The sequence below is a fragment of the Microcoleus sp. B3-A4 genome, from assembly GCF_036705385.1.
Taxonomy (GTDB): domain Bacteria; phylum Cyanobacteriota; class Cyanobacteriia; order Cyanobacteriales; family Microcoleaceae; genus Microcoleus.
In genome coordinates this window covers 1-57,671 of the sequence record NZ_JAUBUI010000027.1, presented here as the reverse complement: position 1 = coordinate 57,671, position 57,671 = coordinate 1, and the positions used below count along the sequence as shown (strand labels likewise).

The following is a 57,671-nucleotide window of genomic DNA, read 5'->3' as shown; positions in this document are numbered from 1 at the left end:
ATATCGAGTAGCTTTTAAAGTTAAATCCACCTCTAGCAGTAAACATTGTTATCTTCCACGTATAACTACAGATTGATATCAAATTTTTAGCAGGCGCACAAAATTAAAGATTGCTCGCAGAGGCACTGCCGCACTAGAAATCGCGGGTCTGACACCTCACTCGGTTGTGAGGCAGTGGGGCAGTCCCGACAATAGACAAGGTGTTGTTGACAAAAAAAGGTAAACTCAGATATTGCACAGACAAGTGTTGGAACTCGATCGACGGAGATAAAAACTTTTGGGTATAGAGCTACGCAGCTACGTATTTCTAGACAACTTGCAGCCGCAGCACGCAGCATACATCGGCACCATCGCCGCCGGATTCTTGCCGCTGCCAGGGGATGCGTCGCTGTGGATAGAAATCTCCCCCGGTATCGAAATTAACCGAATTACCGATGTCGCCCTCAAATCTGCCTCCGTGCGCCCGGGAGTCCAGATAGTCGAACGCTTGTACGGCCTTCTGGAAGTACACTCGGGTCAGCAGGGGGAAACGCGGGCCGCAGGCAAAGCAATTCTAGAATTCATGGGAGTCCGCAGAGAAGAAGGTATAAAACCGCGAGTGATTTCCAGTCAAATTATTCGCAACATTGACCCTCACCAAACACAATTAATAAACCGCACCCGCCGCGGACAGTTACTGCTGGCGGGACAAACGCTTTACGTCTTAGAAGTAGAACCGGCGGCTTATGCAGCGCTGGCGGCCAATGAAGCAGAAAAAGGCGCATCTATTAACATCTTAGAGGTTCAGGCTGTAGGCAGTTTTGGACGGCTTTACCTCGGCGGCGCAGAACGAGATATTATAGCAGGTTCCCAGGCAGCAATTGCGGCGGTGGAAAACGTGACGGGTCGAGAACATCCAGCAATTTTGGGTCGCAAGGAATAGCCGTTAAAGGAGATGCAATTATGGCAAACGCACAGCATTTAGCGCTGTTAAAAAAAGGTGCAGTTAGTTGGATTGAATGGAGAAGTCTCAACCCAAATATAGAACCAGATTTCAGCGAAGCTAACCTCGCCGAAGCAAATCTCAGAGGCGCGCATCTTTGGCGATCGAACCTTTTGAAAACAGATTTGTTTAAGGCTAAATTAATTGCGGCAAACCTCGCCGAATCTAATTTTAGTTTAGCAAATCTTGCCGGAGCGCAACTGCTCGAAACTAATTTAATTAAAGCTAATTTAACTGGAACCAACCTCAGCTCGGCAGACCTCAAGGGAGCTGATTTGAGCGGTGCTAATTTAATTGGGGCTGACCTCACCGCTGCCAATCTCCAACAAACCGATTTCGCAGATGCGAATTTAATCGGTGCGGTGATGTTTCGAGTTAATGCGATGGGCGCAAACCTCAACTTTGCTAATCTCAGTCAAGCCAATCTCACTCAAGCCGAATTGATTGAAGCACATTGCTATGCAGCTAATTTCTCTAAAGCTAACCTGGGGGAAGCTCACTTCACTGCAGCATATCTTTTCAGAGCCAATCTCAGTTTTGCAGAGTTGAGCGCGGCAGATTTCCGGTGGGCAAACCTTGGCAAAGCTGATTTGAGAGGGGCGAATTTGACCGGGGCAAATCTCAGGGGAGCGAACTTGGCGGGAGCTAATCTGGGCGAAGCTATTTTGAAAAGAACAATCATGCCTGATGGCAGCATTGTTTGATAAATATTGGATAATATTTATTCCTGTAAAATAACCGGGATAGTTACAAAAAAGTCAGTTGCGCGTTTACCGCAACGATTGCCAAAATATGAGCTTTTGCGGCGGGTTGAGGCTTTCTCTCTAATACAAATCCGAGATAGAGTAAACCCGCCTCGGCTCAAAACTCGCAACTGTCGATCGATTAATTTCTGCCAGGGGGCGATACTTGATAAAGTCCTCTAACGGGCCCTGCATCAGTCGGTGAACCTTCCTGCTGTGTTGGAAGTGTAAACTGATCTTGGAGTCCGGCGGGAGTAGGGAAACAGCCGCTGGGTTGAGATCCTAGCTGGCAAGCTGCAGGCAGTGCCATGACTGAGGCATCGAAGGGATTGACGGCATCTGGGACGCGCAGAATCGGATCGCTGGAAACTTGCCGCTGCATTACTCGGCGGTAGAAGCCGTTGACGCGGCTGGCATCCCGCTCAATTTCTTTTTCGGGAAAGGCAACGACGCCGCTGGGGGAACCGATGCCTAAATAGTCGCCCAAGTAACCTTGCAAGCTGACGTTGTGGAAAAAGTCTCCTGAAGCTTGAAAAAATTGTCGGTTGAAGTCGTCGGCAATTGGGTGAAATCGCTCTGTTTGTGCTTGAGCTGGTTTGACGGATGCGATTGCGGCAGAGGCGACAGCGAGAATCAACGCGCCGCTCAGGCTTTTTAACTTTTGACTCATATATTTGGGCCTCCTTAATTAATTCCGATTCCAATATAAACTGATTATCGACGGATTATTTGTGTTTTTTACACGGTGTGAGTTATGGATGCTGCGGATTTAAAGGTGTTGCGCGATCGACTTCTCGATTTGTTGTGCGAGTTTGCCTATCGCGAAGGTGATTTTGTGCTGTCTTCAGGGCAGAAAAGTTCTTATTACATTAACTGCAAACCGGTGACGCTGCACGCTGAAGGTGCTTTGGCAACGGGACGTTTGCTGTTGTCGATGCTGTCGTCGGATGTGCAAGCTGTGGGCGGTTTGACTTTGGGTGCTGACCCAATTGTAACTGCGGTGAGTGTGGTTTCGGCTCTGGAAGGTCGATCGATTCCGGCGCTAATTGTCAGAAAGGAGACGAAGGGACACGGGACAATGGCGTATATTGAGGGGCCGCTGTTGCCAGAGGGCGCGAATGTGGCGGTTTTGGAGGATGTGGTGACGACGGGTAAGTCGGCGATGCAGGCGGTGGAAAGGTTGCGGGGTGCGGGTTATAAAGTCGATCGCGTGTTGTCGCTGATTGACAGGGAGCAAGGTGGTGCGGAGTTTTATCGGTCTGTTGGATTGGACTTTGAAACAGTTTTTACGATTAAGGATCTTAAGGAATGGCGATCGCGCATCGGTGAATCATAAGAATAGCCCTAGCTTCTGCCTCCCAAAATAGGACAAAGGCACAACTTTAGTCGCTACTTCTCAATAGTAGTGATTAAAGTCCCTGCTACGAAGAGCTAACGGAATATTTACGGGTAATGGGTAAGTCCTAGTCCCATGTGCCGAGAGTTAAAAAGGCAGGGACTAACAAAAAAATACGCTCCTGGGCCGTCAAGCTGCGACGCCGTGCAGGTACAAAAATTAAGAGTAGAATACTGCGAAAAAGTGAATTATACAGAGCCATAAAACTTGGTAGTGCTAGACGAAAGCGGTGTTTTATGGGGTGGTATTAATTAGAAACTATGCCCGCTCTAATTTTATCAAAATCAGCTCTGGTACTTGGATAACAATGGAAAATAAAGTTTTCCGTGCTAAACAAGCGCAAGCTTTCAGGTTCACAATCTATACCAATTGGCTGATTTTAGCAGAGGTAAATTATAACCTGCGTGAGATATTAACTAGAGAAGACTGTTTTAAGGTGTTAGATGACCTGGCGCAAGGAGAAGCAGCAATGATTTTGCCTGCATCTGTTAAAGGGAAATGGAAACGACTGGCAACAGCCTTTATTTGTCCTCTGACACTAATGGGTGTTGGGATTGGGCAACAACCGATTCAAGCACAACAAAATCCATCTAAGACTAATGTTGCTGCTTTGCCAGATGGTATTTACCTGTACGGAGATTCGCCACAGCCCAACCAAGTTCTTCAAAACTATATCGTGTTTCAACGCCAGAACGATCGCGTCGTTGGTGCAATTTACGCGCCGCGATCGGACTTTGCGTGCTTCACTGGTAAAATTCAGGGAAATACACTGTCCGGGAAGGCAATCTCAGCCGGAAAAATTCAAACACTTGAAATCAATACTCAGCTAACCAATCTGCATTCTATTCGCACAATTAGCTCAAACGATCGCCGCATTCTTTCAACGTGCCAACAGACAGCGCGAGCTAACATATCCAGGTAAATCTTTTACCTAGTTCAAATGCTGCATTAGGCTGGCGGTGCGTTACACGGTGTTAACGCACCCTACAAATTGAAAATTTCTCGTTACCAGGCAGAGCATGGTAATAAATATTTAGGTAAGTATTAATGTAGTTGGAGCTGTTGGTGTAGAAGTAATCCAGAAGTGTTTATCCTCTGCAAAGCAAGTGCCTTTGAAAAATGCAGTTTAATCAGCATCAAGCAGCAAATTTATTGTTCTGCGGTTGAGGAAGTGCGATCGCCCGCACTCAATATCAAATCCACACTGACTGTAAAATCAGGAAAGGCGATCGGTGCCACCTCTTGACCAGGGTACAAGTTTAGTATTAAACTATAACCGTTTGGTGTTGGCTGGCGGTAAACTTCTAAGCAGTTTTCCACTAAATTAACCAGCCAAACCTCTTGAATGAGCGATCGGGCATAAATAGGAATTTTGATATTTCTGTCATTATCCACTGTACTGTCAGCGACTTCTACCAAAAGTAACACTTCTGAGGGAACTGGATGTGCTGTCTCGTAATCATCCTCGCGAAATTGGAGCAATACTACATCAGGTTGTGGTTCAGTACGTTCGCTTAACTGAACAGGGTTTTGGACATCAACAATAACTCTATCTTCTGGTAATCGGTGAAAAATTCGGTTAAGTCGTCTCACAGCAGTTGCGTGACGAGTTCCAATAGCAGCCATTTGAATAATTTCTCCTTCAATGAGTTCGACGCGCTCAGCTTCAGAAAGAATCCCTGTCTCACCCATTAAATGATATTCTTTCACCGTAAAAAGGCGTTTTTGAAGTTGAACCGACATCGCAATTCTCCTTTTCGGAAACTCCTTTTAATATAACCTTAAGTAAGGTACGCCATCAGCACCCTAGTTTGGGGCGGGCAGGATGCCCGCCCCACAAGAAACGAAACAGCTTTACGATTAAGTAAGGTGGGCAATGCCCACCCTACGAATTAATCCTATTAGGTTTGGGCTACAGGTTCCTTAGCCAAAAACTTCTCTAATTCTGTCAAAGCATCGGCATCAACTTTAGTCTGCATCGGACAGAACTTAGGTCCGCACATTGAACAGAATTCAGCAGTTTTGTAGATATCCGCCGGCAAAGTTTCGTCGTGATATTCCTTCGCCCGTTCTGGATCTAATGACAGCTCAAATTGACGGTTCCAATCGAAATTGTAACGCGCTTTCGAGAGTTCATCATCGCGATCGCGCGCACCCGGACGACCCCGTGCAATATCTGCAGCGTGAGCCGCGATTTTGTAAGCAATCAGCCCGTTTCGGACATCCTCAGCATTCGGCAATCCTAAGTGTTCCTTCGGCGTCACGTAACACAGCATTGCAGTACCGTACCAACCAGCCATCGCGGCCCCAATTGCTGAGGTAATGTGGTCGTATCCAGGCGCAATATCTGTCACCAACGGCCCCAAAACATAGAAGGGTGCTTCGGAACATTCCTCCATTTGTTTCTTGACATTAAACTCAATTTGATCCATCGGCACGTGCCCGGGGCCTTCCACCATTACCTGCACGTCATGTTCCCAAGCTTTGCGAGTTAATTGTCCCAAAGTTTTGAGTTCAGCTAATTGAGCTTCATCCGACGCATCGTGAGTGCAACCGGGGCGCAGAGAATCTCCCAAACTAAACGAAACATCGTATTTTTTGAAGATTTCAATGATGTCGTTAAAGTGAGTGTAGAGAGGATTTTGTTTGTGGTGATGCAGCATCCACCGTGCCAAAATTCCGCCGCCGCGAGAGACAATTCCAGTTAGCCGATTTTTCACCAACGGCAAATGCTCGATCAAAATTCCGGCGTGAATAGTTTGGTAATCAACACCTTGTTGAGCGTGTTTGTCAATGATGTGAAGAAAGTCATTCGGCGTCAGACTTTCCATATTACCGTGAACGCTTTCTAGTGCTTGGTAAATGGGTACAGTACCGATCGGCACCGGTGAAGCTTTGATAATCGTAGTGCGAATTTCATCCAAATTGCCGCCGCCGGTGGACAAGTCCATCACGGTATCAGCGCCGTATTTCACTGCTAGTTTAAGCTTGTCAACTTCTTCTTCCATATTGGAAGAGTTGGGAGATGCACCGATATTAGCATTGACTTTGCATTTAGAGGCAATGCCGATCGCCATCGGTTCCAAATTCGTGTGATTGATATTAGCGGGAATAATCATCCGTCCCCGCGCAACTTCAGCGCGGATAAGTTCTGGCGGAAGATTTTCTCGCTTAGCAACAAAGTGCATTTCCTCAGTAATTACACCTTGGCGGGCGTAGTGCATCTGAGATACATTGGTGTGCCCGCTACGCTTAGCGATCCATTCGGTACGCATATTTAATTTCCTTGATAAACAGCTTCCCTCCGCTGGTATTACCCAGACTCAGGTTCTAAGGGTGTTTTCTCAGCCCGGATATTCGGGCACCCCTAGCTAAGCTGTTGATTGTATCACCGATTTCTGTGCGCGACGGCAGCAACTAAGGAAATCTTAATATTGAGATATAGATGAGGGGAGCGATCGCCCTTTTGGGGCTTCTGATATTTCTACTGTTTAAAAAGTGAGATCGTACCCCCTTTAAGAATCTAAAAACCATCACACCTCATCAGGATTAATTCCCATTTGCCGCAATTTTGCTGCTAGGCGATCGGCGCGTTGTTTTTCTTTTGAAGCTTTTTCAAGACGATAAAGTTAAAGATAGGTCAGGAGATGAAGAAGCTGTTATGAATTTATGTGAGATTTTGGGTGAAGTTTATCAGGAGGCAGCTTTAGATTTGGCGATCGATTATTCAGTGCAGCCTATACAAGCGCTGAGTGAGGGTGCTTTTCAGTGGGTGCGATCGTTGATGGAATAGTAGAACAGCTTCTCTATTGTAAAAGCCTTATCTCCTCCAAATAGAACTTATGCAAGAGTCGGATGTCGAATCTTGCATTTCACTGCTACTAAGCTTCCTATCAACTTTCAATCATCGGTTTACACAGCTAAACCGATTAACTTCTTGTCGCTTTGTCAATTAACCGGTTAATTTCATCTGCTACTCGATTGGTCGTAGCATTCCAGTAGTGGGTATGTGCACCTGCTCCTAAACAAAACTCCCGGTATTTACCCTTCTCTGAAATATTATCTTTATCTTCAACAGAAGAGCTAGGTTTAAATAGTTTCTCTTCCCTAGCCAGTTTCTTTTCGTTAGCCTCGCTCTTGCTTTTTCGCCAGAGATAACGTCCCACATAGTCACCACTGTTATATGTATTGACCCACAGCTCTAACCCCAAATCTTCTGGTTTTGGCTTATCGCCAAGCCCATTCTGATCGTAGTTGTTAGGTCCATTTTCATCGGGGTCATTATAATTTATCACCCACTCGTAAAGATGAGGAAAACCAACACTGTACAGTTGACGCAGGGGATTACCCATCGAGAAAAAGTAGACAGGAAGTTTCTTTGGGGAGTCCGAAGAAAATAGCGGATCTAAACCTTTGGATTCTTCCTTTTTAATAAACCGAAGTAAATCTGCTGTTATCACCGCTCCTTGGCTATGTGCCACAAGGATAAGTGCATCGTATTTAGGTTGATTTTGCGAATCTGTCTGCTCGCACAGATAACGCAATAACGAGTAATAGCGAGAAAAGATGCGAGCACGTGGATTATCCTTCTTCGGGTGCAGCCGTAGGTAGTTGTCTACATCCAAAATGACATCTATAACGTTTCGTATCCCTAAAGAAAGCTGTTCTAGCCTGCTACCAATTACGAAAAGGCTAGTAGCAGAAGCGGTTATAAGTAAGGCAAGAAACTTTATTACGGTTTCTATAAGTTTATTTTGCTCAATAAATTTAACAATCCATAAGTTGGGGAAAAAAACGATTAGGATAAAGTAGGCGATGACCCCAATAATAAAAAGTGCAGATATCGTCGGTAGACAAAAATGCACTGTTCTATACCCGTTGTTTAGCCATATTCCAAACTTAAGCGACAACTTTTCATCGGAGGTAGGCTTGTCTGGTTGAGATGTTAAGTCAGGCAGTTGAACTTCTGCGTTAGACTTGTCTGTTTGAGGTGTAGACTCAGGGGGTTGAACTTCTGCCCAGACCGAGGGCAAAAACGACCATGCCATTAGCAGGAGTACAATTACAATCGAATATATAGCAATGCCAAGAACCGGATCGACAATGATTTCGTCAATAAAATCAGATAGGGTATCGTATTCGTACTTAAGTGAAAATATATTTCTGAACCAGTCAGTTGGACGATACGGATAGTCTTTTGACAGTAGTGACGCTGGACAATACAGACCATAGTCTTTTGGCAGTAATGATGCTGGACAATAGCCATAGTCTTTTGGCAGTAGTGATGCACCAACTTGGGCAAGGACAGCCCAGAGTGTTAGGGTGACCGAACTAAACGAAACGCTAGGAATCCACAGTGAAACACTGGCTGTCCAACTTGCACGTTTGGCGCGTTCTTTTGCTTTACCAGTCAGCCCCATTTGGGCAAACAATCCCCAAATTACTACAACGAAGTAGAGGCAAAAAAATAAGATCCACGACACGACCAAAAGGAAATAAATCTTTTCAATCAGCTTAAAGCTGACTTTTAGAATTCCCACAGGTAAATTTTCGACAAAAACTAAATCCCACAAGGCTAAAGCTGCCAAGGGTAATCCTAATACCATCGCAACCTTATCAGCACCAGGACGGCGCAGAGAATATTGGTGAATAAGTATACCAGCTAGGATAGCTAACACGACGAGCCATTCAAACGCCAAAACTTTATAGCTGCTAAATTCCTTGAACCAGCTAGACATTATAACTGCCAATGCCACTATCCCAGGCAAAAATAGCCCAGGTAAGGGTAGCTTCATAGCGTTATTCCAAAATACACATCCCAGGAGGAAAATTCCCAAAAGACTAAAGATGACGGATGCCACATAGGATGAGTAAGAATCTGGAATATTACCCACTAGATTGAGCAAGGCAGCTACCACTAGAAAGAGATTCAATAAAGGAATCGGAATGGAGAGTATTCTTCCTGCCCAACCATGTAAGCTGGCATAAAACCTCCACTTTAATTTCTCCGGATGTTCCAGTGCTGCCATGTCGAGCGTATGTCGTCCCAAAGCGCTCAAATGAAAGAGAATCTGATAAAACTCGCTGAAGACTTGGAAGAAACCTCTTCCTACACGAGACAAATCTGCCCAGTACATTTCATAGAGATGTACCTCATGCCGATCGTCTCGACAGGCTTTAATACAAATAGTTTCATAAAAGCGGGCTTTCAGGTCTTTTTTGGGACTGTAGGAATCGAAGAAATCACAAGTGAAAGCGTGCGATTTTTCCTCAAAACTTAGATTTGCGGTACTCGAAGGTTTTGAATCAAGGTAATCGCGAATACGGTATCCTCGTTCATCTAGCCAACCCCAAAGCCAACGTAAAAGCATAGTCCTCGGACTAATATCAGATTGCACAGGCTCTCCTCGTTCATCTAGCCAACCCCAAAGCCAACGTAAAAGCCAAGTGCTCGGAGGAATATCAGATGACACAAGCTCAGTTCGTTGACGTAGAGGGATTCGTCGAACGGGAATTCCGATAAGTTGTTCATGCCAAGCAGAATATCGAGGATCTTCCTCCTTGGCATGAAGTAGAGACTGCTTCTCATTGGTAGCGGGTGGAGGCTGCTCTTTATTGGTATGGAGTAAAAGATTAGCGATGCTACGGGCAGAATCATAAGGTTGCTGATCAGAGACACCGTGAACTACGATAATCGCGACTTTCTTCGAGGAATCACCACCTGACTCAGGCGGCGCCGTACTTGGCATCATTTAACTACCCCCTTAAAATCCTAATATTCTGTTGTAATCGTTCGATACACTTATATAGTGGTTCTCAAGTAAGTGAGCTACCTCCGGATCGATTCCCAATTCCCAGGCAGACCAGATTTTACTGAAAAGTGCTATCTAATAATCAGTTCTTACATCGAATCTGCTGACTTTAGGTTGCTCCACCTTGCTATCTGAGGCATTTGTAGTATCAGATTCCCCGGAGTCAATTTTGTCTGTATCCTACTTTAATTCCGATATAATAATTGCGCCGTGATCGCGCCAAGCTTCCGCATTCTCAGGCTTAATGGCGATTGCTCGATCGTAAGCTGCCATTACTTATTCATACTAACCCAATATAAAATCAACGCTCACTTCCAATTCGGGAAAAGCCAGCGGCGCGGCTTGTTCACCGCGCCAAAACTTGAGCATTAAACTATAACCGTTCGGGCCTGGCTGACGGTAGACTTCCAAACAATTTTCAACTAAATCTACCAGCCAAACTTCCTGAATGAGCGATCGAGCGTAAATCGATACTTTCACATCTCTGTCATAATCAACCGTACTATCTGAAACCTCAACTAACAGCAAAACTTCAGACGGTACTGGATGGGCTGTGGCGTAGTAATCAGCGCGAGGTTCCAGCAATACAACATCCGGTTGAGGTTCAGTCCGCTCCGTCAACTGGATAGGGTCTTGAGCACCTATAATCGCACGTCTTCTCTCCAAATCCGAGAACACAGCGATCAGACGCTTAACAGAACTTGCGTGACGAGTACCAATTGCAGCCATTTTAACAATCTCTCCTTCTATGAGTTCTACCCGATCGCCCTCGGAGAGAATACCAGCCTCAGTCATCAAATGATATTCTTTTACTGTAAATAACCGTTTTTGAAGCTGAACAGACATATAACTATTCTCCTCGTTTGCAGCTTACCTAAATTTACCATAAAAAAAACCGCCCCAAACGGAGCGGAAAAAAGAGGGAAAATTTAGATAACCAACCGTAGACAAAAAGCATTTAACGGCTCGCTATCAAGTCGGTTTAAATACTCCTCAATAACTGTAGGGATGGTTCACCGCCAACTATTAATACAGTTGAATTTGAGTGTTGTTGCAAAAGTTTAGCTCGATATACAGGCAACATATTCTCATCCCTTGCTAACTTAAAACTAGAGCTTGCCTCCCGATTCCCCGACACTTAGGAATTTTGAAGAACCGGATTTTGACTAAGTTTAAGTCTCTTTTTCGGCGGAGTCAATTTTGTCGGTATCGTGCTTTAATTCTGATACAATTGCGCCTCTATCGCGCCAAGCTTCGGCATTTTCTGGTTTGATGGCAATAGCTCGATCGTAAGCTGCCATTGCTTCCTCATAGCGCTTTAATTCAGACAAGACTATCCCCAGATGACGCCAAGCATCGTAGGAGTCTTGCTTAATAGCAATCGCTTTCTCATAAGCTGCGATCGATTCTTCATGGCGCTGCAATTTGGCCAAAGATTCGCCTTTACCAAACCAAGCTTCGTAACACTCGGAATTAAGGGTAATTGCTGATTCGTAAGAGGCAATTGCTGCTTCGTGCTGCGACAGTTTGTCGAAAGCTGCGCCTCGGTTGTGCCACACTTCAAAATCCTGCGGTTTAAGGGCTATTGCTTTGTCGTAGGATTCGATCGATTCTTGATATCGCTGCATTTTTCCGAACACAGCGGCTCTATTGTACCAAACTTCGTATTTATCGGGCCGGATGCCGATCGCCCGATCGTAAGAATCAATAGCATCACTGTAGCGGAGCAGTCTCCACAGCACATTGCCTCGATTGTACCAAGTTTCATATCTCTTGGGATTGAGTTCAAGAGCGCGATCGTAAGAATCAACTGCTGCTACGTACTGCTGTACTCTGGCCAGCATCGCACCTCGGTTGTGCCAAACTTCGCTGTCGGTTGCTTTGATAGCGAGGGCGCGATCGTAACTGGCGATCGCTTCTTCGTAATGCTGCAATTGACCCAACAAAGCGGCTATACTGTGCCAACAACCGTATTTTCTAGATTCGCTCAAACTTGCTCGCTCGTAACAGGCGATCGCTTCTTCGTACCTGTGCATTTTTCCCAGCAAGTACGCTTTATTATACCACACTTCGTAGTTATCTGGTTTAATCGATAGTGCTTGATCGTAACAGGCGAGTGCTTCTTCTGCGCGCTGCAATCTTATTAACACATTTCCGCGCCAATACCAAGCCTCATCCAAATTTTTATTCGCTAAAATAGCTTTTTCTAAGCAGCCTAATGCCTCATCATAATTTCCTTGAAAATAAAGCCCTTCGGCTTGCTTGATATAATCGTCAGCAATCAACTTTTCGTCGCTAGCAGGTGCCGTTTGCGAATTTTGGGAATTGTTTAAGGGCGGTTGAGGTGCGACTTTGAGAGCTTCTTTGGCAACAACTGCGGGAACTTGGGAAATTTCTTGAACAATTTGAGATTTTTTCTCGTCAACTTCTGTCCGCAAAACTTGCAGGTGCATAATAAATTGAGATTTGAGAGTCTCAATTTGCTCGACGGAAGATTTGGAAAGTTCAGTTTCTCTAGTTAAAAAGTCTATCGATTGTTTAGCGGCACTCATTTGCGCTTCTAATTCATTCCTCAACTTTTGAGTCAGTTGGCTAGAATTTATGAGTTCTGATTCCAATACACCAATGCCTTGCAATCGTTTATTGGCATCAGCTACCAAGTGTTTGATTATCAGCCGTCGCATCATCCAAAAAAACGCAATTGTCACTGGTGGAAATACAGTACCAAGAATTAGTAAAATATTGAGCAAAGTTATGGTACTATTAAAACCGTATCCAGATTCAGAACTGCCACTAGACGGGGAGATAAAAGCGAAAGCCTCGCGGACTTGAGGATTGCTTTCAACCCCGGTTTCGATTAATTTAGCCAGCCAGGTTTCTTGTAAAGATTTTGTTAGTTCATCGCCGGATGCAGCAGGAGTATTCGCCTTGGTTTTTGCACTAGCAGATAAATCGGGTTGAGCGGCCGCTACCAGCAAACCAGTCGGGGATTTTACAGCAATTCGCGGGGAAAATTGTTCGTGGGCGATCGTCTCAGGCTCGCTAATTGACTCAGCCCGACGGGATAGGGTAGTATTTAGGGAAAATTGTTCGTGAGCGATCGTCTCAGGCTCGCTAATTGACTCAGCCCGACGGGATAGGGTAGCATTTGGGGAAAATTGTTCGTAGGCGATCGTCTCAGGCTCACTAATTGACTCAGCCGGACGCGATTCAGTATTATTTACGGCATCAACAAAGTTGCTAGCTTGCGGTGTCTGAGGAGAAATAGGAGGTGCAGCAGGATTGGTGCTAGTATTAGCAGTTAAATTCTGGGATGCGAGGGCGGCCAGAGTCAAGAGAGCTAGATTAGAGACGCGCATAAACGTCAACTCATTTAGGAGAAATTGGTGCTTGGTTGTCAGCGATCGGACGATCGACCTCATAGTCTCAGCATTTAAAATAGCTGACATGAGGAATGCTGACTTACTATCTCCAAAATACGGGCGGAGTCTGACTTTTCAGGAAAACTGCCAGTAATTCTGGCTGTGTAACTTTGGTAAAAGAATATATTCTCGCGCCTCATGCGGTTGGATAACTCTCGGAATCATGATTAGGCTGGTAGGGGTGGCTTCACCAATCTGCACAATTAGCCAACTATCCCGGTGAACCCGCCCCAGCCGACCCGATTTTTAACTCTAAACCCCAGCTAAAACCGCTTCCGGCTGCTGATGTTCAACCGCCACTTCTTCTAAATCAGCGCCGAAAATTTCACAGCTATTATTCGGACTTTCAATCAGCTTAATCTTGTGCAACTCTGCGCCCAATTCCCGAACGGGCGATCGCAATAATTGCCCGATCCGAACAGCAATATTCTCCGCAGTCGGCACAACGTTCTCAAAATAAGCAATATCCTTATTTAAAAAAGTGTGATCGAAAGGTTCAACAACATAATCGTCAACGGCTTTTTGCAAAGCTCCCAAATCAGCAATCATGCCAGTCCGCGCATCAATTTCCCCTTTAACAGTCACCTCTAAATGATAATTGTGACCGTGACCGTTAGGACGAGCACATTTGCCGTAAATTTCCGAGTTTTCTTCAAAGCTCAAATCGGGACGAGCCAACCGATGGGCCGCACTAAAATGAGTGGACAAAGTTAGATAAGCTTCCATTCCGTTTCCTAAATATTCAGCCCAAAGTTCGGGATGTTCAAACAATTGAATTTTGCTCACAGGCAAATGAGGGGCTAGCCGCAGCCAAATTTGCCGTGCTATGTTTTCGGTAGTTGGCAGAGTCTGCTCAAATTCCGGCCACGCTTCGTTGAGAAAGGAAAAATCGAGATCCTTGATAACTTCCCGCTTGATGACGTGCTTGACATCAGACAGGTTGAGCACCATGCCGTACTCGTCGAGTTCGCCTATCATGGAAACGTAAAGGACGTAATTGTGTCCGTGTCCCGGTGCGCGGGCAGTTGGGCCAAACCGCTCAAAGTTCTCGGCTTCGCTTAACTCCGGCAGCCAGTACCGGTGACTCGCCGAAAACTGTGCCCGACGATTGATGATGCACTGCATAAAAGTCAAGTAGGGTAAGCTTGTTAAGTTCTGTAAAGGACTCGCTTCTTAAGGATAAACTAATTTTTGCTGGAATTTTTCGATTATTTGAGGGTGCTGTAAATGAATTTCTATCAATTTTCTAAATATTGGCAACAAGTCGCTCGATCGAGCCGCAGGGCCCTTTTTACGCCACAACACAGATATCCGGCAGAAAATACCGCTACAAAACAGTTTTTCGCCACCAGTTACTAACCCATCAGTTACCAGCCTTTGAGAGAGTGGGTGAAGATGAGCTATTGCGAAGGGAATCGACTTTTTTGCCACACAGGACACTCCACAGTTCGAGTTTTTCGCCTAAGCTCTGCAATAGTTAGCCGTTTGCAGTTCAGTTGCGCTCAAAACTAATCACCAATTACCCATTACCCAATATTAATGAATTCGATTACTGCACGAGCCGATCGCTTTTTTGAACATTTATCGGGTGCGATGACAACCCCGCTATTCTATATCGGGGACACTCATCTGTCCATCAGTGCGATCCTCAAACTGATAATCTTAGCTATATTTGCCTTGATTATAGCTAAGATTATCAGTGAAGGAATCAAGCGCAGCCTGCTAGTTCGGATGGGATTAGATCGGGGCAGTCGAGAAGCAATTTCCACCATCATTAGCTATATTTTAGCCACTATTGGCTGTATATTCGTCCTGCAAGGTTCCGGCATCAACCTCACTTCTCTCACCGTTTTAGCTGGGGTTGTCGGCATTGGTTTCGGCTTCGGATTGCAAAATCTCGCCAGCAACTTTATCAGCGGTCTCACCCTGCTATTTGAACACCAAATTAGAGTCGGAGACTTTATTGAAATAGACAAGTTATTAGGAACAGTAGAAACAATTTCGATCCGCTCTACAATTATTAAAACAATTGACGGTCTATTTGTAATCATACCAAATATTAAGTTTGTCGAAACTAACATTATTAACTGGAGTTACAGAGACCCCAGATGTCGTCTCCACATCCCCGTCGGTGTTGCTTACGGATCGGACCCAGTAATAGTTACGGAAGCGCTGTTAATAGCGGCGCGGATGGAATCGAATGTCTTGTCCCATCCTTCTCCTAAAGTATGGTTTCACGGTTTTGGAGATAACGCTTTAAATTTTGAACTTTTAGTTTGGATTGACCAGCCGCAGGAAAGCGATGCTATTAAAAGCGCGGTAAATTTTTTAATAGATTACGAATTGCGCCACCGAAATATCGAAATTCCCTTTCCCCAGCGGGATTTGTGGCTGCGAAACCCGCAAGAGTTAACTAAACTTTTTCACAATAACAAAGACGATAATTCCAACGGGAAAGTTTTTCTGCATAATGCCAAACATTCAGCAGAGTTAAAATCTAATTCCACTGTTCCTGAACCTAAAAATCCAGCGCCTAAATCCCCCAATAATTGGACGCTGCGAGATTTGTTGCGGCGAGTAACTTATTTTGAACAGTGTACGGATTTAGAACTGCGACAGTTAATTGAATACGGCTACCGACAACTGTTTCCAGCGGGACAGGTGGTATGTAAGGAAAATGACCCTGGCGATTCTTTTTATATTATTCTGTCAGGTACTGTAGAAGTTCTTTCTCAAAAAGCCGATCAGTATATTGCTACGCTTCATGAGGGCGAGTTTTTTGGGGAAATATCTTTGCTGTTGGGTACTCCGAGAACCGCGACTGTTAAAACTAGCGAAGATGCAATTTTGTTTGTGGTGGAACGTCACGATTTGCAAAAACTTTTAAGAGAACAACCCAATTTAGCCGATCAGATTGCTCAAAAATTGTCGGAACGCCAGCAAGCTTTGAGAGACTTGGGATTGTTAGATGGCGACTCTCTGGAACAAACTCCTTTTATTAAAATTCGCAAGCGAATTCAAGTTCTTTTTGGAATTTGAAACAAGGAAGTTCGGCAACGGATTCGCAAGGGCGGATGTAACGGATGTAACAGATGTCAGGAAGAAGGAAGAGGGAAGAAGGAAGAAGAGGGAAGAGGGAAGAAGGAAAAGAGAAGAGGGAACAATCTGCTTTTTTAACTTTTCATTTTTAATTCATCCTGCGCTTCCCGCCGCAGTCTAGCGGCAATTCTAAACAGTTCTTGCCCGGTGTGCAAGTGGCGATCGTCATAATTGAGGGTAAATAGCTGCAATTCTTCTATTCCGTCTCCGACTTGATTGATGCTGTAGTAGAGATAGGCCGCAACTCCGGCTACATTAGATGGATTGGGCATCGATGTAAGAAAGTTATGAGCTTTTTTGAGATACTCGCGGCTGGTTTCGATATAAAGTTGAAACTTTTCTATCAGTTCGTCATCAAACGGATCTGCCGACAACTCGTCTATTTCCTTTTTAAGTGGCTTCAAGATGCTGTTGAGCATTTTATTGACGGGTTTGTATACTTTAATCAGCCACTGTTCCATTTGTTCGTCAGCGTCCCGTGCTGTTTGTGTTTGCTGACGGCTGACGTTTGGTGCGACTGGTGATTGCTGTTCGGTTTGCTCGTCCATTAGACGATCGTAAGATTGTCTGTGCTGGGCGTCTCCTAATATTTCATAGGCTGCATTGAGGCGGACAATCTCTTCGTGATCGGCTTTGGAGCTGTGGCTGTCTGGATGAAATATTTTGACTAAACGGCGGTATGCTTGTTTAATCTCGGCTTGTGTTGCGGTTGGGCTAATCTTTAAGGTTTTGTAGTGATTGGTAACGGAAGACACGCTGTTATTTCCTTGAAATCTGGATAATCGGCGAAAAAGTGCTTGACAAAAATATCATTATTTGCTAATTTATTAGGTATTTATCTGATATAAATGCCAAAAAGTGTAAGTTGAAAACGTCAGTTTTCAAATTATCATAAATCTATTTTAGAAAAAGATTGAGGCTTTTGAAGTGGCAAGCCGATCGATATTGGGAACTCTTATATAGCAATCCTAAATCATTTGTGAATTTCTTACTCCCTCCCCTTACCAAGGGGAGGGTTGGGGTGGGATAAAAATTTACAACTCATTTGGGACTCATCTAGCGCTCCTCCCACCAATTGTTGCCTCCTTCTCTTGTCTTCCTTCCCGACAAGAGCGCTTACCAGCCGTTTCCCTAACGCGCTGAAAGCAGTTCGTTCAAAAAAAAGAGTCTTGACAAATTCCCCATCGATCGCGAGCGCGGAAGCTACAATATATCGCCCTTCTTTAATCTACTAAAAAGCCAAGCAGGGCGTACAGTGTACGCCCTGCTCTCTATTTCTGCTACTTGGGCCGGAGGCTAGCCTAGTTGAGGGCCATCGCCAGATTGAGTTCTGGATCTTGGAACAAGGGGGTGCTCAGATAGCGTTCGCCGAAGCTAGGCTGAACCATCACAATCAATTTCCCTGCATTTTCCGGACGCTGGCCGACTTTCACCGCCGCACATAGTGCTGCACCGCTGGAAATACCGGACAAAATTCCTTCTTCTCTGGCCAAGCGCCGGCTGTAGGCGATCGACTCGTCATCCGTAACAACTATAATTTCGTCGATCGAATCCACATTCAGCACCGGTGGCACAAAACCAGCACCGATACCTTGAATTTTGTGAGGCCCTGGCTTTCCGCCCGACAGTACCTGACTGTTGGCCGGCTCAACGGCGATCGCCTTAAACCCGGGTTTCCGCGACTTAATCACCTCTGCGACACCCGTAATCGTACCGCCGGTGCCGACTCCCGAAATCAGGAAATCCACCTCGCCGTCTGTATCTTCCCAAATTTCCTCAGCCGTTGTCGAACGGTGAACCTGCGGGTTCGCTGGATTCCGAAACTGCTGCAACATATACGCATTGGGAGTTGTGTCCACAATCTCTTGAGCGCGGCGGATGCAGCCGCTCATGCCCTCAATTCCCGGAGTCAGTTCTAGTTGGGCCCCGTAAGCTCGCAGCATCGATCGGCGTTCCGTGCTCATCGTATCCGGCATTGTCAAAATCAACTGGTAGCCCTTAGCCGCCGCCACCATTGCCAGAGCAATTCCGGTATTGCCAGAAGTCGGTTCCACTAAAACCGTTTTGCCTGGACTAATCAGCCCTTCGGCCTCGGCTTGATTGACCATACTGACACCGATGCGGTCTTTCACCGATGATGCCGGATTCATGCCTTCGAGTTTTACCACAATCCGAGCCACGCAGCCTTCGGCTTGGGGAATGCGGTTGAGTTGCACCAGAGGCGTCCGCCCTACTAATTCTGTAATGTCACCAGCAATACGCATAATCTTTGTCAGTTTGTGGTTGAAAGTAAATGTTAATTCCTAGTTGGCAATATTAACTAGATGTAATACATGATATCGAGCTGCCGTCTGCCATTGCGCTTTTCGCACAGATCCTGTAGCGTGTATTTTTGCAAAACTGAGTTGGCAATCGATCTAGCTTCTTGCCAAACTTCCCAAATCACCGCACTTTCTACAGTTTGAGCAGGCGAGTCTTTTTCAGATCGATCGAACTCTGAGCCTTCGAGACAGGTAATAATTTCTAGGAGTGTAATTTTCCACGGTTCCCTCGCCAAGATATAACCTCCCTTGGCTCCTCGCTGGCTGCGAATCAGCCCGCAGCGTCTCATAGTAGCCAGCAACTGCTCTAAATATCGATCGGGAATATTTTGCTGAGCTGCTATCTGGCGAATTTGCAGAGGCTCGCCTTCTTCGTAGCAATCGGCAAGCTCCAGCAAAGCTAAGATTGCGTATTCGCTTTTACAGGAGAGTTCTACCATACTTGCTTCCAATACCAGAATTATCAACTCCGAAGTCAGATGTTAAAACTCTCCTCAATGTTGAGTTCCCAATTCTAACTCCTCACTTTGCCTTTTATTATACCCCGGTTTTCCACTGAACTTAATCGACTTTTATCACTTCATCTTTGGGACGATCGGCAATCTGAACCAAACAAACCCAGTTTCTCGTTTCGACTCCCTCCGGTTCCAGCACGGTCTGATTTCAAGAAACGGGTTGTCTGCCTCTATGACTGATAATTTTTTATTTTTAATATATTCTTAGCGCCCCCTTCGTCCGGCAAACAATAAAGCCCTGCAGCAGGCAGGGCTAAACTTGGCCTCTAGAGTTGCCAAGAGACAGGGTATGACCCCCCTGCCTCTTCTAACCCGCTCTTAGAACGTGAAAGTAGTTCTCAGAGTACCAATGAGGATGTCATCATTATCCTCATCTTGATTAGGATTTTTCACCCAAATCACCCCCGGAGTAACAGAAATGTTGTCCGAAAGCTGAAACTTGTAGAACCCTTCGACGTGATACGAATCATCGTTGCGGAAGCTCCGCAAACTCCTGGAAGCTTCAAGTTTATCCAAGTAAGGCTCACGACCTACCACGAACCCTAGCAAGTTGCCTTCTTTCCCTAAATCAGGCAAAGCCAAGGTAACAGCGTAGTTCCAGATTCTCGCATCGCCGATGCCGATAATGCGGGCATTGGTTAAACCGGCCCAGCCACCAAGGATAAATCTCGGGCTCAGTCGCAACGAAGCCTGAGCGCCGTAGGAGTTGCTGACAACTTTGCGAGCCCGGAAGCCCCCAAAGCCTTCGCTCAAACCGTTGAGAGAATTAGCCACGCCGGTACCCGTGAAACCGCCGAGAGTGCCTGGCCCATTCGCTAAACCATTGTCAAACCCAAAGTTACCTCTGCCAAAGTAACCGTGGTTATAGTTGAAAGCAACTTGCAAGTTGCGTCCGGGGGTAAAAGTCAACTGACCCATCGCCGCGTAGTCGCCGTTCAACAAGCCTGCACCCCTAGCCGGACTGGCTGCTGTTGACGCCAAATAACCGAAGGACAGAGAAGTCGGCCCGAACACGCCGCCCAGCAAGCCCCTGCCACCGAAGGCATAGTCAAAGCCAATACCTGCGCCACCGCCCAAGCGGTAGATGGGGTTGCGCTGTCCAAAGGTACTCAATGACCCGTTGCCACCGTCAAAGTCTTCAAAGTAAGGGTTGACAGTCGGCATAATGTCGTCCCAAACGCCAGCGTTGGCTATCAGGCTAACGTTCAGCCGCTGACCGACGGGGAACTTGTATAGCAAGGTGTCGAGGGCAACAACGTTGTCGGTTCTGCCGACAAAATTCCAAGTTTGAGTGCCTTCGCTAGTAGCCCCAACGTTAAATCTTTGACCGTTGCCGACTTGAAGCCTGGTCAGCAGCAAGTCTCTCCCGGTGAAGCTCGTATTTAAATTGAGACGCACCCGCTGTTGGAAGACAGCTTCGTTATTGTTGCTGCCGATTCTTTCGCCGTCTCTGCCAAAAACGCTAACGTCGCTACTAAAGTCATCGCTGAGAGCGAAAATTGCTTCCCCAGTCAGCTTAGTAGTGGTGGAGAATTGGTTGGCTTCGAGTTCGGCTGTCCGAGCTTCCAAAGCATCGACGCGACCGCGCAGGGTTGCCAGTTCCGCTGCAAATTCTTCTTGGAGCCGTTGGAGGGCTGCCAAGTCATCTCTCGTAGCGAAGTTGCCAGTGCCGCCTCTAATTAGCTCGCTCACCTTGTCTAAGCAAGCATTTAAACCGGCTGCGAATTCGTAGCGAGTCATTGCGCGGTTGCCGCGGAAGGTGCCGTCGGGATAACCGGCAATACAGCCGTAGCGCTCGACTAGGGATTGCAGTGCTTGGAATGCCCAGTCTGTGGGCCGCACGTCGGAAAGTTGAGATACTGAGGTAACTTGACCTTCAGTTTCGCCGCCTGCAGTACCTTCGCTGGTGTACTGGTTGAGCTGCTCTAATGTGGCGGCTGGGTTTTGCTCTTGCGGTGCGGCAGTTTGGGCTAAAGATTCAGCCGGTTTTGGCAAACTTTGTTCTGTCGCCTCTGCCACTGCCGGGGCTGGAGTTTCTAATTGAACTGCACCGATTTGCTCTGGGAGAGCGGTAGCTGCCGGGGCTGGAATTTCTAGTTGGGCTGCCGGGGCAGAATTTTCTACTGGTTGAGCGACTGTTGGCTCAACTGCGGCTAAAGATTCACTTGTAGGTTGTGATGCCGATTGGGGATTTGCCTCAGCAGGGGCTGCGTTGGCTCCGACGATCGCATTTTCAGTTGCAACCGTGGCCCCATCTGCAATCGCTGCCTGGGTTTCGCCGCCAGCGGCTTGGGAAATTTCTTCTACTGGCTCGGAGGCTGCAGTTGTTTCGGAAACAGCAGCTAAAGCATTTTGTTTCGCTTCGGAGGTTTCAGCGGTTTCAGCTTTTGCGACAGCGGGATTGAGCGCATCAGCAGCCTGCTGAGCGTCTGCTGCCATCGCGCTCGAAGAAACTACTAGGGTAGCTCCTAAGACTGCTGGGCTGATTAGTAAGTAACTCCACAAAAATTTCGACATATTCACTCTCATCCTCACACCGATTACAGAGAAACTTTTCTAGTCTTCTATGTGGTCAGTCGTTGCTCAACTAGCATACTCTAAAAAGAGACCTAAAATTCACTTTTTCTTTTGATTCTTTCGGGCTGACAGAGTATATAGATGTAACTGACGGCTGCAGAGAGCCTGTTTTTTTACCTGTACTCAACGGCGTCAAAACCCGACCACACTTGGGCTGTCGATTGATTTTACTGATGACACTTGATAGCGCCCGATCGCCTATTTACTTTTTAGCACAGCACACCCGACTCGTCTAGGCTGATTCGACTTTAACACTCAAGCTGTGCCCGAGGACGCTAAAGACTTGGCGGTGATCGAACAGTTCTAACAAATCGGCGTTAATTTTGTTGTGAGCTGCTTCTTGCCGCAAAATTTTCATCGCTGCCTCTGTACGCAGGGCTCGCTTGTAGGGTCTATCGCCTGCTGTCAGGGCGTCGTAAATATCGGCGATCGTCATCAATTGCGCTTGAATTGGAATTTCTGACTTGTTTAGGCCTCGCGGATAGCCTGTGCCGTCGAGTTTTTCGTGATGTCCGTAGGCAATGTCTGGAACATTTTTCAAATCCTTTGTCCAAGGAATTTGTTTCAGAAACTCGTAAGTGTGAGTTACGTGAAATTCTATTGCCGATCGTTCTTCCGGTGTCAGGTTGCCCCTCGACACCATCAATTGCACGATCTCGTCTGGGTTCAGCAGGGGTTTCTTTGCCCCATCTATATCTCTGTAAGTTTGTCGAGAAATTTCTCGCAGTTGAGCTAGGGGTTCTGCTGCCAAAATGTGAGGCTCGTTTGCCTCTAGCAGCACTTCCCAGTATTCTGCTAATCTGCTTTTGGCCTCTGCTAGCTTAGTGTCTAGCTGTTCGATTTCCTGGCATTGAGCGCACTCTGGCTCCTGGTTCGAGTGTTTTCGGTAGGCTGAATGCTCCAGCAAGTATTTATATTTAGACTGGACGCATTCCATTTCCATCGTCCGTTGAGCTAAGCCAAAGCGGTGGCGAATGACTTCTAGCTGTGCGGGGTAGAGCTTTTTCTGTTTGGTCAAAACTGCTTCGGGCACTCCTATTTTGCCAAAATCGTGCAGCAGGGCGGCGTAGCGAAGTTCTTGAATTTGGCGGTTGTTAAAGTAAATAGAGCGCAGTCCTCCGCTGCTGACGGTGTTTACTTCTTCTGAAAGGCGTACTGTCAGGGCTGCTACTCGCTCTGAATGGCCGTAGGTACAGGGGTCTCTGGCTTCTATGACTTGCACCGAGGCTTTGACGAAGCCCTCGAACAAATTTTCTATGCTATCTTGGAGTTGATTGCGCTCGATCGAGATTGCTGCTTGAGAAGCGAGCGATCGAACTATCCTTTCTTCCCACTCCGAATACTGCTGCGTCGATTCCCAGGCATTGTCTGCTGTCAGCACCGTCTCTGCCTTTGTTTTGCGGTTGATCAGTTGCAGTACACCTATTGTCTCCCCCTGTCGGTTTTGCATCGGCAGTACCATTACCGAGCAGGTGCGGTAATTAATATCTCTGTCAAAACTGGTATCTAGCCGGTAGGGTACACCCGAGGGTAAGTCGTAGGCATCAGAGAGGTTTAAACTTTGACCTGTAATTGCCACGTATCCTGCCAAGCTTTTGTCTGTCAGGGGCAGAGCAAACTCTTTAAACGACAGGCTCGGTTTAGAAGCGTTTTGGGCTACCTTGAACAGCAGCTTAGGTGTTTCGTCGCTGTGATCTACTAAGTAAACGCTGCCAGCATCGCTGTAGGTAATTTCCCTACTTTTGGATAAAATTAAGTTTAACAAGTCGCCCAAATCTTGGGCGCTCGACAGAGCCGCGCCAATATCTAAAAGCTTTTCTATCAGATCGGTTTTTTCTGCTGCAGACTCGTTCTTGAACTCTGGCTTTTCAAATACGATCATGGTCGGATGATGGGGAATAGCCTTTTATACATTGAACGTTGGGCCTCTCGACTTTTTCACACCCGATTTTAACCCCAAGTCGATTTTTTATTTGCGAGCTTTCCGCGATCGGGGACTGTGGCTAGATCCAGGACTCTTGTTGGGTCAACTGGCACTCTTTTAATCTAGCGCAGAAATCTCTTGGGCTAGCGCAAAGTCTTTCTCAGTTAAGCCTCCGGCATCGTGGGTTGTCAAGTTAACTGTAACTTTGTTGTAGGAGATTTCTATGTCGGGGTGATGTCCTGCGGCTTCTGAGGGGGCGACCAACTTATTTACAAAGGCGATCGCTTCGATAAAATCTTTAAATAAACGGGTAGAGCGCAGTTGTTTGCCTTCAACCGTCCAGCCTGACAATTGACTGACGCGCTCTTGAATTTCAGTATTGTTAATTAGGTCAGCCATAATTTTTTTCTTTGGGATTAGCAATGGCAGATTAACTGCCCACCTGTAGAAAACCTGACCAAAAACTATCCGCTCTCACCAATAGTGTTGAGCCTCAAGTTTTAATACTCAAGATTTAACACTATTTGAGGTGAGAGCGGTCTAGCGGGTCTTCAGATTAGAACCTGACTGCCGGGAGAATCCCTAGCTCAGCCTGGTTCCCCGTGGAAGTCGTTTCCCGTTGGAGACGACGGCTGACTGCTAGTGAGCGGCCCCGGCGCACAGCCGGTAGTTTCCAATCTGATGACCCATGCGTTTACTACTTTCTATCATGGGCATCACCTCCAGGTTTAGCTAAATGGCTTAATATTGGAACGCACATCACCTAAATACAAGATTTAAGGTGATGATTTGTGCGCTAGCCATTGCCAGCGTTACCAGAAGAACTTGCGTTCTGAGTATCATTCCAGTAGTCACAATTATTAGAATAACACAAGGAATTAGAAGTGGGGGATGCAAATTGAGATTTTTGCAAAATCGGGAAAAATTACTGCTGCTGCAAGGTCTTCGATCGCTCTCTACAGCAAGCGGACGATCGCAGTTTCAGCCATTTGCCTATATTTTCTTCAGAATCCGGGCTGTGCGGTTATTAGGTGCATGGCAACTATGGCAGCGGAGAAAGGCCGCTCGATTTCTTGCCAGATAGGAGAGTTCACCATATATAAAGACACCAGTTGTTCTAGCTACAGGCAGAGTTGGTTTTTGTACAAAATCAACTTTTTTTAGGGCGCTAATTCGATCGCCTCCTGGAAACAAAAAGCTCCTGCCTGGTGGCGGGAGCTTTTTAAACATTAAGGGTAAAGCCTAAACTGCTTTGTCTTACCCTTTTAAAATGTTGGAAATTTTGATATTTCGCGCTGATTACAGAGCGTTACCGCGAGGCAGAACTTCTTCAGGGAAGATGTAGTTTTCGTGAGGTTGGTCTGTAGGAGCCATCCAAGCACGAATGCCTTCGTTAAGCAGAATGTTCTTAGTGTAGAACGTTTCAAACTCAGGATCTTCAGCAGCGCGCAATTCTTGTGATACGAAGTCATAGGCGCGCAGGTTCAATGCCAAACCGACGATGCCAATGGAGCTCATCCACAAGCCTGTGACAGGTACGAACAACATGAAGAAGTGCAACCAGCGCTTGTTGGAGAAGGCAATTCCGAAGATTTGCGACCAAAAGCGGTTAGCTGTAACCATCGAGTAGGTTTCTTCTGACTGAGTTGGGTTGAAGGCGCGGAAGGTGTTTGAGCCTTCGCCGTCTTCAAACAAGGTGTTTTCTACGGTTGCACCGTGGATAGCGCACAACAGCGCGCCGCCCAAGATGCCTGCAACGCCCATCATGTGGAATGGGTTGAGCGTCCAGTTGTGGAAGCCTTGCAGGAATAGCAGGAAGCGGAAAATTGCTGCGACGCCGAAACTGGGGGCGAAGAACCAGCCTGATTGACCCAAGGGGTAAAGCAGGAACACCGAAACAAACACGGCGATGGGGCCGGTGAATGCTAGGGCGTTGTAGGGACGGATGCCTACCAAACGGGCGATTTCAATCTGACGCAGGCAAAAGCCGATCAGTGCGAAAGCGCCGTGGAGGGCTACGAATGTCCACAGCCCACCGAGTTGGAACCAGCGGGTGAAGTCCCACTGTGCTTCGGGGCCCCACAGGAACAGCAGGGAGTGTCCGAGGCTGTTGGCTGGGGTGGAGACTGCTACGGTGAGGAAGTTGGCTCCTTCGAGGTAGGAACTTGCCAAACCGTGGGTGTACCAGGATGTGACGAAGGTGGTGCCTGTTAACCAGCCACCGATGGCTAGGTAGGCGCAGGGGAATAGCAGGATGCCAGACCAGCCTACGAAGACGAAGCGATCGCGTTTGAGCCAGTCGTCGAGGACGTCAAAGATGCCTCTTTCGGTCTGGGCGCGTCCGACTGCGATTGTCATTTACGCAAATCTCCAAATGGATATAATTACAACGGATCTGTCTCTAGTCATGAGTCTTCCACCGTTGCCTCTGCTTAGCAGAAAACAAGTTGGATTATGAACAGACTTTACTTTTCTTTACCGTATTGACGATTATAGAGGTAATTCTTTACAAGAGCAAGTTTTTCTTAAAAAACTTTTGGCTCTTGACTTTTGACTTGTGCGAAGTCCCGGAAGCCCTCAAAGTCCCCGAAGTCTTTACCCTGCATTTGGGAACTTCTACTCTACAGGAGTCTTTGCGCTTTGCGTCAGAAGCCCGGTGGCTTGGTAGATATATCGGCCTCAACCTCTTATTTTTCTAAGAAACTGGGTTTCCGTGGGTAAGTCCTATATATATACTGAGGATAGAGCTCCAAACTTAGGTTTTTAAGACTATATGTTCAGCATTGACATCATTGTGAAAAATACGCCCGTCTCGCTGTCGGTGCAGCGGAAGTTGGAGGAGGACGCTGAGACTGTTTACCAGCAGGTACTGGCGGCGATTCGCAACTCCCAACCGCAAATTTTGGAACTCACCTGCGAGAAAAATCCTGAGAAAAAGGTGGCTGTACTCAGCAGCGAGATTTCTGGGGTGGTGGTTTCTCAGAAATCGGGGGCGTCATCTACAGGCAGATCCCCTGGTTTTGTCTCGATGACAGCAGAATGAGGGCTGGGGGTGTTGGTGCCGATATGAGCCAGTCAGCCGTTGCTGTGCGGGATTTGGGTTTTTGCTGGCCGTCTGGCGATCGAGTGTTGCAAGGTTGCTCTCTGGATGTACCCAAGGGCGAGTTTTGGATGCTTTTGGGCACTAACGGCAGCGGCAAGTCTACGCTGTTGAGGCTGATGGCTGGGCTGCTGCACCCCCAGTCGGGGGAAATTGACCTCGGCGGGCGGGTGGGGTTTGTGTTTCAAAACCCCGACCACCAATTGGTGATGCCGACGGTGGGTGCGGATGTGGCTTTTGGTTTGGTCGAGGAAAAGCTTTCTAACGTTCAGGTGCGGGAGAGGGTGGCGGAGGCTTTGGAGGCTGTGAATTTGCTGGATTTGCAGCGGCGGCCGATTTATGCTTTGAGTGGGGGCCAGAAGCAGCGAATTGCTCTTGCTGGGGCGATCGCCCGTCACTGCGAAATTCTGCTGTTGGACGAACCGACGGCTTTGTTAGATCCTGATTCTCAGTTGGATTTGGTGGCGGCGGTGCAGCGGTTGGTGAAAAATCGCGGGATTACGGCTTTGTGGGTAACTCACCGTTTGGATGAGTTGAATTACTGCGATGGGGCTTTTTTGTTGGAAAAGGGCCAAGTTGTCGATCGGGGAGATCCGGCGCGTTTGAAGCAGCGGTTGATGCAAAGTCAAGATGTTTAGCCCTCAAGCTATTTGAGAATTAAGTCATTCTGCGAGGGAAATCGTTCTGCAAGTCAAACGAAGTCTGCCTCCGCCGACTAAGAAATAAATAGGGTATTTAACCAGATTTGGGCGGCACGGCAAATTAATCTGGCAATCCTCGATCGCGCAACCAAGCATCTGCCCAAATTGTATCGGCCTCTGACAGCGGTGGTATGACTTCCCAGTTGCGATAATCTATCTTCAGGTCGTAACTTGCTATGTCGTAAATTTGAGTAAATAATTCCTGCAAGTTTATGACAGGTTCAGTATCGCCCGATCGCAGCGGCAAAGGAAAGGCAGGCATCGGGTTTTGCAGGTTAAAAGCATACAAATCAGCTCTGGGACGGCGATTTCCCCGACACACCAAAACGCTATAGTGACTTTCAATGTCATTGCCAATAACTGGCATTTTTTGACCGCGCCGCAATAAATCTATTTCAATTAAATGAGTGCGGCTACCTAAAATTTCTTCTCGCTTTTCTTCATACATTTGTCGCCCTTTTCCTGTGCGCTTATTGCTAGGCGAGAGGATTTCAATCAGGGTGATTAGTTCTTGGTTTCCTCTTTCTCTAATTTCTAAATAGCCTTCCCGAACCTGGTAGGGCATGGGAATATTTACTGTCAAGGGTTGTGTTGGTGGCGCTGCAACGGCTACGTTTGATGTGATTAATTCGGTTGTAGTTATTGGCTGAATTACGTTTACATCAGGAATGCCAATTGATAAATTGTCGTCAGCGGTTTCATAGATTCTCACTTCCAACGACACTAAATACTTAGGACGCAGTTGGGGAGACAAAAATCTAAAAATTTCACTAATTAACAAGTGATGTAGGGCAGGCCAGAGTTCAGGATGCTCTAAATACGGGTCCATACCGGGAAAGGGAGATGGCATTGATGTGACTCCTTGACTCAAATCTATTTCTAGTTTAGTTGAATATTTGTGGAACAGGCATCTTGCCTATTTCTTGGGCGGGCAAGATGCCCACCCCACAACATATTTTAATGTTTGTAGAACCGGCATCTTACCTGTTGTTCACACTTTTCAACGCATTAACTTTCGATCGACAATTGCATCGGAATTGGAACGCTATTTTCATCTAAGACAGACAGCGCATTTACGAAAATAATTGTATGCGGGACTGCCGGCATTAAGCGGCGCAGTGCATTTAGGTAAGATTCGGCATTGGGGCGGCGGCTGAAACGGGCGACTGTTAAACGCTGACAGTTGGGGAGGTGGCGAATTATGCACCAAGGTTGAAGTCGATCGCGATATGTCGGTTGTTTTGGTATCATAGGAAAATCCTTCCCACTTTTGTGGGTGGTGAATGAAAGGCGATCGCTCTAGATTTCTCAGGTCACGGGGCGATCGCTAATTTGATACTATTAATCTTATGATACGTTCGTATCGGCTGTCAAGTGCAAGATGGGTCTAATTCGGTTGCGGGTTCGAGAACTAGCTGAGGAAAAGGGTTGGACGCTTAAAGAAGTTTCTGAGCGATCGGGTATTCCTTACAGTACGGTTAGAAGCTATGCCCATTCTCCCAAGCTAGCAACGGTAGATTACACAGCTTTAAACAAAATGGCTCGCGTGTTTGATATTGCGATCGAAGATTTAGTGGAGATTTTGGAAGAGTAGGCTGATTTTTTGCTGGGAATATGCGACGAATTAGGCTGCGAGTTCGAGAATTTGCTCAAGAGAAGGGTTGGAATCTGACAGAAGTCTCCAAAAGAACAGGTATTCCATATACCACGATCGCGACCTATGCCAATTCTTCAGGTATGGCAACTGTAGACTACACAGCTTTGGACAAGATGGCTCGTGCGTTCGATATTGCGATCGAAGATTTAGTCGAGATTTTGGAACAGTAAACTGATTTGTCAGCGGGAAGATGGGGTTAATACGGTTGCGAGTTCGAGAAGTAGCCCAGGAAAAGGGTTGGACGCTGAAAGAAGTTTCCGAGAGAACGGGCATTCCCTACAGCACGGTTAAAAAATACGCCCAAGCTCCCAAAATGGCAACGGTGGACTACACGGCTTTGCAGAAACTTGCTGCTGTCTTCGATTTGATGATCGAAGATTTGGTTGAGGTTTTGGAACGGTAAACTGATTTGTGATTTAGTTTTTGCACTTCTTGCAACAGTCCGTCGGGGGTTGAAACCCCCGCCTCAAAGCTAAAGTCGTCTGAAGACGACTGAAAAGGCGATCGATCTCCGCTTCAATCCTTTTTTTGAAATTTTTAATCAATCCCTTCTTCAGTCCACTTCAGTGGACTTTCGCTGTGAGGCAGGGGTTTCAACCCCTGCTGGAATCTGGCAACAAGTGCAAGATATCAGTTCGATCGCATTAATGCGGATATTGGAATTTTCCGCTTGTATACAAGAGTCAGGAGTTGTTCATTCTGCCGGAGTTATATTAATGCCAATTAATCGTCTGTCTGACATGGAAGAGAACTTGGAAGATCTGAAAGAGCAATTAGTGGGCAAGGTAAAGGCTCTAAATTTTGCACCGCAAGAAGAAAAGATCCGAATTAAACAGCAAGTCCGAGAGCTACGCAAGGAGATTCGGGAGCAGGAAGAGGATTATTGGCAGGTTATCGCTCGGCAAACGAAAACGGTGGAAATTCCCGAACAGGAAGCTGAGATTATTGTTGCCGAGATTGTCGAAGAAGTTGGGCAAATTGAAGTGCAGCGACAGTATCCCGATGAGGTAATTCAGATTTTGCAGGAGATTCGGGACAAGCTAAACCAACCGGGAGCGACAGCAGCCGCGAAACTTAAAGGCGTAATCTCAAGCTTTCCGCCGTTTGTGGGAATTTCCTACGAGGCAGAATTGGATACAGAGAATTTTTTCCAGCAGCATTTCCCAACGTTTCGGAAGTGGGCTAAGGTATTAGCAAAAAAGTCCTAGACCTGGAGCGAAAAACACCCAATCCAGGTTTCACAAGTTTTTACCAACTATACGATATTCCCTCCGAACTCGGTTCCAAAAACTTTGTCGGACGGGATGAAGAGATGCAGCAATTGCACGGATTGTTGCAGGATGGGAGCCGCGTTGCCATTGCCGCTGCGTCGGGAATGGGCGGCATCGGCAAGACAGAATTGGCATGGCAGTATGCAAACTTTCACCGCGAACACAATACCTATTCAGCGGGGATTTGGTGGCTGTTTGTGCGGGAAATCGGTTTAGCGCCGCAGGTGTTGCAGAAAGCGCTGCGAATGGGAATTCAGCCGCCGGATACTCTCGACAATCTGGAGGAACGGTTGCAGTTTTGCTACGAAGAGTGGGCAAAACAAACCTCTGGCAATGCTCTGCTGGTATTGGATGATGTCAGCGATTACCGGGCGGTGCAGCCGTTGCTGCCTAGAAATCCCCGGTTTAAGGTGTTGCTGACAGCGCGACAATTTGTGCCGTCGCCTGTGGGGTGTTTGCCGTTAAAAGTGTTGAAACCAGAGGCGGCGCTAAACTTGCTGCGGCTGACGGCTGGGGATTTGCCGGGAAACGGGCTGGGACGGATTGATGCCCAGCTTGAAGATGCTGAAGCGCTTTGTCAGTGGTTGGATTATTTGCCTTTGGGCATCGAACTGGTAGGGCGCTATCTGCGGCGCAAGCGGCCGCTGTCCTTGGCAGAAATACTGGAACGGTTGCAGAGTCAGCGATTGGAGGCGCGGGCATTGCAGGAGGCGGAAGCTGGGATGACGGCTAGGCGCGGAGTGGCGGCAGCCTTTGAGTTGAGTTGGGCGGAGTTGAAACCTCCCGCGCGGACGCTGGGGTGTCTGCTGAGCGTGTTTGCTCTGGCTCCGATTCCTTGGGAGTTGGTAGCTGAGTGTTTGGCGGATTGGGATGAGGAGGATTTGGAAGATTGTCGGGATGACGAACTGCTGGAACAGAGTTTGCTGTCGCTGGTGGAGGATGAAACCTCTGATTCGGCTCAATCTGGGCTGGTGCAGCCACGCTATCAACTTCATGCTTTGATTCGGGAGTTTTTTGCGGCCAAATTGCAGGGGCGCGCCGATGCTGAGAATTTGCGGAGAAGTTTTGCGACGGCGCTGACAGCGGTAGCGAAGACGATTCCGCAGACTGTGACGCTGGAGGTGCAGCAACGGGTGAAGGAGGCGCTGCCTCATTTGGAGGTGGTGGCGGAGCAATGGTCGCATTTGCTGGAAGATAGTGATGCTACGTGGTCTTTCACGAGATTGGGGTGGGTTGCCCAGGGACAGAGCTTGTGGGCAGAGGCCCAGAAGTGGTTGAAAGCTTGCCTCCAGATGACAGAGAAACGCTGCGGAGCCGACCATCCCGATACGGCAACGAGTTTGAACAATCTGGCAGCGCTGTACGAGTCAATGGGACGCTACGCGGAAGCAGAACCCTTGTATGTGCGATCGCTCTCTATTTACGAGCAGCAGCTCGGAGCCGACCATCCCAATACAGCAGGGAGTTTGAACAATCTGGCAGGGCTGTACGAGTCAATGGGACGCTACCCGGAAGCAGAACCCTTGTATGTGCGATCGCTCTCGATCAGGGAGCGGCAGCTCGGAGCCGATCATCCCCAGACGGCAGCGAGTTTGAACAATCTGGCAGGGCTGTACTATGCAATGGGACGCTACCCGGAAGCAGAACCCTTGTATGTGCGATCGCTCTCGATCTCGGAGCAGCAGCTCGGAGCCGACCATCCCAATACCGCAGGGAGTTTGAACAATCTGGCAGGGCTGTACTATGCAATGGGACGCTACCCGGAAGCAGAACCCTTGTATGTACGATCGCTCTCTATTTACGAGCAGCAGCTCGGAGCCGACCATCCCGATACGGCAAGTAGTTTGAACAATCTGGCAAATCTTTATAAGGCAATGGGACGCTACCCGGAGGCGGAGCCCTTGTTAGTGCGATCGCTCTCGATTTGCGAGCAGCAGCTCGGAGGCGACCATCCCAATACGGCAAGTAGTTTGAACAATCTGGCAAATCTTTATAAGGCAATGGGACGCTACCCGGAGGCGGAGCCCTTGTTAGTGCGATCGCTCTCGATTTACGAGCAGCAGCTAGGAACCGACCATCCCGATACGGCAATAAGTTTGAACAATCTGGCAGGGCTGTATTATGCAATGGGACGCTACCCGGAAGCGGAACCGCTTTACCTGAGAGCATTAAAAATCTTGTTTAACCAATGGGGGAAGAATCATCCCAACACCCAAAAAGTTTGGAGCAATTTCATTGATTGTCTCCAGCAGGCGATATCAGCGGGTCAAGACTCGCAACTTTCCCAGCATCCAACAACGCAAGCAATGCTTAACCACCTTCGGGAGACGGAGTAGCTGTTGCTGCTAGAGCGATTGTTGCCAATTTCCTACAAAACTTACGCATGGGGCCCAGAAACCGGGTTTTTTCCCGAATACTTCGTTACAGCGCGCAGATAAGGCCAAAAACCCGGTTTCTCTGAGGAAGCGCATAAGTCCCGATCGCATTAAAAAGAGGTAAGTTGAGATTTTTCGTTTGGTGGGGGCGGGTTTTTGAGATTGTCTATCTGTGTCATAAAGGGTTGGAAAAACCCGCCCTACAGGTCGATCGAGGATATGCGAGATCTCAGATTTTACGGTTGATTCCCCTACTTCATCTCATATCCAAACAAATTCGGATCGACTTCTCCCAAATTCAAATCGGCCAAACCATACTCGGCCCAACGCCTTTCTACCATCGCCGCCACATCAGGATCGGACTCCAAAACTTCCCCCCATTCGTGATCGGTTTCCGGCGGCATCTTCGTAGTAGCATCAATCCCCATTCTGCCTCCCAAACCAATCTTTTCACTGGCAAAATCTAACGTATCAAAGGGCGTATTCGGCAGAATAAATACATCCCGAACAGGATCGACTTTAGAACTAATTGCCCAAACTACTTGACGCGGGTCGCGAATGTTGATACTTTTATCGACAACAATCACAAACTTAGTGTAAGTAAACTGCGGTAATGCACTCCAAAATGCTAAAGCAGCCCTGCGCGCTTGACCGGGATATGCTTTATCAATCGAGATAATTGCGGCTTTATAACTAAGCGCTTCCATCGGTAAGAAGAAATCGACAATTTCCGATACTTGCTGCCGCAAAATAGGCGTATAAATACGGTTAAGCGCGATCGCCATCATTGCTTCTTCTTTCGGCGGCCGCCCGCTAAATGTGGTCAGATAAATCGGGTCTTTGCGGTGCGTCATGCAGTGGAACCGCACCAACGGCGAATCTTCCACGCCGCCGTAATAACCCATGTGATCCCCAAAGGGCCCGTCGGGCAGAACTTCCCCCGGCGTAATCGTTCCTTCTAACACAATTTCCGAGTCCGCCGGTACTTCCAAATCTACGGTTTTGCACTTGGCCAATTGCACGCCGGAACCCCCGTAAAGTCCCGCAAATAACCATTCCGATAAATCTACAGGAATTGGCGTTGCAGCAGCGAGAATAATCAGGGGATCGACTCCAAGGGCGATCGCAACTTCCAACTTTTTACCAGCCTGCGCCGCTTTCCGCAAGTGTCGCGCCCCGCCCCGCACCGATAACCAGTGTACAGTCATCGTGTTTTTTGACTGCAACTGCAACCGATAAACCCCCACATTCGGCGTGCCCGTTTCGCAATCTTTGGTAATTACCAAACCCAGGGTGATAATTTTGCCCGCATCTCCCGAATAAGGGCGAATCATCGGGATTTTGTGCAAATCCACCCCTTCTCCCTCAAATACCACTTGCTGACAAGCTGGGAAAAAGTCGCGGCCGGGTTTGGCTTTCACTACGTCAAACAACACTTTGCCGAATTCTATCGCTTGGGAAATCTTTTTCGGCGGTTTTGGCTGTTGCAGCATTCCCAGTTTTTTGCCGAGCTCTTCTAGTTCGATCGGCTTTTCCATGTTCATCGCCCAGCAAACGCGCTCTTCCGTACCCAATAGGTTAATGGCGACGGGGAATTCTGCCCCTTTGACGTTTTCAAACAGCAGTCCAGGGCCGCCTTTTTGCAGCATTTGGTTGGAAATTTCGGCAATTTCGAGGTCGGAATCGACTAAGGCGCTAATCCGGCGCAGTTGTCCCCGTTCTTCGAGTAGTTTTAGGAATCCCCGCAAGTCTCTTGCCATTGTTGTTAAAGAAATGTTAAGTGCCCCTACTATTATGCGGCTATCGGGGGATGGAGTGCGGGGTGGGGGCGATCGGGCTATCGCTAAATAAATTTCTATTGTTATCGTTACTCTATGACTTGGTATTTCTCTGATTCATCAAAAATTGACTTTAGCTAATTTTTTTTTGCAATACTCTTAACCATAATTTAAACAAAGCTTATTCTATTGTTAGTTAATCTACTATTAACCAAAATTTAAAACAAGCTTATTCTATTAAAGGCCTTTCCTTGGGGGTTTCAGTCTATCCTATGGAGGAGATTTGCAAAGTCGGCTATTAAGGGAGAGGAGGAATATGAATTTTTTCACAGGACGTTGGCGACGTAGTTTTATAGTGACACTAGCAGCAGCAGCATTTTCGTTGACTTTGATTAGTTCCGCTGTAGCTGCGGTAACACTAAACGGTTCGGGAGCCACTTTCCCCAAACCTCTTTACGATCGCTACTTCTCTCAGATGAGAAGTGCAAATCAAATTACTGTAAACTACGAAGGAACTGGTAGCGGTGCTGGCATCAAAGCATTAATTACAGGCACTGTTGATTTCGCAGGCAGCGACGCGCTGATGACTCCTGCACAAATCGCTGAGGTAAAGCGCGGCGTCATGGCGGTTCCGACTGCTGGCGGTGCTGTTGCAGTTGTTTACAACTTGCCCGGAGTGACCAATCTGAGGCTAAATAAGGATGCCATAAACGGCATCTTTGAAGGCAAGATTACTCGCTGGAATGATGCGAAAATAGCCGGAATTTCTGGACAAGCTAAAAACTTGCCAAATACTGCGATTCGAGTAGCTGTACGCGCAGATAGCAGCGGTACAACCTTTATTTTTGCTAACCACTTGCAGGCAACCGGTAGCAGCATCAAAGCTGCCGCTCAGCCGAGTTGGCCAGGAAGCCCTGTCAGTGGTCAAGGAAACCCGGGCGTAGCTGCTTTGGTGAAGAATACAGCGGGTGCGATCGGCTACGTTCAAGATACTTTTGCTCGGCAAAACAATCTCCAAACAGCATTTATTCAAAATAAAGCTGGCCGGTTTGTAGAGCCTAGCTTGGCTGAAGCAGAGAAAGCTTTAGCAGGGGAAACCTTCCCCGCCGACTTCCGCTTAGTAGAAGGCAATCCTAACGACGGTTATCCGATTGTTGGTTTGACTTGGCTGTTAATCTACAAACAGTATCCTGCTGCGAAAGCAGAGGCTATTAAAAAGATGGTTAATTGGGTGATGACTACAGGTCAAGGTATTAACAAACAGTTAGAGTTTACTAGCATTCCTTCAGCTACAGCTCAAAAGGTAGTTCAAACAGTTAATCAGACTGTGATTGCCAGAGGTTAATTCCGGCGATCGCACGGGGTTATGAGTTGACGAGTTAAATCGATGACTCAAAATTCATAAATTATCAGGTTAATGTGCGCTAAATTTACTGTGTAAGGTACGCACTGCGTACCTTACAAACCAGGTTCGCAGCGCGCACCCCGCCCATTATAATTCCTCGTCCTTTAAGCAAATATTTCACTTTGTACGCACTAATTTCGGTATGACCAATATTTCAAAAAAACGGAATAAATTGACTCGGAAACCGACCGAAATAAACACAGAAGTAGATTTGACAGATACTGCTGGTGAAGGTTTATGGATGGAGTCGGGTTTTACACTATTTGTATGGGGTTTTGCCCTAGCGACAGCGGGTATATTGTTTTGGATGAGTGCGGTAATTTTTAAAGATGCTTGGCCTGCTATTAGCCAATTTGGACTCTCATTCTTGTGGAATCCCAAGTGGGATATCGGCGAGTTGCAGTTTGGGGCTTTGCCGTTTATTTACGGTACTGTAATTAGTTCTGCGATCGGCATAATTATCGCACTTCCTTTAGGCCTGTCAGTAGCTATAGTGACTAGCGAGAACTTCTTACCCGTTTGGGTGCGATCGCCCTTGGGATTCATGGTTGAATTAATCGCGGCTATTCCCAGCGTGATAGTGGGGCTGTGGGGAATCTTTGTTTTGATTCCCTTTTTGTTGCCATTGCAGCAGTCATTGTTCGATAATTTCAGTTGGTTTCCCCTGTTCAGCAGCGAACCTTTAGGCCCCGGAATGCTCCCGGCGGGAATACTGTTATCAATTATGATTTTGCCCACAGTAGCCGCCATCAGCCGCGATGTATTGATGTCAGTTCCCGTAGATTTGCGAAGTGCTTCCATGTCCCTCGGCGCCACCCGCTGGGAAACTATATTTAAGCTGTTATTACCAGCAGCTAGTTCAGGAATTATCGGCGCCACCATATTAGCCTTGGGACGCGCTTTAGGCGAAACAATGGCAGTCACAATGGTAATTGGCAACTCGATTCAAATTAACCCATCCGTGCTCGCTCCCAGCTACTCAATTCCTGCTGTTTTGGCAAGTCAATTTCGGGAAGCTGTCGAACCGCTGCACACCGGGGCTTTGATGTATTTAGCTTTAATTTTATTTGTGATCACTTTGTTCGTAAATGCGATCGCAGTATTGTTAGTTCAGCTAATTGGGGCCAAGGAAGCTAAAACTTAACATCATCGAAAGCAATTTGGTCACAAGCCGCGCCGCCGGATTTATCCGCTGGTTCAGTCTAAAATCTCAAATCTAAAATCGCATGACTCAAGCACAAAATTCAAACAGTATTCTGGATGCAGAAATCAACAACCCCCTGTCGCTAAGCCGAACTCTGTTCAGCCGGGGAATGACAGTTATCGCTTTCGCTCTGACAGTTCTGGCCCTGCTCCCTTTGTTTGCTATTTTATACAAAATACTCGGGGAAGGACTCACACATTTGAGTTGGGAAGTGCTAGTGTCTCTACCAGCACCCGTCGGAGTAGAAGACCAGCCCAACGGCTTTGCAAATGCGATTCTCGGCACTGCTTTAATGGTAGGAATTGCGACATTAATCAGCGTACCCATAGGCGTAATGACGGGAATATTTTTGTCGGAGTTTGGTAGAGAAAACAAAGCGATTACCAATAGTATTCGCTTTATCACCGTCATTCTCAGCAGCGTTCCCTCGATCGTAGTTGGCGTCTTTTCCTACGCCCTAATTGTCGTTACCACCAAAGCATTTTCATCCTTAGCAGGCGGTTTTGCTCTCGGTATCATCATGCTTCCAGTGGTTGCTCTGACAACAGAACAAGCATTAAAATTAGTGCCTACTTCTTACCGCCTCGCTTCTGCTGGTTTGGGAGGCGGACGCTTTCAAACTATGTTTCGCATTATCATACCCTCAGCACTTCCAACTATTACCACAGGTATTTTACTCGCTGCTTCCCGGGCCGCCGGCGAAACCGCGCCGCTGATTGTAACGGCGTTGTCGAGTCAATTTTGGCCTCCTTTAGTTGATAAATTGGGCGAGATAATGCAGTCCCCCATAGGTGCAGAAACTATCTCAAAACTCAAAGAAATTCCCGAGACACTGCTGACTCCGACTCCTTCTATGTCAGTATTAATATATAGCTACGCCAGCTCTCCTTACAAAGAGCAGAACGAATTGGCGTGGACTGCTGCCTCTGTCCTTTTGGGCATGGTTTTAATTGCTAGCGTCGCATCCCGTACAGTAACTCGGAAACGCTTGCAAAACCGATAAATCAATAACTAAAGTGCATTTCTCAGTCAAATATTAACAATATAACCCGGCAAATAATGAAACCTAAAGCTAACTTGAAATCCGAAGACTCTAAACATCAATTCCTAGAAGATGCCACCCCGGAAATCGACCCCAATGCAATGCCAGCACTGCGGGTTCAGGACTTGAGTTTTTATTACGGAACTCACAAAGTATTAGAAAATTTATCGATGAATATCCCTCACCCGCAAATTACGGCTATTATTGGGCCTTCAGGTTGCGGCAAATCTACCTTTCTCAAAGCTCTCAACCGGATTGGTGAATTGGAGGGAAAGGTTCAAATTAAAGGAAGAGTAGAGTTTTTTGGACAGGATATTTACAGCCCAAAAGTAAACATTAATAGTTTGCGCCGCCAAATTGGGATGGTGTTTCAAAGACCAAATCCTTTTCCGCTGAGCATCTACGATAATATTGCTTACGGGGTGAGGATTTTTGGTCGCAAAAGCAAAGCAGAATTAGATGAGATTGTGGAATCTGCACTCAAAAGTGCGGCGCTTTGGAATGAAGTCAAAGACGATTTGAAGAAATCGGCTCAGGGGATTTCGGGGGGACAGCAGCAGCGACTTTGTATTGCTCGCGCTTTGGCTGTAAAGCCGAAAATTTTGCTGATGGATGAACCTTGTTCTGCTCTAGATCCGATTTCAACGATGAAGATTGAGGAGTTATTTCAGACTCTACGCCAGCAGTTAACTGTTGTGATTGTAACGCACAATATGCAGCAGGCTGCTCGTGTTTCTGATTACACGGCATTTTTTAATACTGATGAAAGTCGCATCGGCCGCATGGTTGAATTTGGGCCGACAAGTAAGATTTTTACTTCTGCGGGCAATTCGAGTACGAGAGATTACATTCAAGGCCGTTTCGGTTAATACTTACATCTTGAAACTCTTTCAGAATAGGCAAGATGCCTGTTCCACAACAGACAAATATTTTTGTGGAGCAGCCATCTTGCCTGCTATAGTTATGTCTTCAGAACAGGCAAGATGCCTGTTCCACAACAGACAAATATTTTTGTGCAGGCAAGATGCCTGCTATATTTATGTCTTCAACACTGCTGAAGCGAGAGTTGGGTATTTTCGGCGCTACTCTGATGGGGCTGGGCTCGATTGTGGGTACTGGGGTATTTGTGAGTATCGGCATTGCGGCGGAAGTTGCGGGGCCGGGAGTGATTTTGGCTGTAGGTATTGCAGCTTTTGTTGCTGTTTGCAATGGCCTTAACAGCGCTCAATTAGCGGCAAATCATCCTGTTAGCGGCGGTACTTATGAATATGGCTACAAATATCTCAATCCTTGGCTGGGTTTCACTGCCGGCTGGATGTTTCTGGTGGCGAAAACGGCTTCTGCTGCTACTGCTGCTTTAGGTTTTGCGGGGTATTTTTTAAATGCAGTTGGTGTCGCCGATCGCACTTACCTGATCCTAACAGCTTTAGTCGCCCTCGCCGCCATCACTTTAATTGTATTGACGGGAATTAGGCGATCGAATATTGCCAATACTGCCATAGTCTCAGTTACACTTCTATCTTTAGCGGTGTTTGTTGCTGTCGGTTTGCCAGAGGTAAGGTGGGAAATGCCCGGGCTACAGAATCATAGCTCGATCGGTTCCATCTTCCAGGCCACCGCCCTGATGTTTGTCGCTTATAGCGGTTACGCCCGCATTACCACAATGAGCGAGGAAGTGCGGGAACCGAGGGAAACCATTCCCAAAGCCATAATTTTCACTTTGGTGCTAACAATGCTGCTTTACGTCGGGGTAGCAGTAGTTGTCGCGGGCGCGGGTGGAGCCGATAAATTGTCTTTACAAATAGGCGGCACGACTGCACCTCTGGAAGTCATCGCCCGCAGTTTCCCAATTCGAGGAGTTTCTCAACTGCTAGGCGTCGGCGCAATTACCGCTATGTTGGGAGTCTTGCTGAACTTAATTTTAGGGCTCTCGCGCATCTGGCTGGCGATGGGGCGGCGCTTGGATATGCCGAGAGTCTTGGCGCGGCTGAATCCTTCGGGGACAACTCCCTACGTGGCTGTGGTGGTTGTCGAAGTTACGATCGCACTTTTAATCCTCCTCGGCGATGTCAAAACCACTTGGTCCTTCAGTGCTTTTAGCGTTTTGATTTACTACGCTATCACCAACCTCGCCGCGCTGCAACTTTCCCCCGCCGAAAGGCTTTATCCGCAGTGGTTGGCTTGGGTTGGTTTGGGGAATTGTCTGTTTCTGGCTTTCTGGGTGGAGAGGCAAATTTGGGTGACAGGATTGGCATTAATTGTCGCCGGTTTAATTTGGCGGGCGATCGTCCGACTCCCGGCGAGAAACTAGAAGTGTGATAAATTGAAACAGCATCCCGCATTGTAGAGGGTCATGCCCGATCCAACCCCCTTGGTGGCGACTCAAGAATCTCTCGCATTGAGCGCCATCAGTCGCTATATAGCTCAAACCCTAATTACCATTCAGGAACAGCATCCCGAATGGATAACTGAAAAATATAGGAAAACCCCCTGGGCCAAACCTGATTTTCAGTCAGTTTTGATTGGAAAATTGACAAAAAGTTTCAGCGTAGCCAGCGATACAGATTCCCTGCTGCTGACTGCGAAAAAATACCTACAAATTCTGCTGATTCCAGAATTCGTTAATTCACCTCAATTCAGCAAATTATCTGCCAAAATTCAGCAGCTAGCCCAATCTCAAACAGCACCAGCTAAATCAGAAAATTCAGTTGCGTCAGAACCTCCAACTCCAACAGCCAATCAACCAGCCCCGCTTCCTGTCGGGATTGCTATCTTGCTGCTAGATGTCGAAAACTTGCAACTCACCATCGAAACCGAAAAATTCCTAGAGGGAATTTGCCACTATCCCATCCAAATCAAAGTCGCCTTTGCCAACTGGCGCAGCATGGGCAAAAAAGATGCCGAATTTCACCAGCGGGGCTATCAACTAATTCACGTCCCCCCCGGCAAAGACAGCGCCGACTTAAAAATGGCTACAGTCGGCGCATCGATTTTCGTACATTATCCCACAGCCAAAGAGATTTTTGTCTGTTCGTCCGATCGCGCCCTCACTCACCTCAGCAACACACTGCAAGCCCACGGATTAACCGTATTTCAAGTCCGCAAACAAATAGATAAAATCATAGTTTTAAACAGCAAAACCGGACAAGTGGAAACCCATTCCCTCGTAACCACACCGGAAATTACACCCTTAGAGCAATTAGTTATTCAGCTAAAAGAATTAATAAAAAAAGAGCAAAAACGCACCTCAACTCAGTGGATCAAACTTTCTACTGTTTCAGCTTTATTTAGGGAAAATTACGGCTTAGTCCTAAATCAAGTTGTTTCTCATCATTTGCTCGGCACTAAAACCAGGGATATCTTTCTTAAATATCCCGCCGATTTTGCCCTCCACAAACCCTCAGAAACTTCTCAAACTTATGTCACCCTTTTTGAAGTCAAACTGCCGCCCCCACCGCCAATACTTAACCAAGAAAATTTGAATAACCACCAGGCACCACCTGCGAAGTTGACAGATATTAATTCTCTGGAAGACTTGGAAAGAGCTCTTGTCAAAATCGTTGGCGACTTAACTGGCAACTCTCCTGAAAATTCTGTATTTCTCTCCAATGTAGGCAGTGAATTTCACCGACAATACGGCAAACAAATTACCCAAATAATTAAAGATTTTAATCTGGGTAGAAAGTTTACGAAATTTTTGCAATCCTGCGCTTCTCTCCAGCTAAAAAAAGCCGAAAAAGGCTGGCAAGTTTCCCTCAATTAATTAAAATTAAAAATATATAAGCATCCCCATTACTAGCAACTTGAGTTATCATACAATCTGGACGTAAAGAAATGTAAAGGGATATGCAGGACAAAGTTGTGGTTGTGGTGGGTGCAACTGGCGGCATCGGTTCAGCGGTGGCCCGCAAACTCGCTGATGCGGGTGCGAGGCTAGTGCTCGCCGCCAGAGACAGCAGTAAATTAGACGCTTTAGCTAGCGAACTTCCGGCAACAGAGGTACTGTGCGTGCCCACAGATATCACCGATTTGTCCCAAGTCGAGACGCTGATGCACAAAGCTGCGGCGCATTTCGGACAAATTGATGCCCTCGTAAACGCCGCCGGTGCCGGAATTCTCAAGCAGTGGAACAAGTTAGAACCCGCTGATTTAGATGCAATGCTTGACTTGAACTTGAAAGGCAGTTTTTACACGTCTCAAGCTGCGGCGAATGTGATGAAAGAGCGCAAATCCGGCCACATTTGCAATGTCATCGGGATTTTGGGCAAGCATTCGATGGCGATGGGAACGGCTTATTGCGCTTCAAAGTTTGGGGTAGTTGGTTTCAGCAAGTGCATGGCAGATGAACTGCGGCGCTACGGTATTAAGTTTACGCTATTCTATTTTGGCGGGGTGGATTCTCCGTTTTGGGATAATGTGAGTTTGAAGGTAGACAGGTCAAAAATGCTGACTACCGACACTGCCGCCAATGCGATTATGTTTGCTCTTTCGGCTGACCCGCAAGCTGTGCCGATGGAGATTAATATTCAGCCGGAAAGTCATTTGTTCTTTTAGCTATTGAGGAGTGATTTGAATGCCGAACGCAGCGGAAGCTGAAGGCAAGAAAAATTATGATATTTTTAGGTTTGAGAACTTGTACAGCCGTTAATTATGTAGGTGCATGGGCTCGCGCACCTTACCCCTGTAAATAGCATATCAAACCATTTTTTTTCCTTAGTCCTATTGGTGAGGCCTAGCGGTCAAACCTAAGTTATCGCACACACCGGGTTTCTTTTAAGGGCCGACTTATTTCTACCTTCAGAGGGAGCTAGGATATTCAATCTTTAGGTTATTATTAAGTGGGCGCGCAATAAAAACTATGAAAAATATCCATTACTCAATTCCTCCCTTGCAATTTCGCCTTGAAAATCAGCAGATTTTCCATTTGTCAGTTTCCATTTTCAATTATTGATTATGGAGTTCGATCGCATTCAATTTTACGTTGAAAACGCTAAAGTATCCCGCGACTGGTTTGTCAGCCAGTTAGGCTTTCAATCAATAGCAGGTTATGCCAACAGCCACACTCACACTGAAGTTGTCAGCAGTGGCAATGTATGTTTTGTTTTATCTTCGCCCCTGACACCCGCTAGTCCCGCTGCTAGTTGGTTGAAGTTTCATCCTCCAGGGATTGCCGATGTGGGTTTTCGGGTAAAAGACATTGATTTAGCGGTAGCTAGAGCGGCTGCTGAAGGCGCTAAAATCCTGGAACCGATTCAAGAAGACCTAAACGCAGGAGGCTACTTTAAGCGGGCAAAAATTTCGGGCTGGGGAGATTTAAGCCATACGCTCGTGGAGCGAATTGGCAGCCATTCACTGCTATCGGGTTCGGATAAGCGGCCGTTGTTTACCCGGATTGACCACGTAGTGTTAAATGTTGAATCTGGCGATTTGTCAGGTGCGGTGAGTTGGTATCAAAAAATATTAGGTTTTCAACCGCAGCAAAATTTTGATATTCAGACTGAGAAATCGGCTTTGCGGAGCCAAGTTATGGTGCACGCTGAAGGTGGGGTGCAATTCCCGATTAATGAACCGGCATCAGCTAATTCTCAAATTCAAGAGTTTTTGAGCGCAAATCGGGGGCCGGGAATTCAGCACATGGCTTTGCAAACTAATAATATTGTGGGTGTTGTTGCCGATTTGCGATCGTGCGGTTTGCCTTTTCTGCCGGTTCCTCCAACATACTATTCCGAATTGCAGCAGCGGCAAAACTATTTGCCTGCAGATTGGCAAGCAATTACAGCTTGTCAAGTTTTGGCAGATTGGCAAGAAGATACTCCCGCAGCGATGCTGCTGCAAATCTTTACCCAGCCCATTTTTGCAGAACCGACTTTCTTTTTCGAGATTATTGAGCGCCGAGTTAGTTTAGTTAACGGCAAACAGGTGCAAGCTGGAGGTTTTGGGGCGGGGAATTTTCGAGCTTTGTTTGAGGCAATTGAACGGGAACAAATGAAGAGGGGAAGTTTGATAGATGATTGACAAAAATTCCACTTTTTAGGTCATACAGGCGTGTTAATCAGCACTGCGATATCTTTCCAACCGTAGGCAATTTCTTTGAGTGCAACTCCTGCTCTACTTGTTTGCTGTTCGTCTACTTTTTCACCTCCTAAGAATTCATAAAACCTATAAGCTGAATTGTCTCCTAGTACCCAAACTAGCATTGAGTTCAAACTTAACTCTGCCAATTTCGTGGCAACTGTTCTTACGAGTTGCCGTCCGATTCCTTGACGCTGATATTCCTGCAAAATATAGATGGCAAATAATTCTCCTTTATATACATCTTTGCCTGTGCGTTCGGGACCACCCGCAGCAAAACCCACAATTTCTCCCGATTCATTCTCAGCAACGCAGACAAAAACCCCAGTATTCTTGACGTTTGCCAGGATTTCTTGCCAACGGCTTTCTGCTTTTTCATAGGACAGTTGCGCGAAGTAATCTGTGGGTACAATTTTTCCGTAAGCTGTCCGCCAAGTATCTAGATTAACCCGTGCGATTGCAGGTGCGTCAGCGATTTTAGCTTCTCTCACAATCATCAGAAAATACTCCTTTCGGCCCTTGAAATTCTATTTCAAGTCTATGCCAACTATACGATCGCGTCCTTCTAGTTTAGCTCGATACAGGGCTCTATCGGCCTGTCCAATTAACTCCTCAATCGATAAACCAGCAGCAGGTACAGTGGTAGCGATCCCCATACTGAGAGTTATAAACTTACTTACCTTGGAAGCAGCATGAAAAATTGCCGCTGCTTTCAAATCCCTGCGAATTGCTTCAGCTACCCGCTTTGCTCCTTGCACATCAGTTCGCGACAAAATTACCGCAAATTCTTCGCCGCCGTAGCGGGCGGCTAAATCTCCTGCCCGCTGAGCGTTGCTAGCTAAAATCTGGGCTACTTGTTTTAAACATTCGTCGCCTCCTTGATGCCCGTAATGATCGTTGTAAAGTTTGAAAAAATCGATATCGCACAAAATTAAAGACAGCGATTCTTTTTCTCGCTCCATCCACTGCCATTCTAACTCCAATTTTTTGTCAAAACAGCGGCGGTTGGGAATTTGAGTCAATCCATCCACCGAAGCGAGCCGCTGCAATTCCATGTTAGCTGCTTGTAATTCTAATTTGGCTTGTTCTAAAGCTAAATTTTGCCGAGCTAATTCTTCACTTTGGCGTTTTTCTTGTTCGTACAAAAATCGGATTGAAGCTTCAGCTTCTTGCAGTTCTTTCTCTGCGTATTTGCGCTTGACAAATTCTCCTAATTGAGAACTTACCACAGCTATAATCTGAAGTAAATCTTGATCCGGTGGCAGTTCTTCCCGGCAAAAAAAAGTCATTACTCCTACAACTTGGCTCCTAGCGTGAATGGGGAAACCGAATCCCGATCGCAGTCCCGCTTCCTCGGCCAAGCGCGATCGCACGAAATTGCGATCGCCCACAAGATCGGTAATCCACTGCGTAGAACCGTTTCTGGAAACCGCTCCCGGCAAACCCTCACCCGCAGCCAAAGTAATCTGCTGATCGTTTTCGGCAAACTCCCTAACTTCCTCCGCTGCCTGCCAAACTGCGACCCGCCGCCAACAAGGAGCTGCCTCGATCGGACAGCAAAGCGGCAGGCACCAAAGCGGATCTGTTTCAGATTTTATTTCCTCACCCCATCTAGTTTCTTTCTCAACCTCTGCAGGCGTCCAAAGTTCGCCAAAATCCCACCCAAAACTTTGGCAAATAGCTTGCAAAATTTTCGGAGTTGCGCTATCTAGAGAACTTGATTCTGACAGGATATGAGTAACAGCATACTGTGCTTCTTGACACTTTTTTATGCGTTGTTGCTTGGTAATGTCTTTGCCGATATAAACAAAATCTTGTATAACCTTGCTATCTGCATCCGGGCTTCCTGTGCTTGTCTCGAAAGTAGAGCATGAAAACGCAACAATCAGCTTTAAACCTATTTTCGTTTGGCAAGCTACTTTTACTTGAGGCCAATATTGGCTTTTAAGTGCAGGAGGTAGCTGGCTGACTTTGCGTAACAGTTCCTCCTCAGCCGTAATCAGGGATATCGATTGACCGATTAATTCCGATTCGGTATATCCAAACAATTGCTGTGCAGCTTGATTCACTTTTTTAATTTGCCCCGATGTTCCTGTTACGAACAAAACATCCCCTAGGGAATTAATAATTTTGTCAATATAATCGCCAGCCGCAGCTAAGTTATCGCCTTTAATACTTGTTTGGTTGGCAGCCTGAACCGTGGTTGGCTGAGAGCCAATGCTATCTGTCACATCTTCACATAAAATAATCAATCTGTCAGCATTCGCTTGTCCCTTATAACCAAAAATATACAAGTTTAGATACAAATAAGAGCCGTCTTTGAGAACTCGGCTAATTGATTTTAACTGACAATCTTGCTGTCGTTCTTCAATAATATCTTCAAGAATTCCTTCAATTCCAATCAGTTCGGGAAAACTATCGCGCACGTCTTTTCCTTCGCCTACTTCCTCATGAATGTAGGCAAAATCTTGCACTTTCAAAGATATTTCTTTAATCTTAAGTTCCCGATCGACTGTGAGGTATTCAATCCTGCGTAAGGATAACAGCTTATAAAGAAGAATATTAATACTTCTGGGGCTGCTCTCTACAGTTAATGTGGGAAGCATCTCGTTATTGTAGAGCATCTCTCTCAAAGGTTAGCCGGTAAAGTTAGTTGTTGTTTGGCTGCGATTTATCATGGGAATTTTTATACTGGCAGAGGTCATCACCTGTTATCGGTGGCAAATTTATGCAAACAGTACACTTTGGATTCTCCAAGCAGTTTTTTGCTTATTTTAAAAATGGGGTCAAATATTAATTTGACCCACTTTTTGTGAGAAAGCGCAGTCAAAATCATCCTCTGTTGAGGTTGAGATTTATGAAGAATATGTAGCGGTTTACACTATTTGTGCGGCACATTTTAATTTTAAATTCCCCGATATGGCTTACAACCGCTAAAGTTGAGGAACAGCACAGTTTAATTCAAATGTTTGCTTTAATTAGCACCATTCCTATAGACCTTACCTCCCCTGGGTATTTGTGTCAATTTTTGTAAAGAAAGTGTTACCTTTAAGTGATATAGTATCGAAGGATTTGTATAAAAGCTTAAAAATACTCTGCTAAATGCTGAGACTTATTACCGACTTTGACGGCCCGATCATGGACGTGTCCGATCGCTACTACCGAGTTTACCAGTATTGTCTCGCCGAGACTAAGCGTTCGGATCAACCAGTGCGCGAACTCCCCAAAGCCGAGTTTTGGGACATGAAGCGCGCGCGGGTTCCCGAAACCGAAATTGGCATCCTCTCAGGATTAGATGCAGATCAAGCCCGCGATTTTGCTCAGAAACGCCGTCAAACCGTCCACACCCTACCCTACATGGTTTACGATCGACCACTCGCCAGCGCCGTGGAAACCCTCGAAAAGGTGCAGCGCGCTGGAGTAGACTTAGCGGTGATGACCATGCGCCGCGTTAGGGAACTAGATGAAGCCTTCAACCGCTGCAATTTAGGGCAATTTTTCCCAGAAAGCCGCCGCTATTGCCTCCCCAACGATTACGTTAAAACCGGGGATGTCAAAGATAAGCCGCTGTTGATGGCAAGAGCTCTCGCGGAACTGCCGCCAGCTTCTGACACTTGGATGGTTGGCGATACGGAGGCGGACATTATAGCAGCAAAAACGCACGATGTCAAGGTAATTGGTGTTTTGTGCGGAATTCGCGATCGCACCCAACTAGAAATGCACCAACCGGATTTAATTGCCAACAATTTGAGCGAAGCAGTTGAGATTATTTTAGGTCGCAAAAATTAGTCATTAGTTATTAGTCATTAGTCATTAGTTATTAATTGTTAGCTGAGGTTATTTGTCGGAGGTCTTGATTCCACAGTTATTAGTGGTTGGCTGCTGACTAATAACTGCTGACTAATAACTGCTGACTAATGACTGCTGACTATCGCAGAAAACCGCTGACCAGCCACAGAATTAAAAACGTAAACAAAGCGATAAATTTCTCTGTTGTTATAAATGCCGGACTGACCAAAGAACCCAAAAAGCCTCCCAGCAACAAGCCTATAACCAAGCCAGCCACAGTCAGCAGCACAGCCCGACCAAATTTTTGTTCCTTGCGATTAACAAAATAAAGACAAGAGCCGACCCCAAGAGCCAGAGTCAACTGTAGTAAACCATCATTAGCTGCCGGATAAATACTCAGTCCGCCTAACCCCACATACACCCCAGCCGGCCACAAAATGTCCGATCGACTAGGAGTATCGATTAGCCGCTGCAACCAAGCTGGGCTGCCACTAGGAGGAGACGGAGTAAAGCTTGGGGGTGGGGGAGTCAGCCGTTCGGGAAAGCGGATGCGTTCGGGCACTTTAATTTTACCTTCCTGTCGTTGCCGCAGGCGATCCATGAGGATCGCGTCGTAAGCGGCTTCGAGCAATTCCAAACGTTTCTTGTCACCGCTGTACTGCTCAGCTAGGCGCGTGCGGGCCTCTTGCACTTCATCAAAGGAAGCATCTTCATCGACTTCAAGCAGTTGATAGGGAGTTGGCTCACTCATGGTAATAACCCGCTGAAGACTCTCGTTATAGAGCAATCTTAACAAGAGAGGAAAGCGGGGCGGGATCTCTGCCGCTTTCCCAAAAGTTTTGCTGCTAGTTTTTGGTGCTTTAAAACAGGAACCAGCAAACCTTACGAAAATAGAAACTAGAAGGCATTTGGCATTCGTAAATAAAAAATAATGAATCCAAAGATTTTTATTTTTATCTTGGCCGTCTAAAATTTTACCTTCTGCCAAATGCCATCAGAAGGGACTTGTCCCGCAGGCACTCACAATTCCCGACCACTGGACTTTTTTAAGTCGATCGCGGCGGTAGGAAAAAAAGCGAGCCGAGTCAGAATAAGTACAGAAAGGAGCGATCGCCACTTGAGAAACATCGATTCCCAACTGCTGCAATTGCAGAGCATTGCAGAGGCGAACATCCAAGCGTACTTTTCCCTGTTCTGGATCGGCTAAGACAGGCGTTTCCGGCAGTTGGTGCAAAAACTCTAGAATGCCGTCGGCTGTCGCACTAACGCCACTCTTAGGAGCAATGGTGGCTCCCAGTTCCGCTGCTACCTCCACAGATACCTGGTAAACCTCTCCAGCGATCGCCGGCCCCATAGCAATCTTCAGATTTTCTAGTTGACTGCCTTGTGCCACAAGTTGAGCGATCGCCTCTGGTAATATCTTAGCAGCAGTCCCGCGCCAACCCGCGTGAACTGCAGCAACGAGTCCCGTGCGATCGTCAGCAATCAGCACCGGCACGCAGTCAGCCGAGCAAACCCACAGCGCCTCCAATTCTCGCTCGGCTACCAAGCCATCAGCCTCAGCATAGCTTGAGGCAGCGGTTTCCTGGCCCGGAGCCACAACCGGGGACAACTCACTCGTTTTGAGTACCGCATTGCCGTGTACCTGTTGGAGTCGGTAAACCTTAGCTCCTGGTTCGAGAACTTCCGTCAGATCGATCGGCCCCCGGGGCGAGAAATCGCGAGTAAAAAAGCCGTGAGACCAGCGAGAAAGCAAGCTGCAAGTCAGATAGGGCAAGCCTTCTGAACTCTGCCAGTCCCAACTGATACCGTCAGGCTGTCCGAGGCACTCAGAGTCAGGAAAATTTGTCAAGCGATCGCCAGCTACAGTCATGAAACCTATCCTTACCCAAGCGCATCATTTAGCTTGTATTCTAAACAATCAAAAATTTTGTCCGCGAAGTTTAAAGGCAGCGCCAGGTTTCAGGAAAAAATCCCGATCAGTCGGCGGTTTTAGGACGACCGACTGCGCCGAAATTTTGCATAACCCGAGAAATATAGGCAACTAATTAACATAGAGGAACGCCAAAGCGCTATCATCAGTGTGGCCGTCACAGACTTCTAGGCAAGTGCCATCGGGATCAAAAAAACCGGATATCGATCGCGACTGAATGTGCAAGGCATTCGAGCTTGTTCTATGTGCAAAAAAAATTGCCTCAAGCCCGGTAAAATCAGTTAGGTCTGTATATAAAGACAAGGATTGCCATACATTCGATCCTGACTTCGAGATCCTTGTGCCCCCTGTTGAGTTGGGAAAAAAAATCGTGAAACCAGTTCCAGACAAGCAAATAACAGCCCCTTTGAACACCAAACAGCAAAAAAAGAACCCTACAGGCACCCGGACTCGATCGCGCCTTTTGTCCGATCGCTCACTGCTGGTGGGACTGGGTTGCCTTGCCAGTCTGGGACTGCTAAGCAAAGGCTTAGTTTGGGCCCAAGCGGAAACTCCGCCAGCAGAACAAGCCGTCCCCGGCGCAGCAGACCTCCAGCCATTATTTGAAGCTCCTCTCCCGCCCCCGGAACCCGAATACAGCCAAGGGTCGCCAGAACCATACTCTGAACCGCAGGCAGAAGTCCCGCCGTCCGAGCCTTTCGATGCCGCACCGCCCTCAGAGCCTGAGTACGCCAGCGAACCACCTCCCACCGAATATTATCTGCCGGAACCCGCGCTGATTCCCCTGCCAGAAGCGACGGCCCAAGAGCCGCCTTTTGAAGCGCCAGTTAACCCAGCCCACGCTGAAATCGACCAAACAGACTACAGCGTTGGCGCTACCAGCGAGTACCAAGAGTACGAAGCGCCAACAAGTATAGAGTTTGCAGAAAGATCGACCGGCTGCGAAGGAGGTGACGGTTTGTGCGCGCCTCCTCCTATTTCCGAGCCGGTGACGGCAGATTCAGGAGAACCCAACTACAGACAGGAACCTCCGATCGCAGACGACGGTTATATTGCAGCTCCTCCTCCTCGAAATCTGCCAGAAAGCATTCCAGACAATGTTCGGGAAACTGTAGCCGGAAATAGTAGCGGGAATCCTGTGAGTAAACTCGGTCAAGCCGTTCAACAAATAGGCAGCCAGGTTTGGGGGGGTTCAAATCCGCCGGAATCTGCCTACGCACCCCCGCGCTACCCAGCAAACATCGGCTACTCGGCAGACGCAGGATACTCAGCAGACACTGGATACTCGGCAAACGCAGGATACTCGGCAAACGCAGGATACTCGGCAGACGCAGGATACTCGGCAGACGCTGGGTATTATGCGGGATCTGCATCTTACGGCGGCGGCGCTCCAGCGCCCAGCATGGGACTCGGGCCGGTTCAAGTCGGTGCCATTAGTGTCAGCAGCGGCAGCAATACCGGTTTTGCTTACTACAATCTCACGCCGCGTCCCGCAGGCCTGCCCGGAAATGGCAACACCAGCTTGCTGTTTCCGCTATCTATTGCTTCGGCAATTACTTCGCCCTTTGGGTGGCGAACTCATCCGGTTATGGGCTACGGCAGGTTTCACACCGGAACTGACTTGGGGGCCCCGATGGGAACGCCCGTACTGGCAGCCTATGCGGGTCAAGTGGCGATCGCCGATTGGTTGGGCGGCTACGGTTTGACGGTGGTTCTCAACCACAGCAAAAAGTCTCAGGAAACTCTCTACGCCCACCTTTCGGAACTGTTTGTGAAACCGGGAGAGTGGGTGAAACAGGGAGAGACTATCGGCCGCGTCGGCAGTACGGGAATGTCTACAGGGCCTCACCTCCACTTCGAGGTTCGGCAAATGACTGACCAGGGTTGGGTGGCGATCGACCCGGGCTCTCAGCTAGAATTCGCTCTGGCAAAAATGATCGGCAGTTTGGAAACCGCCAAAGTACCGCAAATGCCGAAAATGGTGGAAATACAAACCGCTAGCGGACTCAAGGATTTGGAAAACGATCTGCCCCAGCTTCCACCTCTGCCGCTGGGAATGGACATCGAAGTTCACAACCTCCAGCCGCCATTCCCGGAACTATTAAAAGCTGACATTTATAAGCCAAAAGATCCCGAAGCAGTCAAACCCAAAACTCAGAAGCAAGCTAGCAGGTAAAAATGGTGGCTTGGATAGATTAATTTTTTTAGGGCGGGCTATTCGCCCCCCCCACAAGAAAATTTATGTTTTGTAGAATCGCCCCTCCTAGCCTGTTGCTGACCATGGTGTAAAATGTGTTGATATCAGCTCCGATGGATTTCTATTTACCAGAAAAAGCCTGGGAACGACGAAAAACCAATAAAAATGGGTAACTTGCAGCTTATGCTAATAGCGCAGCATTTGTGGGAATTAATTTTATTTCTGATTATTGTATTCTGCCCGATTCCCTTAAGCTTGTCTCTGGCCTTCGAGAATCAGAACGAAAACAAGAACTATTCATTTCCCCATTTTCTCCTCGTACTCCTGACGGGATGGAGCATTGCACAAGTTTGTATCGGCTTGATTTTAGGAAGTGCCGATAAACTAAATATTTCTGCGGTCATTATAGTAGAAATTCTGATTGGTGCGATCGGCTTAATCGTCATTTATGCCAAAAACCACAGAGCTTTTACCTTCTCGCAGTGGCAGATTCCCCAAATCAAGCAACCTCTGGGCCAATCCGAATATCTAATTATTGGTGCCGCCGCTTTTGCAGGATTTGTGATGTGGGAAACACTAGCAACAAAACCCACAACCAATTATGACTCATTGTGGTTTCACCTGCCTGTGATCGCCCGATGGTATCAAACCCATTCATTTACATTATTAGATGCCGCCGGAAATTGGATTTTCGATCACGAGCAAGCACGAGTATATCCCTACAATTGGCACGTTTTGTCTGCTTTGTGTTTGCTCCCCTTCCGAGAAGATTTTCTCACAGCTTTTCCCCTGCTAATTGCGTGGGTACTTGAGGGCATTGCCGTTTATCTTTTAAGCGTAAAATTTGGAGCCACCCGAATTCACGGTATGGCAGCAGCATCTTTAGTATTGACAGTACCGATGATGATTAACCAAGTTAATACCATTCATCCAGACTTACCCCTAGCTGCAATATTTACAGTGGGTTTGTATCTAGGTTTATCCTATCATAGCAGCCGCTCGCAATCCGAACTATCCCTATTTTTAGCCGCTGCGGGAATGCTAGCCGGAATTAAAATCACCGGTATAGTCTATGCAGCATCACTTTTAGGAGGATTAGCAATAGTAGAAATTAAAAGATTCGTCCTTAATAAAAATTCCACACCAGCTAATTTTATAAGTCGCCACTTTATCAAACCAGTCTTGCTATGTGGCATAGCTTGTTGCTTATTTTTAGGATGTTTTTGGTATGCGAGAAACTTGCTGCACATCAATTATCCTGTCGCCAATGCCAGCGATATTAAAGTTCCCTTACACCCTGTTCCCTTACCGTCTCCCCTACGTGCGCCAACACCTCCCCTACAGCAGCTCACACCTATCCTACCTGCGCCGCCCGCTTGGCCGTCTTTCAATGCTTGGCAAAGCACTTTAGTAGCTCAATTTAATCCCAGCAATATTTCCCACTGGCAAACTCTCGGCTTGCAAATCATCATTAGGTTGCAACTGCCATTTATGGCGATCGCACTTCAGGTATTGGCAGCGCCTCTGGCTTTGAGCAAAGGTAAAACCAGAACAATTAATCAAAATAATATCATTTTAATGATACTTCTCGCCAGCACAGGAATTTTGTATCTAATTACACCTTACACGTCGGGTACAGCGGGAGAGTCGATCGGTCAACTCAGCCCTTTACTCGGTTTTAATCTCAGATACGGCTTTCCCTTTTTAAGCTTGCTGGGCATAGCAGCGGCAGCTACAGCAACTCAGCTCAAAACTCGAAATCAAGTTGTTGTCGCGGTTGTTTTAGTTAGCAGTATTTCGGGCATTATTAGCAGCACAATTTTTGACCTTGTTAAAAATTCTTCTTTTACCGGAAAGAGTATTGTTTGGGGCAGCGGATTGATTGACACGTTTAAATCTAATTTCGGGGAAGCTATCAATATTCTGAGCAAAATATTAGGCCCCAGTTTTAGATATTTAGCAATATATTCGTTAGTTTATATTGGATTGCTGCTGGGTTGGATTATATTTAAGAACCATCCTAGTTTAATCAGGTTAAGAAATTTACTAACCAGCCTAAAAAAGTCGAGTTACATAATGATAATTTGTATCTGTATAGCATTGATGGTAAGTGCTAGTTGGGTGGCGAGGGAAAAGCGAGATATGGCTCGCACAGAACTGTATAGCGGCATTTACGAGTATATTGATAAAAATACAGTACCAGATGAAAGAATAGGCTTCTTTTTAAGTCCCCGCAACTACCTGTTTTACGGGAGAAATTTGAACAGACAAGTTTTATATGTGCCGTTTAGAGCCGATCGACTTTCTGGATGGATTGACAACCTGCGGCAAAATAAAATTAGGACTGTAGGATTCGGACCCCTGATTGGGACAGACGCAGCTACCAGAAAAGCTCTATCTTGGCTGACAAGTGCCGAGGGCCCGCTGCAACCAGTTTTCGGAAAAGATATTAATACTGAGCCGGTGTTGTATCGCTTGAAAAATTGGTAACTACTCACAGCAAAGCAGTGGCGGTGAGTAGTTACGTTTTAATAGCCTTAATTCCTTTTTTTTTAGGAATAAAAAATAAATAACTTGATGTATTTTCGGCTATAATGAAAAACAGCCCTCGCTCGCAATTTTCACCAAAAGTGAGAGAAACTTGCTTTCTTATTTTTCTATTTTACCACCCTACCTTACCTTGAAATCTATGTTTTATTCTAGTTCACTTGAGTCAGAAATGAAGAAACTTTATAACTCTTTATCAGAAAAGGATAAAAGAAGGTATGCAGCGATAGAAGCCCAAAAATTGGGATGGGGTGGAATTAGCTATATAATGCAAGTTTTCGGATGCAGTCGAAATACTATTGTTCAGGGAATTGAAGATTTAGAAAACATGGATGAAACGACTATCGATAATTTAAGAATCAGAAAAAAAGGAGGAGGCAGAAAAAGTATTTTCTCTACTCACATAGGCATTGATGAAGCCTTTTTAGAAGTCTTAAAATTTCAGACTGCTGGAGACCCAATGAAGGAGTTAATTAAATGGACTAATTTGACGCATAAAGAAATAGCTTTGGGACTGAGGTCTGCCGGATTTATTGTCAGTCTTCCTCTAATAAGTAAACTCTTAAAAAAGCATGGATATGTCAAGCGAAAAGCACAAAAAAAGCAAACGATAGCCACTAATAAAAATCGTAATTCTTAATTTGAAAATATTGCTATGCTCGACACACAGTATAGAAAAGCCGGTAATCCCATTATTAGTTTTGATACCAAAAAGAAAGAAGTTTTAGGGAATTTGTATCGTCCCGGTACTCTTTATACAACCGAACCTGTCATTACTTTAGACCATAATTTTTGGAGTTTAGGTTGTGGGAAAGTGATTCCACATGGAATTTACGATTGCCAAAATAATCGAGGATATGTAACATTAGGTAACAGTAAAGATACCAGTAAATTTGCTTGTGAATCCATCAAACACTGGTGGAATAATTATGGAAAAGCCGCCTATCCTCATGCCAATTCGATTCTAGCTAAGTGTGATGGTGGCGGTAGCAATAATGCTAATCATTATATCTTTAAGCAAGATTTACAAAAGTTAGTAGATGAAATTGGAATTGAGAGCAGAATAGCTCATTACCCTCCGTATACATCTAAATACAATCCCATTGAACATCGACTCTTCCCTCATATAACCAGAGCCTGTCAAGGAGTGATTTTTACAACTCTAAATTTTGTCAAAAATCTCATGGAAAAAACTCACACTAACAAGGGTCTATCTGTAGTTGTAAATGTGGTAGATAAAATCTATGAAATTGGTCGAAAGGTGACTGATGATTTTTAAAAAAATCTGAAAATTCTTTTTGATGAATATTTACCCAAATGGAATTATCGAGCGGTACCTCAACTCACGAATTAATCAAGTTATTAATTTTTCATTCCTAAGACAACTCTGCTTTTGTCCGTGGCGTGGCGCTAATCTTCACTTGAAGGTTCGTGTCAATATTTGTTCGATTTCGCTTGACAAGCAGGGAAATTGAGCGGTGAAAAATGTTCCCTATCGTTACCATTAATTCGATATTTTTGCGCCGGATCTCTACCAACACCTCCCGGCTGATCAATTGCCGATCAGAGGATGGCCTATCTTGTACTCTCACAGGTGCATCTAGAGCCTCTTGATGTTTCCTAGACTGCTGGGATAATAGGTTTAAAAGGCTCTTTCCCAATACTCTGTAAAAGCCAGAACGGAATAAGGGTGAGATGCACTCAGTTTTTAAAGCTTGGAATAACCAAAAGAGCGCGGTGCGATCGCGGCCGTTGTGGCTGCTTTGGTGCGCTAAGTACAGCAAAAAATTACTGGTAGATAATCGGTGCAGGAAATGGGGAATTTCGGGATGCCGTTGCTTGGCAGCTTGCAGCATCAAAGATTGAGAATTCGCCATTGTCGTATAGTTGGTAGACATAGTGTTATACATCCTGCGATAGCCAATTGAAAATTCCGGCAGGGCTCGAAATTGATAAATCTCTGCTATCCGCAGGTACAAGTCCCAGTCTTCACAGCCTTGAGCATTCCTTTCCTTCAATGTCTTGTCATAAACCCCCACCTTTTCCAAACAACTGCGACGCATCAGAGAAGCACTCGCGTTTCCTATAAAGTTGTGACAGATGAGGGTCCCGTACACGTCACCTTCAATTCTATAAGACCGGAATCCTCCTGTTAGCAATCCTTTTTCATCCAAGTCCACTGTCCACGAATAGACGACCCCTACTTCTTCCCCTCCCTCCAACATAGATTGAACTTGTTTTTCTATGTTTTCAGGATACCAAATATCATCGGCATCAATGGGGGCAATATATTCTCCTCTCGACTTCTGAATTCCTAAGTTTCGAGCAGCAGCGACTCCAGCATTTTGCTGTTTCAAAAGCTGGACGCGAGAATCTTTTTTGCTGATTTTTTCGACAATTTCAGCGGTTCGATCCCGGGAACCGTCATCGACTACTAAAACTTCAATTGCGGGATAAGTTTGAGCGAGAACAGATTTCAGAGTTTCTTCAATAAAGGGTTCAGCGTTGTATGCAGGGATAATGACTGAGACGAGAGGCAAAGAGAGGGATTTTTGAGAATCAGGCTGCATTGGCTTTTAAGAATATTTTTCAAAATTTTTGTTGCTTTCTCAATTGGCTGCTCTACCTTACCCTCCTCGCAGTCAGGACTTAGACATTTGGTGAAAGAGACAGCCAATAGCTGCTAATAATAAATAATTTTACCCCATTTTTAGTTAAACGTCAATGGGAGATAAGCTGCTACGCAGCTAAACCGGATAAAATAGCATTGCCTTTATTTTTGATTTTTCGCTCCCATTTGATAACCATT

49 protein-coding genes, 1 pseudogene and 1 riboswitch are annotated in these 57,671 nt (G+C 46.6%); of the genes and pseudogenes, 28 read left to right on the top strand and 22 right to left on the bottom strand.

Going from position 1 to position 57,671, the window contains the following annotated elements; genetic code table 11:
* Window positions 1-277 precede the first annotated feature (277 nt).
* Both QUB33_RS13445 and QUB33_RS13440 read left to right on the top strand, forming a co-directional pair.
* On the top strand, window positions 278-922 hold the full coding sequence (locus tag QUB33_RS13445) for a hypothetical protein (RefSeq protein ID WP_039887908.1): 645 nt from the start codon (window positions 278-280) through the stop codon (window positions 920-922).
* Between the two features lie 20 nt (window positions 923-942).
* Window positions 943-1,686 carry a pentapeptide repeat-containing protein gene (locus QUB33_RS13440; protein ID WP_333351143.1) on the top strand — a complete coding sequence of 248 codons (744 nt, stop codon included), beginning with the start codon at window positions 943-945 and terminating at the stop codon, window positions 1,684-1,686.
* Between the two features lie 181 nt (window positions 1,687-1,867).
* Here the strand turns inward: QUB33_RS13440 and QUB33_RS13435 are convergent, their stop codons facing one another.
* Window positions 1,868-2,395, bottom strand: coding sequence for a hypothetical protein (locus QUB33_RS13435; RefSeq protein WP_333351142.1), 528 nt, complete (start codon window positions 2,393-2,395; stop codon window positions 1,868-1,870).
* A gap of 84 nt (window positions 2,396-2,479) precedes the next feature.
* On the opposite strand from QUB33_RS13435, the gene pyrE reads away from it, so the two are divergent.
* Window positions 2,480-3,061: an orotate phosphoribosyltransferase gene (gene pyrE / locus QUB33_RS13430; protein ID WP_333351141.1), complete on the top strand. Its 582-nt coding sequence runs from the start codon at window positions 2,480-2,482 to the stop codon at window positions 3,059-3,061.
* 367 nt (window positions 3,062-3,428) lie between these two features.
* Complete coding sequence (locus QUB33_RS13425; RefSeq protein WP_333351140.1) at window positions 3,429-4,043, top strand: hypothetical protein; 615 nt, start codon at window positions 3,429-3,431, stop codon at window positions 4,041-4,043.
* Window positions 4,044-4,270: 227 nt separating this feature from the next.
* Here the strand turns inward: QUB33_RS13425 and QUB33_RS13420 are convergent, their stop codons facing one another.
* Both QUB33_RS13420 and thiC read right to left on the bottom strand, forming a co-directional pair.
* Window positions 4,271-4,864 carry a Uma2 family endonuclease gene (locus QUB33_RS13420; protein ID WP_333351139.1) on the bottom strand — a complete coding sequence of 198 codons (594 nt, stop codon included), beginning with the start codon at window positions 4,862-4,864 and terminating at the stop codon, window positions 4,271-4,273.
* A gap of 158 nt (window positions 4,865-5,022) precedes the next feature.
* On the bottom strand, window positions 5,023-6,396 hold the full coding sequence (thiC, locus tag QUB33_RS13415; protein ID WP_333351138.1) for a phosphomethylpyrimidine synthase ThiC: 1,374 nt from the start codon (window positions 6,394-6,396) through the stop codon (window positions 5,023-5,025).
* Window positions 6,397-6,403: 7 nt separating this feature from the next.
* Window positions 6,404-6,500, bottom strand: a riboswitch (TPP riboswitch).
* Window positions 6,501-6,692: 192 nt separating this feature from the next.
* Between thiC and QUB33_RS13410 the strand changes: the two genes are divergently transcribed.
* Complete coding sequence (locus QUB33_RS13410; RefSeq protein ID WP_333351137.1) at window positions 6,693-6,914, top strand: DUF4058 family protein; 222 nt, start codon at window positions 6,693-6,695, stop codon at window positions 6,912-6,914.
* A gap of 136 nt (window positions 6,915-7,050) precedes the next feature.
* Here the strand turns inward: QUB33_RS13410 and QUB33_RS13405 are convergent, their stop codons facing one another.
* The 4 genes from QUB33_RS13405 to QUB33_RS13390 form a co-directional block, all read right to left on the bottom strand.
* The gene (locus tag QUB33_RS13405) at window positions 7,051-9,873 is read right to left on the bottom strand and encodes a hypothetical protein (RefSeq protein WP_333351136.1); all 2,823 of its coding nucleotides are present in this window, start codon (window positions 9,871-9,873) and stop codon (window positions 7,051-7,053) included.
* Between the two features lie 345 nt (window positions 9,874-10,218).
* Entirely contained in the window at window positions 10,219-10,779 is a 561-nt protein-coding gene (locus QUB33_RS13400) for a Uma2 family endonuclease (protein WP_333351135.1), read from the bottom strand.
* Window positions 10,780-11,105: 326 nt separating this feature from the next.
* A complete protein-coding gene (locus QUB33_RS13395; RefSeq protein ID WP_333351134.1) occupies window positions 11,106-13,382 on the bottom strand; it encodes a tetratricopeptide repeat protein in 2,277 nt (758 codons plus the stop codon).
* Window positions 13,383-13,607: 225 nt separating this feature from the next.
* The gene (locus QUB33_RS13390) at window positions 13,608-14,480 is read right to left on the bottom strand and encodes a 6-carboxytetrahydropterin synthase (protein ID WP_190661563.1); all 873 of its coding nucleotides are present in this window, start codon (window positions 14,478-14,480) and stop codon (window positions 13,608-13,610) included.
* A gap of 102 nt (window positions 14,481-14,582) precedes the next feature.
* On the opposite strand from QUB33_RS13390, the gene QUB33_RS13385 reads away from it, so the two are divergent.
* Both QUB33_RS13385 and QUB33_RS13380 read left to right on the top strand, forming a co-directional pair.
* On the top strand, window positions 14,583-14,714 hold the full coding sequence (locus QUB33_RS13385) for a hypothetical protein (RefSeq protein ID WP_333351133.1): 132 nt from the start codon (window positions 14,583-14,585) through the stop codon (window positions 14,712-14,714).
* Window positions 14,715-14,894: 180 nt separating this feature from the next.
* Complete coding sequence (locus tag QUB33_RS13380; protein WP_333351131.1) at window positions 14,895-16,394, top strand: cyclic nucleotide-binding domain-containing protein; 1,500 nt, start codon at window positions 14,895-14,897, stop codon at window positions 16,392-16,394.
* Between the two features lie 134 nt (window positions 16,395-16,528).
* Here the strand turns inward: QUB33_RS13380 and QUB33_RS13375 are convergent, their stop codons facing one another.
* The 6 genes from QUB33_RS13375 to QUB33_RS13350 form a co-directional block, all read right to left on the bottom strand.
* Window positions 16,529-17,209 carry a J domain-containing protein gene (locus tag QUB33_RS13375; protein ID WP_333351129.1) on the bottom strand — a complete coding sequence of 227 codons (681 nt, stop codon included), beginning with the start codon at window positions 17,207-17,209 and terminating at the stop codon, window positions 16,529-16,531.
* Window positions 17,210-17,755: 546 nt separating this feature from the next.
* On the bottom strand, window positions 17,756-18,718 hold the full coding sequence (gene cysK / locus QUB33_RS13370) for a cysteine synthase A (protein ID WP_333351126.1): 963 nt from the start codon (window positions 18,716-18,718) through the stop codon (window positions 17,756-17,758).
* Window positions 18,719-18,774: 56 nt separating this feature from the next.
* Window positions 18,775-19,215, bottom strand: a complete 441-nt coding sequence (locus QUB33_RS13365) for an Rrf2 family transcriptional regulator (protein ID WP_190661550.1) — start codon at window positions 19,213-19,215, stop codon at window positions 18,775-18,777.
* Window positions 19,216-19,608: 393 nt separating this feature from the next.
* Window positions 19,609-21,807 (bottom strand): iron uptake porin, encoded by a 2,199-nt coding sequence (locus QUB33_RS13360; protein WP_333351124.1) that lies wholly within the window; start codon window positions 21,805-21,807, stop codon window positions 19,609-19,611.
* A gap of 292 nt (window positions 21,808-22,099) precedes the next feature.
* On the bottom strand, window positions 22,100-23,749 hold the full coding sequence (locus QUB33_RS13355) for an HD domain-containing phosphohydrolase (protein ID WP_333351123.1): 1,650 nt from the start codon (window positions 23,747-23,749) through the stop codon (window positions 22,100-22,102).
* 159 nt (window positions 23,750-23,908) lie between these two features.
* Entirely contained in the window at window positions 23,909-24,190 is a 282-nt protein-coding gene (locus QUB33_RS13350; protein ID WP_333351121.1) for a 4a-hydroxytetrahydrobiopterin dehydratase, read from the bottom strand.
* Between the two features lie 385 nt (window positions 24,191-24,575).
* Between QUB33_RS13350 and QUB33_RS13345 the strand changes: the two genes are divergently transcribed.
* Window positions 24,576-24,875, top strand: a complete 300-nt coding sequence (locus tag QUB33_RS13345) for a hypothetical protein (RefSeq protein WP_333351119.1) — start codon at window positions 24,576-24,578, stop codon at window positions 24,873-24,875.
* A gap of 215 nt (window positions 24,876-25,090) precedes the next feature.
* On the opposite strand, the gene psbD is transcribed toward QUB33_RS13345, so the two are convergent.
* A complete protein-coding gene (gene psbD, locus QUB33_RS13340) occupies window positions 25,091-26,149 on the bottom strand; it encodes a photosystem II D2 protein (photosystem q(a) protein) (RefSeq protein ID WP_006635450.1) in 1,059 nt (352 codons plus the stop codon).
* Window positions 26,150-26,238: 89 nt separating this feature from the next.
* Between psbD and QUB33_RS13335 the strand changes: the two genes are divergently transcribed.
* The 3 genes from QUB33_RS13335 to QUB33_RS13325 all read left to right on the top strand — a co-directional run bounded on the left by QUB33_RS13335 (window position 26,239) and on the right by QUB33_RS13325 (window position 27,529).
* Complete coding sequence (locus tag QUB33_RS13335) at window positions 26,239-26,490, top strand: hypothetical protein (protein ID WP_333351117.1); 252 nt, start codon at window positions 26,239-26,241, stop codon at window positions 26,488-26,490.
* A gap of 74 nt (window positions 26,491-26,564) precedes the next feature.
* A complete protein-coding gene (locus QUB33_RS13330; protein WP_190663726.1) occupies window positions 26,565-26,834 on the top strand; it encodes a hypothetical protein in 270 nt (89 codons plus the stop codon).
* Between the two features lie 23 nt (window positions 26,835-26,857).
* Entirely contained in the window at window positions 26,858-27,529 is a 672-nt protein-coding gene (locus QUB33_RS13325) for an energy-coupling factor ABC transporter ATP-binding protein (protein WP_281363590.1), read from the top strand.
* Window positions 27,530-27,653: 124 nt separating this feature from the next.
* On the opposite strand, the gene QUB33_RS13320 is transcribed toward QUB33_RS13325, so the two are convergent.
* Entirely contained in the window at window positions 27,654-28,442 is a 789-nt protein-coding gene (locus QUB33_RS13320; protein WP_333351115.1) for a DUF4058 family protein, read from the bottom strand.
* Window positions 28,443-28,600: 158 nt separating this feature from the next.
* Window positions 28,601-28,843, bottom strand: coding sequence for a hypothetical protein (locus QUB33_RS13315; protein WP_333351113.1), 243 nt, complete (start codon window positions 28,841-28,843; stop codon window positions 28,601-28,603).
* Window positions 28,844-28,973: 130 nt separating this feature from the next.
* On the opposite strand from QUB33_RS13315, the gene QUB33_RS13310 reads away from it, so the two are divergent.
* The 5 genes from QUB33_RS13310 to QUB33_RS13290 all read left to right on the top strand — a co-directional run bounded on the left by QUB33_RS13310 (window position 28,974) and on the right by QUB33_RS13290 (window position 32,856).
* Window positions 28,974-29,186 (top strand): helix-turn-helix domain-containing protein, encoded by a 213-nt coding sequence (locus QUB33_RS13310; protein WP_006635455.1) that lies wholly within the window; start codon window positions 28,974-28,976, stop codon window positions 29,184-29,186.
* A gap of 20 nt (window positions 29,187-29,206) precedes the next feature.
* A complete protein-coding gene (locus tag QUB33_RS13305) occupies window positions 29,207-29,419 on the top strand; it encodes a helix-turn-helix transcriptional regulator (protein ID WP_333351111.1) in 213 nt (70 codons plus the stop codon).
* 20 nt (window positions 29,420-29,439) lie between these two features.
* Window positions 29,440-29,652, top strand: a complete 213-nt coding sequence (locus QUB33_RS13300) for a helix-turn-helix transcriptional regulator (RefSeq protein ID WP_333351109.1) — start codon at window positions 29,440-29,442, stop codon at window positions 29,650-29,652.
* A 163-nt stretch (window positions 29,653-29,815) separates the two neighbouring features.
* Window positions 29,816-30,457: a hypothetical protein gene (locus QUB33_RS13295; RefSeq protein ID WP_333351107.1), complete on the top strand. Its 642-nt coding sequence runs from the start codon at window positions 29,816-29,818 to the stop codon at window positions 30,455-30,457.
* A gap of 104 nt (window positions 30,458-30,561) precedes the next feature.
* Window positions 30,562-32,856, top strand: coding sequence for a tetratricopeptide repeat protein (locus QUB33_RS13290; RefSeq protein ID WP_333351105.1), 2,295 nt, complete (start codon window positions 30,562-30,564; stop codon window positions 32,854-32,856).
* A 290-nt stretch (window positions 32,857-33,146) separates the two neighbouring features.
* Here the strand turns inward: QUB33_RS13290 and QUB33_RS13285 are convergent, their stop codons facing one another.
* On the bottom strand, window positions 33,147-34,655 hold the full coding sequence (locus QUB33_RS13285) for a UbiD family decarboxylase (RefSeq protein ID WP_333351103.1): 1,509 nt from the start codon (window positions 34,653-34,655) through the stop codon (window positions 33,147-33,149).
* Window positions 34,656-34,989: 334 nt separating this feature from the next.
* Between QUB33_RS13285 and pstS the strand changes: the two genes are divergently transcribed.
* The 8 genes from pstS (at window position 34,990) to hppD (ending at window position 44,339) form a co-directional block, all read left to right on the top strand.
* Window positions 34,990-36,018 carry a phosphate ABC transporter substrate-binding protein PstS gene (gene pstS, locus QUB33_RS13280; RefSeq protein ID WP_333351101.1) on the top strand — a complete coding sequence of 343 codons (1,029 nt, stop codon included), beginning with the start codon at window positions 34,990-34,992 and terminating at the stop codon, window positions 36,016-36,018.
* A gap of 202 nt (window positions 36,019-36,220) precedes the next feature.
* Window positions 36,221-37,222: a phosphate ABC transporter permease subunit PstC gene (gene pstC / locus QUB33_RS13275; RefSeq protein WP_333351099.1), complete on the top strand. Its 1,002-nt coding sequence runs from the start codon at window positions 36,221-36,223 to the stop codon at window positions 37,220-37,222.
* 82 nt (window positions 37,223-37,304) lie between these two features.
* Window positions 37,305-38,285, top strand: coding sequence for a phosphate ABC transporter permease PstA (gene pstA / locus QUB33_RS13270; RefSeq protein WP_333351097.1), 981 nt, complete (start codon window positions 37,305-37,307; stop codon window positions 38,283-38,285).
* Between the two features lie 56 nt (window positions 38,286-38,341).
* Window positions 38,342-39,193, top strand: a complete 852-nt coding sequence (pstB, locus tag QUB33_RS13265) for a phosphate ABC transporter ATP-binding protein PstB (RefSeq protein WP_333351095.1) — start codon at window positions 38,342-38,344, stop codon at window positions 39,191-39,193.
* 155 nt (window positions 39,194-39,348) lie between these two features.
* Entirely contained in the window at window positions 39,349-40,635 is a 1,287-nt protein-coding gene (locus tag QUB33_RS13260) for an APC family permease (protein WP_333351093.1), read from the top strand.
* A gap of 42 nt (window positions 40,636-40,677) precedes the next feature.
* Complete coding sequence (locus tag QUB33_RS13255) at window positions 40,678-42,087, top strand: NYN domain-containing protein (protein ID WP_333351091.1); 1,410 nt, start codon at window positions 40,678-40,680, stop codon at window positions 42,085-42,087.
* Window positions 42,088-42,170: 83 nt separating this feature from the next.
* The gene (locus QUB33_RS13250) at window positions 42,171-42,878 is read left to right on the top strand and encodes an SDR family oxidoreductase (protein ID WP_333351089.1); all 708 of its coding nucleotides are present in this window, start codon (window positions 42,171-42,173) and stop codon (window positions 42,876-42,878) included.
* A gap of 399 nt (window positions 42,879-43,277) precedes the next feature.
* Complete coding sequence (gene hppD / locus QUB33_RS13245) at window positions 43,278-44,339, top strand: 4-hydroxyphenylpyruvate dioxygenase (protein WP_333351087.1); 1,062 nt, start codon at window positions 43,278-43,280, stop codon at window positions 44,337-44,339.
* Between the two features lie 20 nt (window positions 44,340-44,359).
* On the opposite strand, the gene QUB33_RS13240 is transcribed toward hppD, so the two are convergent.
* Both QUB33_RS13240 and QUB33_RS13235 read right to left on the bottom strand, forming a co-directional pair.
* Entirely contained in the window at window positions 44,360-44,893 is a 534-nt protein-coding gene (locus QUB33_RS13240) for a GNAT family N-acetyltransferase (RefSeq protein ID WP_333351084.1), read from the bottom strand.
* Window positions 44,894-44,923: 30 nt separating this feature from the next.
* Window positions 44,924-47,020 (bottom strand): diguanylate cyclase domain-containing protein, encoded by a 2,097-nt coding sequence (locus tag QUB33_RS13235; RefSeq protein WP_333351082.1) that lies wholly within the window; start codon window positions 47,018-47,020, stop codon window positions 44,924-44,926.
* A gap of 478 nt (window positions 47,021-47,498) precedes the next feature.
* Here QUB33_RS13235 and QUB33_RS13230 point away from each other — a divergent pair, with 478 nt between their 5' ends.
* Complete coding sequence (locus tag QUB33_RS13230; protein ID WP_333351080.1) at window positions 47,499-48,185, top strand: HAD family hydrolase; 687 nt, start codon at window positions 47,499-47,501, stop codon at window positions 48,183-48,185.
* 139 nt (window positions 48,186-48,324) lie between these two features.
* On the opposite strand, the gene QUB33_RS13225 is transcribed toward QUB33_RS13230, so the two are convergent.
* Window positions 48,325-48,936: a CPP1-like family protein gene (locus tag QUB33_RS13225; RefSeq protein WP_190663744.1), complete on the bottom strand. Its 612-nt coding sequence runs from the start codon at window positions 48,934-48,936 to the stop codon at window positions 48,325-48,327.
* A gap of 243 nt (window positions 48,937-49,179) precedes the next feature.
* On the bottom strand, window positions 49,180-50,058 hold the full coding sequence (gene pgeF, locus QUB33_RS13220; protein WP_333351078.1) for a peptidoglycan editing factor PgeF: 879 nt from the start codon (window positions 50,056-50,058) through the stop codon (window positions 49,180-49,182).
* Between the two features lie 430 nt (window positions 50,059-50,488).
* Between pgeF and QUB33_RS13215 the strand changes: the two genes are divergently transcribed.
* The 3 genes and pseudogenes from QUB33_RS13215 (at window position 50,489) to QUB33_RS13205 (ending at window position 56,141) form a co-directional block, all read left to right on the top strand.
* Entirely contained in the window at window positions 50,489-52,294 is a 1,806-nt protein-coding gene (locus tag QUB33_RS13215) for a peptidoglycan DD-metalloendopeptidase family protein (protein ID WP_333351076.1), read from the top strand.
* A 186-nt stretch (window positions 52,295-52,480) separates the two neighbouring features.
* On the top strand, window positions 52,481-54,805 hold the full coding sequence (locus QUB33_RS13210) for a hypothetical protein (protein WP_333351074.1): 2,325 nt from the start codon (window positions 52,481-52,483) through the stop codon (window positions 54,803-54,805).
* Between the two features lie 199 nt (window positions 54,806-55,004).
* A pseudogene (locus tag QUB33_RS13205) lies at window positions 55,005-56,141 on the top strand (ISAzo13 family transposase).
* 97 nt (window positions 56,142-56,238) lie between these two features.
* On the opposite strand, the gene QUB33_RS13200 reads toward QUB33_RS13205, so the two are convergent.
* On the bottom strand, window positions 56,239-57,432 hold the full coding sequence (locus QUB33_RS13200) for a glycosyltransferase family 2 protein (protein ID WP_333351072.1): 1,194 nt from the start codon (window positions 57,430-57,432) through the stop codon (window positions 56,239-56,241).
* Window positions 57,433-57,671: the final 239 nt, after the last annotated feature.

Bases quoted from the DNA above. Each gene is read 5' to 3' on its own strand.
- QUB33_RS13385 (WP_333351133.1), top strand. From the start codon at position 14,583: ATGAATTTCTATCAATTTTCTAAATATTGGCAACAAGTCGCTCGATCG.
- pstA (WP_333351097.1), top strand. From the start codon at position 37,305: ATGACTCAAGCACAAAATTCAAACAGTATTCTGGATGCAGAAATCAAC.
- pstB (WP_333351095.1), top strand. From the start codon at position 38,342: ATGAAACCTAAAGCTAACTTGAAATCCGAAGACTCTAAACATCAATTC.
- QUB33_RS13315 (WP_333351113.1), bottom strand. From the start codon at position 28,843: ATGATACCAAAACAACCGACATATCGCGATCGACTTCAACCTTGGTGC.
- QUB33_RS13200 (WP_333351072.1), bottom strand. From the start codon at position 57,432: ATGCAGCCTGATTCTCAAAAATCCCTCTCTTTGCCTCTCGTCTCAGTC.
- QUB33_RS13225 (WP_190663744.1), bottom strand. From the start codon at position 48,936: ATGAGTGAGCCAACTCCCTATCAACTGCTTGAAGTCGATGAAGATGCT.
- cysK (WP_333351126.1), bottom strand. From the start codon at position 18,718: ATGCGTATTGCTGGTGACATTACAGAATTAGTAGGGCGGACGCCTCTG.
- thiC (WP_333351138.1), bottom strand. From the start codon at position 6,396: ATGCGTACCGAATGGATCGCTAAGCGTAGCGGGCACACCAATGTATCT.
- QUB33_RS13235 (WP_333351082.1), bottom strand. From the start codon at position 47,020: ATGCTCTACAATAACGAGATGCTTCCCACATTAACTGTAGAGAGCAGC.
- QUB33_RS13240 (WP_333351084.1), bottom strand. From the start codon at position 44,893: ATGATTGTGAGAGAAGCTAAAATCGCTGACGCACCTGCAATCGCACGG.
- QUB33_RS13395 (WP_333351134.1), bottom strand. From the start codon at position 13,382: ATGTCAGCTATTTTAAATGCTGAGACTATGAGGTCGATCGTCCGATCG.
- QUB33_RS13260 (WP_333351093.1), top strand. From the start codon at position 39,349: ATGCCTGCTATATTTATGTCTTCAACACTGCTGAAGCGAGAGTTGGGT.
- QUB33_RS13400 (WP_333351135.1), bottom strand. From the start codon at position 10,779: ATGTCTGTTCAGCTTCAAAAACGGTTATTTACAGTAAAAGAATATCAT.
- QUB33_RS13365 (WP_190661550.1), bottom strand. From the start codon at position 19,215: ATGGTAGAACTCTCCTGTAAAAGCGAATACGCAATCTTAGCTTTGCTG.
- QUB33_RS13325 (WP_281363590.1), top strand. From the start codon at position 26,858: ATGAGCCAGTCAGCCGTTGCTGTGCGGGATTTGGGTTTTTGCTGGCCG.
- QUB33_RS13320 (WP_333351115.1), bottom strand. From the start codon at position 28,442: ATGCCATCTCCCTTTCCCGGTATGGACCCGTATTTAGAGCATCCTGAA.
- pyrE (WP_333351141.1), top strand. From the start codon at position 2,480: ATGGATGCTGCGGATTTAAAGGTGTTGCGCGATCGACTTCTCGATTTG.
- QUB33_RS13360 (WP_333351124.1), bottom strand. From the start codon at position 21,807: ATGTCGAAATTTTTGTGGAGTTACTTACTAATCAGCCCAGCAGTCTTA.
- pgeF (WP_333351078.1), bottom strand. From the start codon at position 50,058: ATGACTGTAGCTGGCGATCGCTTGACAAATTTTCCTGACTCTGAGTGC.
- pstS (WP_333351101.1), top strand. From the start codon at position 34,990: ATGAATTTTTTCACAGGACGTTGGCGACGTAGTTTTATAGTGACACTA.
- QUB33_RS13330 (WP_190663726.1), top strand. From the start codon at position 26,565: ATGTTCAGCATTGACATCATTGTGAAAAATACGCCCGTCTCGCTGTCG.
- QUB33_RS13285 (WP_333351103.1), bottom strand. From the start codon at position 34,655: ATGGCAAGAGACTTGCGGGGATTCCTAAAACTACTCGAAGAACGGGGA.
- QUB33_RS13405 (WP_333351136.1), bottom strand. From the start codon at position 9,873: ATGATGCCAAGTACGGCGCCGCCTGAGTCAGGTGGTGATTCCTCGAAG.
- QUB33_RS13290 (WP_333351105.1), top strand. From the start codon at position 30,562: ATGCAGCAATTGCACGGATTGTTGCAGGATGGGAGCCGCGTTGCCATT.
- QUB33_RS13250 (WP_333351089.1), top strand. From the start codon at position 42,171: ATGCAGGACAAAGTTGTGGTTGTGGTGGGTGCAACTGGCGGCATCGGT.
- QUB33_RS13310 (WP_006635455.1), top strand. From the start codon at position 28,974: ATGGGTCTAATTCGGTTGCGGGTTCGAGAACTAGCTGAGGAAAAGGGT.
- QUB33_RS13230 (WP_333351080.1), top strand. From the start codon at position 47,499: ATGCTGAGACTTATTACCGACTTTGACGGCCCGATCATGGACGTGTCC.
- QUB33_RS13300 (WP_333351109.1), top strand. From the start codon at position 29,440: ATGGGGTTAATACGGTTGCGAGTTCGAGAAGTAGCCCAGGAAAAGGGT.
- QUB33_RS13440 (WP_333351143.1), top strand. From the start codon at position 943: ATGGCAAACGCACAGCATTTAGCGCTGTTAAAAAAAGGTGCAGTTAGT.
- QUB33_RS13255 (WP_333351091.1), top strand. From the start codon at position 40,678: ATGCCCGATCCAACCCCCTTGGTGGCGACTCAAGAATCTCTCGCATTG.
- QUB33_RS13425 (WP_333351140.1), top strand. From the start codon at position 3,429: ATGGAAAATAAAGTTTTCCGTGCTAAACAAGCGCAAGCTTTCAGGTTC.
- psbD (WP_006635450.1), bottom strand. From the start codon at position 26,149: ATGACAATCGCAGTCGGACGCGCCCAGACCGAAAGAGGCATCTTTGAC.
- QUB33_RS13390 (WP_190661563.1), bottom strand. From the start codon at position 14,480: ATGCAGTGCATCATCAATCGTCGGGCACAGTTTTCGGCGAGTCACCGG.
- QUB33_RS13305 (WP_333351111.1), top strand. From the start codon at position 29,207: ATGCGACGAATTAGGCTGCGAGTTCGAGAATTTGCTCAAGAGAAGGGT.
- QUB33_RS13420 (WP_333351139.1), bottom strand. From the start codon at position 4,864: ATGTCGGTTCAACTTCAAAAACGCCTTTTTACGGTGAAAGAATATCAT.
- QUB33_RS13355 (WP_333351123.1), bottom strand. From the start codon at position 23,749: ATGATCGTATTTGAAAAGCCAGAGTTCAAGAACGAGTCTGCAGCAGAA.
- QUB33_RS13210 (WP_333351074.1), top strand. From the start codon at position 52,481: ATGGGTAACTTGCAGCTTATGCTAATAGCGCAGCATTTGTGGGAATTA.
- pstC (WP_333351099.1), top strand. From the start codon at position 36,221: ATGACCAATATTTCAAAAAAACGGAATAAATTGACTCGGAAACCGACC.
- QUB33_RS13350 (WP_333351121.1), bottom strand. From the start codon at position 24,190: ATGGCTGACCTAATTAACAATACTGAAATTCAAGAGCGCGTCAGTCAA.
- QUB33_RS13380 (WP_333351131.1), top strand. From the start codon at position 14,895: ATGAATTCGATTACTGCACGAGCCGATCGCTTTTTTGAACATTTATCG.
- QUB33_RS13345 (WP_333351119.1), top strand. From the start codon at position 24,576: ATGATTTGTGCGCTAGCCATTGCCAGCGTTACCAGAAGAACTTGCGTT.
- QUB33_RS13435 (WP_333351142.1), bottom strand. From the start codon at position 2,395: ATGAGTCAAAAGTTAAAAAGCCTGAGCGGCGCGTTGATTCTCGCTGTC.
- hppD (WP_333351087.1), top strand. From the start codon at position 43,278: ATGGAGTTCGATCGCATTCAATTTTACGTTGAAAACGCTAAAGTATCC.